Here is a 54919-nt window from a genome sequence, read left to right as displayed (position 1 = left end):
AGCACGAGCCGGAAGGCAAGACCGGCTTTGCCCACCTGTTCGAACACCTGATGTTCAATGGCAGCGAACACAACAAGGGCGAATTCTTCACGGCGTTGCAGAACGCGGGGGCCACCGATTACAACGGTACTACCTGGTTCGATCGCACCAACTACTATGAAACGGTGCCTTCGGCAGCGCTCGATCGCTTCCTGATGCTGGAATCCGATCGCATGGGCTATCTTCTCGCGGCAGTAGACCAGGCAACGCTCGATAATCAGCGCAGCGTGGTACAGAACGAGAAGCGCGAGCATGACAACGAGCCGTTCGGCCTGGTGGAATACGAGCAGCTTGAAAATCTCTATCCCGTCGGCCACCCCTATCACCACAGCACGATCGGCTCGATGGCCGATCTGAACAGCGCCAGCCTGGCCGATGTGAAAGCGTGGTTCACCAATCATTACGGCCCGAACAACGCGGTGCTGGTCCTTGCTGGCGACATCGATCTGGCGACGGCCAAAGACAAGGTGGCCCGGTGGTTTGGCCCGATCCCGTCCGGGCCCAAGGTCAGGCCGATCTCGGCTCCGGTGCCCACCCTGCCTGCCCCCAAGGCCAAGACGGTCAAGGACGAGGTGGCCGCGACGCGCCTGTACCGGATGTGGGCGATACCCGGCTATGACGATCCCGATTACCTGCCGCTGCAGATCGGCGCGACGATACTGGGCGGCCTTGCCAGTTCGCGGTTGGACGACAACCTGGTGCGCGGCCAGCAGGTGGCGGTGGCTGCCGGCGCCAGTGCCGATATCTTTGCCCAGGGTGGCCAGTTCATGGTTCAGGCCGATGTGAAGCCGGGGCAGAACGCCACGGCTGTGGGCGCCGCGCTTGATGCGCAGATCCGGCGCCTGGTCACCGAAGGCCCCACCGCCGACGAACTGGCCCGGGCCGCCACGGTCATTGCCAGCGGACAGATCCGCGAGCTTGAGGCGGTAAGCGGCAAGGCTTCCACCCTGGCCGAAGGATTGTTGTACAACGGCGATGCCGGGCATTACCGCAAGGAACTGAACGCGATTGCCGCATTGACCCCGGCGCAGGTGCGCACCGCGCTGCAAAAGTGGCTGACGCGGCCGGTCTTTGCCCTGACGGTGGAGCCGGGAACGCGCACCGAAGGGGGCGAAACGCGGGGCGGCTGGGCCAGCAACGATACGCTGGGCGGCACTGGCGCGAGCGGGTCGGGTGGCGCGGCGCGTCCCGCCTATTGGCGTCAACCGGGGCAGGCGCCGGCTGCCGGCCTCATAACGCAACCTGCCGGCGCCACCGCCACCGATCGCGGCACCCTGCCGCCGATCGGCCAGCTTTCCGCGCTGCAATTCCCGCAGATCGAGCGCGCCACTCTTGCCAACGGTATCAAGGTTGTTTTTGCGCGGCGGGAGGCCGTACCGGTGGTTTCGGTGCAGGTGACATTCGACGCCGGCTTTTCCGCCGAACCGCGCGCCGTCTCAGGCACCCAGGCAGTGTTGCTCAAACTGATGGACCAGGGCACGCAAGCGCTTGATGCGGCAGCGTTTGCCCGCGCGCGCGAAAGCCTGGGCGCCCAGATCAGCAACGCGGCCCTGCCCGATAGCACGGCGTTCCGGCTCGATGCCGTGACTCCCAACCTGGCCGGCTCGCTGGCGCTACTGGCCGATTACATCCGCCACCCCGCGCTCAAGACCAAGGACCTCGAACGCGTGCGCGCCCAGCAGCTGACCGCGATCGATGCCGAACTGCGCGATCCCACAGCGATGGCGCTGCGCGCGCTCTATCCCGCGCTTTACGGGCCGCAGCACCCCTATGGCACTTCACCCACCGGGGCCGGCGATCCCGCCGTGGTGAGGCAGCTGACCACGGCAGATCTGGCCGCGTTCCACCAGGCGTGGATGCGCCCCTCGAAAGCGACGATTTTCGTGGTGGGCGATACGACACTGGCAGCGGTCAAGCCGCTGCTGGAAAAGAGCTTCGGCACCTGGGCAGAACCGGCGGGGGCGGCGCCGGAAAAGAATCTCTCCGCCCCGATCCCGGCGCCTGCCCCCCGCATCCTGCTGATCGACCGGCCCGCATCGCCGCAATCGATGGTCATGGCCGGCCAGGTGCTCGACGCCACGGGCCGCGACGATCTGGTCGCCTTGCGCACTGCCAACCAGGTGCTGGGCGGCACGTTCCTATCGCGCCTCAACCTGGACCTGCGCGAGAGCAAGGGTTGGAGCTATGGCGTGGGAAGCGCCGTGAGCGAGCGGCAAGGTCGCATCGTCTATCGCCTTATCGCGCCGGTGCAGACCGACCAGACCGGCCCTTCGATCGCCGCGCTGCAAGCCGATATGACCATGTTCCTGAAAGACAAGGGCGTGGCCCCCGACGAGCTGGCCTGGGCCACCCAGGGCGCCGCGCGCGAGTTGCCAGGCGCCTTCGAAACCTCGTCCGCCGTGCTGGAAGGCCTGATCAAGATCGTGCAGTTTCAGCGCCCGGACGATTATTACACGCGGCTCGCCATGCGCTATCCCACCTTGACCGCCGCAGACCTCGACAAGGCCGCCCGCGCGGCGCTCGACCCGAGCAAGCTGACCTGGGTGGTGGTGGGCGACGCCGCCAAGATCAAGCCGCAGTTGGACAAGCTCGGTCTGCCGGTTGACATGGTGGCCTTACCGGAGAAGTAACTTACGCCAGATCGGAACAATTTTATAACCGCAGCGCGTGGATTTCGGCTTTTTTGATCGCTTGGCCAGATTCCGTGATTTAATATTCCTGTCGCCGGCGGCAGAGGTCGATCGCCGGCGACAGGGGGGTTTATGTTTATCAAGAAGTCGGTCCTCGCGCTTTGCGCCTCGGCCATGTTGCTGCCTGGCACCGCCAGCGCGGCAGCACTTACGCTCGAGCAAATTACCGCACTGGCGCAAAGCGGCATTGGCGACGAAGCTGTCGTCGCCAAAATCAAAAGCACCGGCACGCACATAGACCTTTCGGTCGAGCAGATGCTGGAACTGAAGAAGAAGGGTTTGACCGGGCCGATCCTTGCAGCGTTGCTCGATAGCACTGCCACTGCGCCCGCAGCGCAACAATTTTCCCTGACGTCACCCGATCCGGCAGTGTTGCACCCGGCGGGCGTTTACTTGCTCGATGCTGGCAAAGGCCAGATGGTACGGATCGATCCCACGACAACCAACCAGGCGAAGACAGGCGGCATTTTCGGCTATGCACTGACGGGTGGCCTGGCTTCCGCCAGCATCAAGGCATCGATCCAGAATGCATCGGCGCGCGTTCATGCGGCCGAGCGGACACCTACGTTCTATTTCTTTTTCGACGAATCCAACCCGCAAGTTGGCAATGCACCTTCCTCGTGGGCATCCGGTACCGCCGCGACGGTCACATCGCCCAGTGAATTCTCGCTGATCAAATTGATCACGAAAGACGGTCGGCGCGAAGCGCGGGTTGGCAGCATGAATATCGCGGGCGCCAAGACCGGCGTGATGGACAAGGATCGGGTGGCTTTCGATTATCAGATGGTGCGCCCGGGGGTCTACAAAATCCAACCAAAGGCGGAGCTTGCCCCCGGCGAATATGGGTTTCTGTTCTCGCTCAATGGCATGGGCAATGGGGGCGCATTGAGCGCCCGGATTTTCGATTTTTCGATCTGATACCCAGTAGGTGGCCCCCTGCCGGATTTGAGGCAGGGGGCCTGATCCTGGATTACCCCAACCGGGCTTTCAGGACCTGGTTCACCAATTGCGGATTGCCCTTGCCGGCCATGGCTTTCATCGTCTGGCCCACGAAAAAGCCGAACAGGGCTTCCTTGCCGGCCTTGTACTGTTCCACCTTGTCGGCATTGGCGGCCAGCACGGCATCAACCGCCGTTTCGATGGCGCCGGTATCGGTCGTCTGCTTGAGGCCTTCGCGCTCGACGATGAGCGCCGCGCCCTCGCCGGTTTCCAGCATCTTTTCCAGAACCTGCTTGGCAATGGAACCTGAAATCGTGCCGTCGCCGACAAGGGCGAGGAGTTCCGCCGCGCTCTCGGGGGAAACCGGGCTGTCGTCCAGGCCCTTGCCCAGTTTGTTGAGCGCGCCGAACAGTTCGCTGGTCAGCCAGTTGGCCGCCTGCTTGGCAACGGCCGCCGCATCTTTGCCCTGCCTTGCCGCGCTCGCCGCGATCAGGGTTTCGAACCAGGCGGCCGTTTCCACATCGGCCGTCAGCACGGCGGCGTTGTAGGCCGAAAGACCCAGGCTTTCGCTATAGCGGGCGCGCTTGGCGTCGGGCAGTTCGGGCAGGCTGGCGCGGCATTCGGCCAGAAACGCCGCGTCCAGTTCCAGCGGCAGGAGATCGGGATCGGGGAAATAGCGATAGTCGTGCGCGTCTTCCTTGCTGCGCATCGACCGCGTAACGCCCGTGCCCGGATCGAACAGGCGGGTTTCCTGCACGATCTTGCCGCCCGCTTCCAGCACGTCGACCTGGCGGCTGGCTTCGTACTCGATCGCCGCCATGACAAAGCGCACCGAGTTCACGTTCTTGGTTTCCGTCCGCGTGCCGAGCGCTTCGCCCGGGCGGCGCACCGACACGTTGACGTCTGCCCGCATCGAGCCCTGGTCCATGTTGCCATCGCACGAGCCGACGTAGCGCAGGATCTGGCGCAGCTTGGTGAGATAGGCGCCGGCTTCGGCCGGAGAGCGCATGTCGGGCCGGCTGACGATTTCCATCAGCGCCACGCCCGAGCGGTTGAGATCGACATAGGACATCGTCGGGTGCTGATCGTGCATCAGTTTCCCCGCGTCCTGCTCCACATGAATGCGCTCGATCCCGATCGTTTTCGAACCGGCATCGGGGCTCTTGTCGTCCAGCACGATCTCGATCTGCCCCTCGCCCACCAGCGGGTGATAAAGCTGGCTGATCTGATAACCCTGCGGCAGATCGGCGTAGAAGTAGTTCTTGCGATCGAACCGCGACCAGGCGTTGATCTGCGCGTCGATCGCCATGCCGGTGCGCACCGCTTGGCGGATGCATTCGCGGTTGGGCACCGGCAGCATGCCAGGCATGGCCGCGTCGATCAGGCTGACCTGGGTGTTGGGCTCTGCTCCGAAGGCCGTGGCGGAACCGGAAAACAGCTTGGCCGCCGAGGTGATCTGGGCATGGACTTCCAGCCCGATCACCACTTCCCATTCGCCCGTGGCGCCCTGGATACGATAGCTGCTCATCCGTTATCTCGTTTAAATTTGGTTGGAATTGTAAACTGAATCCGACTTACAGTTGCAGACTCAGAGCTTACATCACCGCCAGCTCCAGCCCCCATCGAGAAGACTTGAATTTTAAAACCGCCCCTAGCCGTACCACTGTGCTTAGCGGTGACGGCGACATCAAACTTCACCTGCTCGGGCGCACTGAATTTGAACTCACCCGTCCCGAAGGCGGAGCGAATTACGGCTTTGTCTTGCGCATCTGCAATCCCATTCATGATTGCAGAAAGAGTGCTGGCAACAAATGGCCGGAGTTCGTTTTCATCAACGTCTTCTGACATTGTATTGCCCCCTTGTTACCACCACTTACCCGGCTTTGCCGAAAACTGTGCGCGCTGTTCAAGCGCAAGGCTGGCGTTCAGCACGCCCTGTTCGTCGAGCGGACGGCCGATGACATGCAGGCCCAGCGGCAGCCCATCGCGCGACAGGCCAGCCGGAACCGACATGGCCGGCAGGCCCGCCAAGCTCGCAGGCACCGAGAACACGTCGTTCAGGTACATTTCCACCGGATCGGTGCTCTTCTGACCCAGCGCGAACGCCGCCGAAGGCGCGGTGGGCGTCAGGATCACGTCCACCGTCTCGAACGCGTTCAGGAAATCGCGGCTGATCAGCGCGCGCACTTTCTGCGCCTGGGTGTAATAGGCATCATAGAAGCCGGCCGACAGCACATAGGTGCCGATCAGGATGCGGCGTTTGACCTCGTCGCCGAAACCGGCGGCGCGGGTGGCGGCATACATGTCCTGCAGATTGGCGCCATCGGGCAGATCGCGTAGGCCATAGCGCACGCCATCATAGCGGGCGAGGTTTGAAGATGCCTCCGCCGGGGCGATGATGTAGTAAGTCGGCAGCGCATACCTGGTGTGCGGCAACGAAATGTCGACGATTTCCGCGCCGGCGTCCCTGGCCCAGGCAATGCCTTCGTCCCAGCTCCTGGCCACATCGGCATCCAGGCCATCGACCCGGTATTCGCGCGGGATGCCCACCTTCTTGCCGCGCAGATCGGCATCGAGGCCCGCTTCCCAGGCCGGCACCGGCAGATCGAGACTGGTGGCGTCCTTGGCATCGAACCCGGCCATGGCCTCGAGCATGATCGCGCAATCGCGCACAGTGCGGGCCATGGCGCCCGCCTGATCGAGCGACGACGCAAAAGCCACCACGCCCCAGCGCGAACAGCGGCCATATGTAGGCTTGATCCCGGCAATGCCGGTGAACGCCGCCGGCTGGCGGATGGAGCCACCCGTGTCGGTGCCCGTGGCAGCCGGTGCAATGCGCGCGGCGACGGCGGCAGACGACCCACCGGACGAACCGCCCGGCACCAGCGGAGTGGAGTCTCCGGCCTTGCGCCAGGGCGAAACGACATTGCCGAAGGCGCTGGTTTCGTTCGAAGAACCCATCGCGAACTGATCGAGATTCAGTTTGCCCAGCATGCCGGCGCCTGCATCCCACAGTTTCTGCGACACCGTGCTTTCATAGGGCGGAACGAAACCCTCGAGAATCTTGCTGGCCGCCGTCGTCTGCACGCCGCGCGTGGCGAACAGGTCTTTCATGCCGATCGGCACACCGGCCATCCTGCCCAGCGGCTGGCCCGCGGCGCGCGCTTCGTCAACCTTGGCGGCCGCCGCCAGCGCGGCGTCGGGCGTCGTGACGATGAAAGCATTGAGCGCATCTTGTGCCGCTGCCACGGCGGCATTGAAGGCCTGCGCCACTTCGGTGGCGGAAAAGGCACCGCTCGCCACTCCGTCGCGAAGGGCGGCAACGCCAAGTTCGGTAAGCTCAGTCATCCGTTCGAACCGATGGTTGCGCGCGAGCCGAACGGGCTTCGCGCGTGGGAAACGGGAAAGCCGGGACGGGGTTGCCTCTGCTGTGCCCGGCGCATGCCGCGCGCAACCACCGTCGAAAAGATCTATTCGATCACCTTGGGCACGCCGAAAAAGCCATGTTCGGCCGCCGGCGCATTGGCCAGCACGGCCTCGCGGATATTGCCGCCGGTCAACGGGTCGGCGTTCACCAGGTCATCGCGCAGGCGCAGCGTGTTGGGAATCACGGCGGTCATCGGCGTAACCCCGGCCACGTCGACTTCGCCCAATTGCTCCACCCAGGCCAGAATGCCGTTCAGTTCGGGAACCATGGCCGCCAGCTCGGCCTCGGTCACCTTGATGCGGGCAAGACTGGCAATCTTCGCCACGTCGGCGATATTAACGGACATGCCATCCCTTTCATGCGGGGTTTGCCAAAACGGAAACACCGCGCGCTACCATCGCGCACGGTGTCCTTCAAGCCGCGGGGCGAAAACCCCGATCGACACGCAAACGGATCAGTTGGCCGGAACGACCGTTCCGGCATCGGCTCCGGGAGTGCCGCCCATTGCGCCTTGAGCCTGCATCTGCTGCTGCAATGCCTGCATGGCAGCCTGGCGCCGCTGCAATTCGACCATGGAGCGGAACTCGATCAGATCGACCTCGAACACCAGGTCGCTATTGGCGGGAATGGCGACGCTGCCATCGCGGTTGCGCATCGCCTGGCTGCCATACGCCAGCGCGGCCGGGATTTCGAGCCGATACTTGCCGCCGACTTTCATTTGCTGAAGCCCCTGGGCAAAGCCGGGGATCACGCCCTGCAGCGGCATTGCGGCGTTCTCCCCGCGATCGAATTCCTTGCCCGTGCTGGCAATGCGGCCAACGTAGCTGACCAGCGCCACATCGGACGTGGTCGGCGATTTGCCCGTCCCATCCTTGAGCGCGATTACGCGCACCTCGCTGAAATGCACCGGGCGCGCCGCCCACGCCAGGCCGATGCCCACCAGCACGGCAACGATCACACCCAGCCACAGCAAGCTGAGCGAGCCCTTGGTCACAGGCTGCAACGGAACGCGCGTGATTTCCGACATTGGTTTCCCTCTGGGGTTGCCCCTCTGGATTTGCCCTCATCGGGCTGCCCCGATCCGGGGCCGCCCTGCCGGCGCCCTTGCCGATTCGACCGGCAACGGATCGAACCAAAACAAAAGGCGCCGTGACTCACGGCGCCCTCTTGGCCCAGCGCAGGGCCTATCGCAAGTGCTCAATGCAGCGGCCCGGCAACGACGCAGGCCGCCGCATGCGGCTTACTTGGCGCCGTCGCGTTCCTGGCGCTTGCGCTCGAGCTTGCGCGCGCGGCGCACGGCGGCGGCCTTCTCGCGAGCGCGCTTTTCCGAAGGCTTTTCAAAGTGGCGGCGCAGCTTCATTTCGCGATAGACGCCTTCACGCTGAAGCTTCTTCTTCAGGGCGCGAAGAGCTTGATCAACATTGTTGTCGCGAACGAGAATCTGCATAAACCGACACACCTCAACAGCTTCGGGCGAGAGCCCGCGGCCGCGCGGGGGTCACCAGATAACGGGAACACAAAACCAGCCGAATCCGAACAGGACCGGCTCGAACCGGCCGCCCATTAATGATTCTGCCGGCAGAACGCAAGCAAGGTCGTGCATTTTGCGAGCAAAGGCCCTATGGGCGCGGCCATGACCCTGTTCAAAGCCCCCAAAGGCAAGGCCACCGAGCGCAACGGTGGCGGCAATCCAGACGCGGTACGCCAGTTCACCATTTTGCCCGACGACAACGACGTGCGGCTGGACCGCTGGTTCAAACGCAACCTGCCGCAAGTGAGCTTTGCCATGGTATCGCGCTGGGCACGCACCGGGCAGATCCGCGTGGACGGCAAACGGGCCGATGTCGATACGCGGCTGGTGGCCGGCCAGGTGCTGCGCGTTCCGCCGGCCGGCGGTCCGCTCCCCGGCAGCGGGGCCGGCAAGGCGGCCCGCGTGCGCCGGCCCTTGACAGAAGAACAGATCCAGCTGGCCGAAAGCATCGTGCTGGAACAGGATCGCGCCGCGATCTTGATCAACAAGCCGCCCGGCCTTGCGACGCAGGGCGGCAGCGGCACGCACGAGCATGTCGATGGCCTGCTCGATGCCTATGCCGGCGATGGCGAACCGCGCCCGCGTCTGGTCCACCGCCTCGACAAGGACACCTCTGGCGTGCTGCTGGTGGCGCGCACGCCCGGCAGCGCGGCCTTCTTTTCCAGACGCTTTTCCGGGCGCACCGCCCGCAAGATCTATTGGGCGCTGGTGATCGGCGTGCCCGATGTCAGCGACGGGATGATCGATCTGCCGCTGGCCAAGCAGCCGGGCACCGGCGGCGAAAAGATGATGGTCGACGAAACCGAGCACGGGCAGCCATCGCGGAGCCGCTATCGCGTGATCGACCGTGCCGGCAATCGCGCCGCCTGGGTGGAACTGCAGCCCCTGACCGGCCGCACCCATCAGTTGCGGGTGCACATGGCCGCGATCGGCCATCCCATCGTGGGCGACGGAAAATACGGCGGCCAGAGCGCGTTTCTATCGGGAAGCATCAGCCGCAAGCTTCATCTGCACGCGCGGCGCCTGCGCATCGAACACCCCGAAGGCGATCTTATCGACGTAACCGCCCCCCTGCCCGACCATTTCGCCAAAAGCCTTGAACAACTGGGCTTTACCGAAAGCGATGGCGATCTGTCGCTGGAAGCACCGGTGTTGATCGATCCCAGGGACGCCGAAAAGCGCGCGGCCAAGGCCCATGCCAAGCAATATCGCAAGGAGCGCCGCGGCGAACGCCGCAAGCGCGCCGATGGCCCGGCAACCGGCAGCGGACGCAAGCCCACCGGCCAGCGCGCGAAGCCTGCCGCAAAGCCTGCCGCAAAGCCGCGGTCCCCGCTGGCGGGGAAGCCCGGCGGCAAGCCGGTCGCCAGGCCCGCGGCGCCGCGGCCTGCCCCACGCGGACCGGCCAAGCGATGAACCCGCGCCTTGCCATTTTCGATTGCGACGGCACCCTGGTCGACAGCCAGGCCGACATCGGCGCCGCGATGGACGGCGCGTTCCATGCCCTGGGACTGGTGCCGCCACCGCGCAGCGAAACGCGCCGCATCGTCGGACTTTCGCTGACGGAGGCGATGCGCCGCCTTTACCCGCACGGTGAGGCCGAAACCCACGAACTGCTGGCGCAGGCCTATAAGGATGCCTTCCGGTCCCGGCGCGAGGCGGGCATGGTGGGCGAACCGCTTTACCAGGGCATCGCCGCGCTGGTGGACGACCTTGTCAATCGTGGCTGGCTGCTGGGCGTGGCCACCGGCAAAAGCGACCGAGGCCTTGCGCATTGCCTGGCAAGCCACGGCCTGTCGCGCCATTTCGTCACGCTGCAGACCGCCGATCGCCATCCGTCCAAGCCGCACCCCAGCATGATCGAAGCCTGCCTCGATGCCACCGGTGCCGAAGCGGCGCTGACCGTGATGATCGGCGATACGGCCTACGACATGGCCATGGCTCGCAACGCCGGGGTGCGCGCGATCGGCGTGGACTGGGGCTATCACGAACGGGCAGAGCTTCTTGCCGCCGGCGCCCATGCGGTGGCCGCCACCGTGGCAGAGCTGGCCGAATTGCTGGACGCCGTGGGCTGAGCCGATGGCAGATCCAGCGCTGGGCCGCTTTTTCCTGCTGCATGCCGTTCGCCTGGCAGGAACACTGATCGTCATGATCGGGGCCGTCGCGGCATCGGGCAACGCGCCCCGTTTGAGCGCCGTTCCGCCGTGGGGAGCGTTCGCCCTGATGCTTGCCGGCCTGACAATCTTTTTCGGCGCGCCACGCTGGCTGGCCCGGCGCTGGAAGCGGCGGTCATGAAACGGTTCTATACCGATGTCGCAGTGTCGCGGGAGGAGGGCGGGTTTCGCGTGTGCCTCGATGGACGCGGTATCCGCACCCAGGGGGGCCATACCCAGATCGTGCCCACGGCCGCGCTGGCGCAGGCCATGGGCGCCGAATGGGCGGCGCAGGGCGACACGATCGACACGACCGGCTTTGCCCTGCGCGACATGGCCGATTACGCCATCGACGTGATCGCGCCTGCGCCAGATGCGGCGCGTGCCGACCTTATGCCTTATGCCGAAACCGATACGCTGTGTTATCGGGCAGAGCCCGACGAGCCGCTCGCCGCGCGCCAGCGCCTGGCGTGGGAACCGCTGGTGACCGCGGCAGAGGCGCGTTACGGCGTTACGTTTCTGCGCGTATCGGGCGTCATGCACAAGCCGCAACCCGAAGCGACGCTTGCCGCCTTGCGCCTTGAACTGGGCCGGCACGATCCGTTCGTGCTGGCGGCGTTGCGCAATGCGACTTCGCTTTCCGCCTCCCTGATCGTGGGGCTTGCCGCGCTCGATCCGGCGGCAGACATTGCTGCGCTATGGGACGCGGCCTGTCTGGAGGAAGACTGGCAGACCGACCTTTGGGGCAAGGATGCCGAGGCGCAGGCCCGCCGCAGCCGGCGCGGCGAAGCCTTTGCCACGGCGGCCCGGTTCGCCGATCTGTGCCGAACGGCTTCTCTCTGACAAGACCGGATCTGCCGCCGCGCGGCGGTGCCCGGTATCCCCGCATGACCGCCTGAGCCGATCACCGTGATCGAATCGCTCGCCTTGCGACTTCGGCATGCACCGCCTATCTTGCCGTCATGGCTATCCGCGAAATCCTTGAAGTTCCCGATCCGCGCCTCAAGCAGGTTTCGGACCCGGTGGAAAAGTTCGATGAAGAGCTGCGCACGCTCGTTTCGGACATGTTCGACACGATGTACGATGCCCCCGGCATAGGCCTTGCCGCCGTGCAGGTCGGTGTGCCCTTGCGCGTTCTGGTGATCGACCTTCAGCCCGAAGACGAAGATGCCGAGCCGGAAATGTGCCACGATCATGGTTGCGGCCATGCCCATCAGCCGGTGCGCCGCGAACCGCGGGTCTTCATCAATCCGGAAATTCTCGAACCGTCGGAAGAACAGACCCTCTATCGCGAAGGGTGCCTGTCGGTGCCGGAGATCTATGCCGAGGTGGAGCGCCCCTCGCGCATTCGCGTTCGCTGGCAGGATCTGGACGGCACGCGGCACGAAGAAACGATCGACGGCATGCTGGCCACCTGCCTCCAGCACGAGATGGACCATCTCGAAGGCATCCTGTTCATCGATCACCTTTCGCGCCTAAAGCGCCAGATGGCACTCAAGAAGCTGGAAAAGCTGCGCAAGGTGGCGTGACGGGCGCCATCCGGCCCACTGGACTGAGAATAAAGCGGGCGGGCACATTGCGTTGCCGGGCGGGTTCGTTTACGTTCACTCTCTGTTCCTGAAGGGAGGCTGAGGGTGTCTGTGGCTGTGGTGATCGTGGCGTTGGTGATCGGCCTTGGCCTGGGCTGGTTCCTGGGTTCTCGCCCGTTGGCCGAGGCACAGGGTCGTGCCAGCGCCCGCGAGACCGAGGCGCGCGCGGCCGAAGCGCAGGTCAAGGCCATGGCCGTGGACCTGGCCACCATGGCCGAGCGTGCCCGCCAGGTGGAACAGACGGCGGCCGAGCGCGATGCCCTGCGGGCGGAGCGTGATGCGCTTTCCGCCAATCTGGCCGCTGCCGGGGAACGGGCGGCCGAAGCCGACGCCTTGCGCAACGCCCTGCACGAAGCCCGCCAGTCGCGCGAAGACCTGCGCGCCGAACTGGCCCGGATGAAAGCCGATGCCGCCAATTTCGCCGAGCAGAAGCGCCTGTTGATCGAGGCGCAGGACGCCCTGCGCCGCGAATTCGAAAACGCCGGCAACAAGGTTCTGGAACGCGCGCAGGAAACGTTCATGGCCCGCGCCCAGGAACGCTTTGCCCAGAGCGAGGAAAAGGCCGCGCAATCGCTGCGCGCGCTGCTGGCCCCGGTAGACCAGCGGCTGAAAAGCTACGAGGAACAGGTCAGCAAGCTGGAAAAGGAACGCGTCGATGCGTTCGGCAATCTTGCCGGGCTTATCCAGGCGATGCGCGAGGGGCAGGAACAGGTGCGCGCCGAAGCCGCCCGGCTGGGCAATTCGCTGCGCAACGCGCCCAAGGCACGCGGCCGCTGGGGCGAGCAGCAGCTTCGCAACGTGCTGGAGCAGTGCGGCCTTTCCGAACACACCGATTTCGTCACCGAACATTCGATCGAAACCGACGAAGGCCGCCTGCGACCCGACGCGATCGTGCGCATTCCCGGCAACAAGCTGCTGGTCATCGACGCCAAGGTGTCGCTGAACGCCTATCAGGATGCGTTCGAGGCGGCCGATGATGCCGCGCGCGGCGTTGCGCTGGCCGCACACGTGCAATCGATGCGCAACCATATCCAGACCCTGGGCGCCAAATCCTATCAAAGCCAGTTCGAGGAAGCGCCCGATTACGTGCTGATGTTCGTGCCGGGCGAACATTTCATCGCTGCCGCGCTGGAACGCGATCCGCAACTGTGGGACTTTGCTTTCGACCGCCGCGTCCTGTTGGCTTCGCCCACCAATCTCGTTGCCATCTGCCGCACGGTGGCGCAGGTCTGGCGCCAGGACGGCCTGGCGCGCGAAGCGCGGGAAATCGGGCGGATGGGCGGCGAGCTTTACGAACGGCTGGCCGTGGCGGCGGACCACCTCAAGCGCATGGGATCGGGCCTTGAAAGCGCGGTCAGCAACTACAACAAGTTCGTCGGCAGTTTCGAACGCAATGTGCTGTCCGCCGGGCGGCGCCTGCGCGACAAGCATATCGAGATCGGCAAACGCGAAGTGGAAGAAGTACCGCTGGTCGAAACCGCGCCGCGCTATGGCGGGGTGGATGCCGTGGCGGAACTGGCGGCGCCTGCTGGCGTTGGCGTGCAAGGGGAAACGGCGGCAGGGTAAGCATGGACAGATTGGCACGAAGTCGGAAAGGCGCGACCGCCGGAGCGGTGATGCTGGCGCTTGCCTTGGCGCTTGCCGCTTGCCAGCGCGAGCCTGAGCCGCAGGAAAGCGAAACCCCTGCCGCGCGAGCCAGCACCACAGCCATACCCGAACCCGTGCCCAGCCTGCCGGCACCGAGCCCGAGCCCGACGCTAACCCTGCCGGTCGATCCCGCGCCCGAGGCACCGATGACCCCGGCCGACACGGCCGCGGCCTTGCCCGCCATGGCGCTGCCGCCGCGAGACGCCTGTGCCGCCCTGCCCGGTTGGAACGCGTTTTCCGCCCAGCTCGGCGCCGCGATCAAGGCCCGGGATGCCGCAGCGCTGGGGGCGCTCTCTTCGCCCGACGTGACGCTCGACTATGGCGGCGGCCATGGCCCCGCCGAATTGCAGAAGCGGCTGTCTGCCCCTGCAGGTGCAGCGGTCTGGGCCGATTTGGAGCGGATCATGCCGCTTGGCTGCGCCGTGGAAGGCGATCTGGTCGTGATGCCATGGTTTTTCTGGAACGTGCCGGACGAGGTGGACCCGGGCATGACCATGCTGGTCACCGGCGAAGGTGTGCCGCTGCGCGCCAGGCCGGCCGCCAATGCGCCGCTGCTGGACCGGCTGGACTGGTCGCTCGTCACCATCGCGACAACGCCGCCGTTTGATCCGGCCGCGCGGTATACTGCGGTCATCACCGGCAAGCCGCAACGCAAGGGCTGGGTGGAAACGGCCTATCTGCGCAGCCTTCTTGCCCGGCGGATCATCGCCGAACGCAAAGGTGGCGAATGGCGGATCAGCGCGCTGGTCGCAGGGGACTGACCTGTCGGGACGCGCCGCCCCGTTCAGCGCGGCTGCATGTCTCGCGCTTCGGCCGGCACGCGCACTTCCAGGCCATCGAGCGCTTTGTCCAGAATGATCTGGCAGGATAGCCGGCTGGTGCGGGTCACGCCGGCGGCCAGATCGAGCATGTCTTCCTCGTCTTCCGACGCCTGGCTCAGGCGTTCGAACCACGCGGGGTCAACCACCACGTGGCAGGTGGAACAGGCCATCTGCCCCTCGCAGGTGCCTTCCAGCGGCATGCCCACATTCTGGCCCAGTTCCAGCAGGCGCTGCCCGACCTCGCCCTGGGCGCCGACGCGCTGGCCATCGGCGGTGAGGAAGGTGACCCGAACCATAGGCGTTAGACTCCCTGCGCTTGTGCCGCCGCCTTGATCACGGCTGCAGCCTCCTCCAGTTCCTCTGCCCTTGTATAACGTCCAAAACCGATACGGATCGCGCTTTTTGCCTCCCTGTCCGAAAGTCCCATGGCGCGCAAGACATGGCTTGGCCTGCCCGAGCCACTGGCACAGGCAGACCCGGCGGAAAAGGCCACATTGCGACATTCCGACAACAGCCGGCCGACATCGAGCCCCGGGCGACGCAGATTGAGATTGCCATGCCAGCGTTGCGTCGCCGAGCCGTTGATCGTCCAGCCCTCGAACAGGGCGAGCGCCCGGTTCCACAGGGAATGCACATGGTCTCCATCACTTTTCCACAGGCTTGCGCACAGGGCGGCGGCGGCGCCGAACCCGGCGCAGAGCGCGGGGCTGAGCGTACCAGACCGCAGGCCGCCCTCCTGCCCGCCGCCATGAATGCCGGGTGCCAGGTGCACGCCGTCGCGCACCCACAGCGCGCCGATGCCCTTGGGGCCATGCAGCTTGTGTGCCGACAGGGCGATCAGGTCCGCGCCTTCGGGCACGGCCAGCTTGCCGGCGCCCTGCACCGCATCGCACAGGAACAAGGCGCCCATGGCGCGGGCACGCGCGGCAAGCGCCATGACCGGCTGCACCGTGCCGATTTCGTTGTTGACCTGCATCACCGCGACCAAACCCGTGCCCGAAGGGATCGACACTTCGGGATCGACCAGGCCATCGCCATCCACCGGCAGCAGAGCGAGCGCGGGATCACGGGCGCGTGCCGCATCTAGCACTGCGGCATGCTCGATCGCGGAGACAGCCAGCCGGCGCGCGCCCGAGCCGGCAATGGCAAGGTTCAAAGCTTCGGTGGCGCCGGACGTGAAAATCACTTTCCCGCCCGGCGGCAACAGCGCCGCGACCTGATCGCGAGCGGCTTCCACCGCGGCGGCGGCGGCGCGGCCGGGGCGATGGGAGCTGTGCGGATTGGCATAGCCGGCGCGGCTGTCATCCGGCCCGGTGAGCCACGGCAGCATGGCGGCACGCGCTTCCGGGGCCAGCGGCGTGCTCGCCTGGTAATCCAGATAGATCATGCCACCCCCGCAATCGTGCGCCACGCCGCCACGAAACGATCCACCGCCTCTGCCGTGGTATCCCTGCCCAGCGAAACGCGTATCACTTCGCCGGGGTTGGCAAGGCCCATGGCATCGAGCACATGGCTGGTGCGCAGCGAACCCGAAGAACAGGCGCTGCCCGCCGAAACGGCTATGCCCATCCCGTCGAACCGGATCAGTTGCGCCGTGGCCGATCGGCCCGGCATGCGATAGGCGCCGATCGCGGCAAGACGCGGCGCGGCAGCGGCAATCACTTCGGCCCCGCTGGCGACCAGTGCCGTTTCCAGCCGCGCGCGCAAGGCCGCGGCCGTTTCCAGCCAGGCAGCGCCGGCTTCCAGCGCGGCTGCCATGGCCAGAGCGCCAGGCAGATTTTCCGTGCCGGGGCGATAGCCGCGCTCCTGCCCGCCGGTAGGTTGCAGCAAGGCCCAGTCGCGCACCAGAAGCGCCCCTATGCCGATCGGGCCGCCGAACTTGTGCGCGGAAATCGCGATCATATCCGCCGCGGGCAAGGCAAGCTTGCCGGCCCCTTGCGCGGCGTCGGCGAGCAGCACGCCCCCCGCCCCGAGCACGGCCGGCGCGATGGCGGAAAGCGGCTGGATCACCCCGGTCTCGCTATTGACTTGCTGCACGGCAACCAGGCCGTTCAGCGCGCAGGCTGCCGGATCGACCTGTCCCTGTCGGTCGACGGGGAGGCGCGCAGCCCCGCCCGTCAGGCGCAGCACGGCTTCGTGTTCCACCGCCGAAACGGCCAGCAACGGCGCCTTGGCGCGGCCGATGGCCAGGGCCAGGGCTTCGCTGGCACCGCTGGTCAGCACCACTTCGCCATTCCAGCCGAGCGCCGCCTTGATCCGCGCGCGCGCATCCTCCAGCGCGGCCCGCGCCATGCGTCCCATGGCGTGGGGGCTCGATGGGTTGGCCCACTGGTCGAGCCCCTGGCGCAGGGCCTCGCGCGCCTGGGGCAAGAGCGGCGCGGTTGCCGCGTGATCGAGATAGAGCGAAGCCGTCAACGAGAAATCCCGGAAAAGTTGCGTTTGCAGGCTGCGTTTCTATATAGCGACGAGTTCCATGCCCAGCCCTGACCGCGCAAGGCCCCGAAGCGGGGCATGCATGCCGGTTACGGGGCCAGCCAACAGGTTCATCAGGTCGACGATGCCCGCAGTCATCTTTCCCGGTCCCGAAGGTCGTCTCGAAGGCCGTTTCCAGCCCGCCACGCGCAATCGCGCGCCGATCGCGATGATCCTGCACCCGCACCCCCAATCGGGCGGCACGATGAACGACCGGATCACCCAGGCACTTTACAAGACATTCGCCGCGCGCGGTTTTGCCACGTTGCGTTTCAATTTCCGGGGGGTGGGCCGCAGCCAGGGCAGCTTCGACAACGGCGTGGGCGAATTGTCCGACGCGGCAACCGCGCTCGACTGGGTACAGTCGATCCATCCCGAAGCGTCCGCCACTTGGATTGCCGGTTATTCGTTCGGTGCGCTGATCGGCATGCAGCTGCTGATGCGCCGGCCCGAAATCCGCGGATTCATTTCGGTCTCGCCCCCGGCCAACATGTATGATTTCAGCTTTCTGGCGCCCTGCCCCGCTTCGGGCATCATCGTCCAGGGGTCGGCCGATACGGTGGTGACGCCCAATGCCGTGCAAAAGCTGGTGGACAAGCTGCGCACCCAAAAGCACATCACTATCCACCACGACGAAATCCCGCGCGCCAACCACTTCTATGAGAACGAGATGGACGACATGATGAAGTCGGTGGACAACTACCTCGATTTCCGCCTGTCGCCGGATTGTCCGATCCGGTGATCGGTTCTTCCCCCGAATTGTGACGAGGCCTCGGCAGCACTCGTTGCCGGGTTTGCCGGCTGGGCTTCCCAGTCAAAAGCTGCCCTTGCAAAAGCTATATTCACTTTAAGTTTACCATTTTTCGCCAGCATACTTGGATCGTTAAGCACACCGGCCTAACGGTGATCTACATGACGAATACCATGGCGAAGGTGTTGCATATGACGGTAGAATTTACGGACGCTAGTTTCCATAAGGCTACCAGTTTAAGCAGTCAGCGCGAGGTTTTACCACCGCTCCAGCTTTCGGTGGTGGTGCCCTGTTTCAATGAGGAAGGAAATCTCAGAATTTTAACAGATCGTTTGATGATTTCATGTCTGTCTGCCTGCCTAGCAGAATATGAAATCGTGCTGGTAAACGATGGCTCTCGCGACGGCACTTGGGCGGCGATGCTCGATCTGGCAGCAGCAAATCCTCATATCGTTGCAATCAATCTGGCGGCAAATTATGGTCATCAGATAGCATTAACTGCTGGCTTGCAGATCTGTCGAGGAAATATCGTCATGGTAATGGATGCAGATTTGCAAGATCCGCCTGAACTGCTGCCGCAATTTCTGGCCAAGATGGCGCAAGGCCATGATGTGGTTTACGGACAGCGCATTACCCGCGCCGGCGAAACGGTCTTCAAAAGAGCTACTGCCAGCTTGTTCTATCGAGCGATACAGCGGATGGTCGATGTGCCCATTCCTCGTGATACGGGTGATTTTCGGGTGATGAGCCGCCGTGTGGTTGATCACCTCAATGCGATGCCGGAGCGCTATCGCTTCATTCGCGGTATGGTTAGCATGATCGGCTTCAGCCAAGTGCCTTTGCCGTACGAACGACAAGCGCGCGTAGCTGGCCGCAGCAATTATCCTTTGCGTAAAATGATTGCCTTCGCATTCGACGCCATCACCAGTTTCTCCACAGTGCCGCTACGCTTGGCGACGTGGCTCGGCTTCGCAGCAGGATCAGTGGGCATGGGGATGCTCTTTTGGGTACTGTATGCATACCTTGTCGGCCATGTCGTCGCGGGCTGGACCAGTTTGGCTGGCATCGTACTGATCATCGGCAGTATCCAGCTTATGCTTATGGGGGTTTTCGGCGAGTATCTCGGCCGGATGTACATGGAGAGTAAACGAAGACCCTTGTTTATTGTAGATGAAATACGCAAAAGCCCTGCGATAAGCGTTATGGTCCATGCTAAAGGTTCGAGTGATCGCGAACGACGCCGGGTCGGCCATGGTTGAGTTCGATAATTTTTCGGCTAATTATGCCGATCAGCACGCGCACTCCATCAGGCTTAGTGGCGAAGACACAGAGTTTTTTGCGCAATACAAGATTGCTGCCGTCCGCCAACTCGTTGAGCAGCATGGAATTGATGTACGTCATATTCTTGATTTTGGGGCGGGTATTGGCAATTCTTTAAAACCATTGCGTGATAATTTTCCCCAGGCCAAAATCACATGCCTCGACGTTTCGCAAAAATCTCTTGAATTGTGTCAAGCCAAGTTAAGTGATAATGTCGATTTTTGTTTATATGACGGCATATATCTTCCAGATCATCTACAAGATTTTGATTTGATATTTACGGCCTGTGTTTTTCATCATATACATAATGTGAATCATGCGCCTTTACTTAAACAAATTCGAAAAAAGCTTTCGGAACACGGCATTTTTGTACTTTTCGAGCATAACCCCTGGAATCCCTTGACACGACACGCGGTAGCTAGTTGTCCATTTGACACAAATGCCGTGTTGATTTCTGCGCATGAAATGCGCAAGCTAATGCGACAAGCTGGTTTTACCGATATCAATACCACCTTCAGACTTTTTTTTCCTAAACAATTGAGTAGATTGCGCTGGATGGAACCGGCGTTGAGATGGCTTCCATTCGGCGCGCAATATTATGTCCAAGGACGCCGAACAACCACATGACAGCGATCACCAAATTTGCCGGTGTCGGACTACTTAATAGCGCTATTGGTCTAGCTATAATATTTCTCGCTTTGCATATGGGCATTAACGACTATCAGGCCAATGCAATTGGCTACTATACTGGCTTAACAATATCTTACTTTCTTAATCGCCGATGGACTTTTAGATCACAACATCGACATTCTTTAGGAGAATTTAGTCGCTTTGCACTGTTTTCTTGCATAGCATATAGCTCCAACTTTTTTGTGATTGCCTTGGCGCATGCAGCAGGCGTAAGCGGACATCCTGTCGTGCATTTGGCAGGCCTTATACTCTATTCCACTGCTTTCTATTTAATGACGCGGCATTTTGTATTTGGTCAAATCCAAGACGTCGACCGTTACTGCGTGGCCGCTAGCCTTATGCGCCATGCACCGGACCTTGCGCTCGCCATTGCAGTACTCGTTGCCTGCCTATTCCTTTATCGGATTCCGTTGACGCACGATGTGGTCTGGCAATTCTGGATCGCTCGGCAGATGCTGCATGGAGCAGTTCTATACCGTGACATTATAGAACTCAATCCACCCTTGTGGTTCTGGTCAGCTGAATTGATCCAGTATCTCGCGCAATTTTTGCACATCTCGCCCTTCTCTATTTTAGTTGTCACGATCGTGTGCGCTGCCGGGACATCCAGCTATGCAACCGCGCGTTTCGCGGGAGCAATGTCGCCCGTGCAGCGCGTCGGTCAGATGCTGATAGTATTTTTAGCTCTTTCAGTAATACCTCTTTATGATTTTGGTCAACGCGAACAACTCACCACGATCATGGCTCTACCTTATACGGGCTTGATTTACGCCCGCAGCAAGGGGCGCATTGTCGCACCGGTCGCTGCTTGCCTGACAGGATTGGCAGCAGCCTATGGTTTCGCACTCAAACATTATTTCGTTACGATCCCTATCGGCTTGGAAATCTGGCTTCTGATGCAACTGGGCAGAGCGCGTTGGCAGGCCATGCGTCCCGAGATCGTCGTCTTAGGCCTGGCCGCTGCTATTTACGCGCTGTGCATTATCGTCTTCGCGCGCGATTTCGTTACGGTGATCGTGCCGATGGTTAAGCTCGCCTATCGCGGCTATGAAGCGCCGTGGTCAATGGTATGGCTCCGCCCCTGGACCTTTGTATGGCTGACTACCGTCGGTTGTATGGTGGTTTTTCGCAATGAGTTGCGGATTAGGGCGGATACTTTTGCAGCGCCTCTTCTAATCGTGGCCGCAGGATTTGCTTTCTCGTATGGAATGCAGGCCAAGGGCTGGCTCTATCACAGCTTGCCAGTTACGATTATGCTGACCACCATCATGGCGGTCTCGGTGATTGCGCCTGACCAGTGTCGAAAAGCTCCCCGATTGATGGCCGCCTTCCTGACTGTGATTCCATTCGCCATGTCGGCGAGAATGGGCCTTTATCACAACTTGTTCAGGCTCAAGATAGAACCGGTTTTAGCGTCGGTCCCGGCAGGGCAAACCATTTTCATTGCTGCAACAGACCCTATGTGGGGCTGGCCTAATGCCTTTTACCACCACCTGCGTTTGCAATCGCGGTATTACGCTTATTGGATGATCCCCACGATAGCCCATGCCGAAATTTTAGGGCCACAATCAACAGAGCTGGAACGACTGGCCGGGCAATTGCAGCGCGATGCCGTGCAGGAACTGCGTTGTGGGCAGCCAGCACTCGTGATATTTGAACGGCGCCGTATTTATTACTACCAGCCATCCTCGTTCAGTCTAAGAGAGTTTTTTTTGAGGAACGCCCAGGTGCGCGCTTACATCAATGCCAATTATCGCGCAGTTCCAGCACATCCGGCTTACTTTCTTTACCGTCGTATCACGCCGCGTTCGCATAGCCCTGCCGATCACTGTCCGGTCCCTGCTCTCGACGTCACACCGTGATAAATCCCCGGCGTGCCAAGGCAGCCAGGGATTTTTTCAACGCAACGTGACCAGTCCCCCAAATCAGGCCGAAACCGGGGCTGCCTTGCGTACGCTTTCGTCGACATGAGCTACGAACTGCTCGAAGTTGTCGATGAATTTCTTGACCAGTTCCTGGGCGGTCTTGTCGTAGGCCGCGCCATCGGCCCAGGCGCCGCGGGGATCGAGCAGACGGGTGTCGACGCCGGGCACTTCCACCGGCACTTCGAAGCCGAAATAGGGATCTTCGCGGAACTCGGCGTTGTTGAGGCTGCCGTCGAGCGCGGCATTGAGCAGGGCGCGGGTGGCCTTGATCGGCATGCGCTTGATGCCCGGCTGCGTTGCCTTGCCTCCCGACCAGCCGGTGTTGACTAGCCAGCATTTCACGCCGCCCTTGGCAATGCGTTCCTTGAGCAAGTTGCCATAGACCGACGGATGGCGCGGCATGAACGGTGCGCCGAAGCAGGTGGAAAACGTGGCTTCCGGTTCAGTCACGCCGATTTCGGTACCGGCAACGCGCGCGGTATAGCCCGAAAGGAAGTGATACATCGCCTGGTCGGGGGTAAGACGGGCAATCGGCGGCAGCACGCCATAAGCATCGGCCGTCAGGAAAATCAGATTGGTCGGCACCGGGCCGAGATTTTCTTCAGAGGCATTGGGGATGAAATCGATGGGATAGGAACCCCGGCTGTTTTCAGCAAGGCTTGCATCGTCCAGATCGATCTCGCGCGTGACGGGATCGATCACCACGTTTTCGAGAACGGTGCCGAAACGCTTGGTGGTGGCGAAGATTTCCGGTTCGGCTTCGGCCGAAAGCCGGATCATCTTGGCATAGCAACCGCCTTCGAAATTGAACACGGCGGTATCGGACCAGCCATGTTCATCATCGCCGATCAAGGTGCGGCTGGCGTCGGCAGAAAGCGTGGTCTTGCCCGTGCCCGAAAGCCCGAAGAACACGGCCGTATCGCCGCCCGGCCCGATATTGGCCGAACAATGCATCGGCATCACGCCCTTGACCGGCAGCAGATAGTTGAGAATGCCGAAAACGGACTTCTTCATTTCGCCGGCATAGGATGTGCCGCCGATAAGAATGAGCTTCTCGCTGAAATTGACGGCGATCACGGTCTCGGTGCGGCAGCCATGCCGTTCCGGATCGGCGCGGAAGCTGGGCAGATCGATAATCGTGTATTCGGGCACGAAATCGGCCAGTTCATCGGCCGTGGGGCGCACCAGCAGCGTGCGGATGAACAGGTTGTGCCAGGAGAATTCGTTGATTACCCGCACGTTGACGCGGTGCTCGGGCTGCGATCCGCCGAACAGGTCGGCCACATAGAGCTTGTCCTTGGTGCCGAGTGCCGCGATGAAATCTTCCTTGAGCGCGGCGAACTGCGCGGGGCTCATCGCCACGTTCGTCTTGCCCCACCATACGGTGCCTTCGGTTTCCGCATCGCGAACGATGAACTTGTCCTTGGCCGACCGGCCGGTGTGCTTGCCGGTGGCCACCACGAAGGGCCCGTCCTTGGCCAGAACGCCTTCGCCGTTCTTTACCGCATGTTCCACCAGCGGGGCGGTGCCAAGGTTCGCAAACAGCTCGGCAGGCTCAGGAAAACCCTGTGCCGACAAAGAAATGTTCAGGCTGTTGGCTGACATCACAAGCCTCCCGTTGATGGCCCTGCCGCGCCTTCGTGCCACCAGGGCCACCGGGCATTTCGCTAGCCGTTGATTGCCACAATGCGATATCGCACGCTGTCACGCGCCGTCGTCGGCTTCTGCATACGAATGCCGAATACGAATGCGCGACTCCACCTTCCGATAATTGACAGCCCGCCCCGCGTCAAATCGGCGGTGCCCAAGATTTTTGCGCAGCAAGTTGCACAATTTTCAACTGACGGAACTTTGCCTCGTTCCGCCGGCGCATTCCTTGCCAGCAGCCTTTGTCCGGCCTAATCTGCGGCCCTTAACAGGATCGCCGCCACCTGCCATGAACCACGCGTCTGCCCCGCATTCCGCATCCTTGTCCGCGGTCGACGGTGCCCCCGCTTCCCGGCAGGAACAGCCGCGCCGAATGATCGCGCTGGTGGACGATGATCGCAACATCCTTACCACCGTATCGATCGCGCTGCAGACCGAAGGTTTCGCCACGCGGCTCTACAACGACGGAAACGCGGCGCTGAAAGCCCTGCTCGACAATCCGCCCGACCTTGCCGTGTGCGACATCAAGATGCCGCGGATGGACGGGCTGGAGCTGTTGCGCCGCCTGCGCGAGCACAGCGACCTGCCGGTGATCTTTCTCACCAGCAAGGACGACGAGGCCGACGAAGCACTGGGCCTTGCCATGGGCGCAGACGATTACATCGCCAAGCCGTTCAGCCAGCGCCTGCTGCTGGCCCGCATTCGCGCGATCCTGCGCCGGACGGAAATCGTCCGCCGCGATACCGTGGCCAGCGATGCGCCGGCATCGGAAGCCCTGCCCGATCCGATCCGCCGGGGCCGCCTGGTCATGGACCCGGCGCGCCATGTGGTGACCTGGGCAGACAAGCTGGTATCGCTGACCGTCACCGAATTCCTGATCCTGGAGGCGCTGGCCGCAAGGCCGGGGGTTGTGCGCACGCGCGATCAATTGATGAACGCGGCCTATCACGACGACGTCTTTGTCGATGATCGGACAATCGACAGCCACATCAAGCGTTTGCGCCGCAAGTTCCGGGCTGTCGATCCGCGCTTTTCGGCGATCGAGACGCTGTACGGCGCGGGTTACAGCTATACCGACGAATGATGCCCGCATGACACCGGCGCCAGCGCCAGTGCCCCAGCCGAACCGGCTGCCGCAGCCGCTGGTGCTGCGCCCCCCCGGTTCGCGCGGCATATCGTTGACCACCCGCATCCTGGCAGTGAACGTCATTGCCCTGGCGCTGCTGGCCGGCAGTTTTTTCTATCTCGACAGCTATCGCACCCAGCTGTTGGGCGAGCGGTTCAAGCTGGCCCGCGCCGAGGTGGAAATCGCCGCCGATGCGCTGGATGGCAAGAATGCCCCGCAGCAAAAGGCATTGCTCGCGCGGATCGGGCAGGAACAGCGCCTGCGCCTGCGCCTGTTCGACCGGGAAGGCCGCCTCGTGGCAGACAGCTTTGCCCTGGCCGGGCCCAGCTTCGTCCTGAAGGACCCTGGCCGGGATGCATGGTACCAGCAGGCGGCTCGCCTGCTCGATCGCGGGGTGGATTTCATCGTCGGCGCGCCGCCGGTGGAAAGTTATGTCGAACCGCCACGATCGGGCGCTGCCTATTGGCCCGAAGCAGGGCGGGCGCAGACCAGCAGGTCCACCCAGGTCTATCTGCGTTATGCCCCCGATCGCACCCCCGTGCTCACGGCCGCAACGCCGGTGGGCGGCAACGGGGAAATCCTGCTGGCGATGCGCAACGCGGTGGACATAACCCAGGCGGTGCGCGATGCACGCCAGACTCTGGTGATCATCATCGGTCTGGCGCTGTTGCTGTCCATCCAGCTCTCTCTGTTTCTGGCGCGCACCATCGTCCAGCCGCTGCGCGCACTGGTCCGCGCGGCCGTACGCGTCAGGCTGGGGCGCGACCGCGAAGTGGTGGTGCCGCGCCTGCCTGAACGGGGTGACGAGATCGGACTTCTGGCTCGCGCCTTTTCCGACATGACCATGGCCCTGCGCCATCGCATCGACGCGGTGGAAAGCTTCGCCGCAGACGTGGCCCACGAATTGAAGAACCCGCTGGCCAGCCTTGCCAGCGCGATCGAATCGCTCGGCCGCGTGGAGGACGCCGATTTGCGCGGCCAGTTGATCGCCATTGCCACCCACGACGTTCAGCGCATCGACCGGCTGATCACCGAAATCGCCGATGCCAGCCGCATCGATGCGGAATTGAGCCGTGCCACGTTCGTGCGGCTGGATCTGGGCCAGTTGGCCGCGCAGGTCGTAGGCGCAAGAGGCGCACGCGAAACGCCGGGCGGCGCCACGATCAGGCTTTGCCAGCGGCGCGAGAATGCCCCAGCCCCGCTGGTGGCGGGCGACGCCATGCGGCTGGAACGGGTGCTGGAAAACCTGCTGGACAATGCCGTCTCGTTTTCGCCACCGGGCGGCGTGGTGGACGTGACGGTGTGGACCGAGGCGGCGGGCGAAGGCGGTGCCCTGGTCATGCTGAGCGTGACCGACGAAGGCCCGGGCATTCCGCCCGCCGAACGCACCCAGGTTTTCGAACGGTTTCACTCGGTGCGGCCGGCCGAAGAAGCTTTCGGTGCGCACAGCGGGCTGGGCCTGGCGATCGCTCGCACCATTGCCGAAGCGCATGATGGGCGCCTGACGATCACCGACCGGCCCGACGGTGCATCGGGCGCCTGCCTGGTGCTGACCCTGCCACATGCCGGGGAGGCGCACGGATGAACAGCGGCGGCAGTATCGTGCATCAGGCCTCTGCCGTGGCGATCGAACAGCGCGCGGTGGTGATCGAGGGCCGGCCGGGCAGCGGCAAGTCGAGCCTGGCGCTGGCCCTGATCGACCGGGGCGCCATGCTGGTGGGCGATGACGGGCTGATCCTGACGGCCCGGCCGACGGCAACAGATACGCCGGGCCTGCTGGCTGCGCCCCATCCGCGCACGGCCGGGCTGCTTGAAGTGCGCAATCTGGGGCTGCTGCCGTTTCCCCACCGGGCACCGGTGCGCGTGGCGCTGATCGTGCAACTCGATAGCGAGGCGCCGCGCTTCATCACCCAGGCGGAAACGGTGATACGCGGCGGGGTGCCCCTGCCGATGCTGCGCCTTTGGCCCGAAACGCCGATGCTGGCCCTGCGCGTGGCCCTGGCATTGGAGCGTTACGGCCTTGTCTGGTCCGATGCCTGATCCGGCGTCTGGCCCGATACGGCGCATCGGCAGCGCCGCCAGCCCTTCGGGCAGCCTTTTCTTTGCCGCGCTTTGCGCGCAAAAGGCGTCATGGCCGCTTTCCACACGCCTGCCCCGCCCGATGCGGAGTCGCCCCAGCGCATCCTGCTGGTGACCGGCCTGCTCGGTGCCGGCAAGACGACCGCCCTGCGCACGCTGGAAGACCTGGGCTGGGAGGCGATCGACAATTTTCCCATCCGCTTGCTTGACCGGTTGCTGGAAACCGAACCGGGCCAGGCCCGAAGCGAAAGTGCGGGTGTGGAATCCAATACCCCCTTGGCGATCGGCTTTGACACACGCACGCGCGGATTCGATCCGCAAAGCATCATAGAGCGCGTCAAAGCGCTTAGTGCGCGCCCCAACCTTTCCGTCACCAAGCTGTTCCTGGATTGCGGGGGTGCCGAACTGGAACGGCGCTATAACGAAACGCGGCGTCGTCATCCGATGAGCGAGGACAAGCCTGCCGCCAGCGGCATCGCGGCAGAACGCGATTTGCTGGCCCCGCTGCGCCGCTGGGCGGACATGGTGATATCGACCACCGATTTCACTACCAACGACCTGCAACAGGCAATCCGCCAGCAGTTCGATGCGGTCTCGCCGAGTCGCACCACTCTCACGATCAGCAGCTTCGGTTTCTCACGGGGTACGCCGCCGCTGGCGGATCTGGTTTTCGACATGCGGTTTCTCAACAATCCGCACTGGGACGAAACCCTCAGACCGATGACCGGCAAGGACGCCGCGGTGGGCAATTACATTCGCCAAGACCCTGCGTTTGCCGAAGCTTACCAGCGCATTTTCGACCTTTTGCTGTTGCTGCTGCCGCGCTTTGCCGCGCAGGGCAAAGCCTATGTGAACATCGCTTTCGGTTGCACCGGCGGACGCCACCGTTCGGTGTTTGTCGCCGAAGAGATTGCGCAAGACTTGCGCAAGGCGGGTTTTTCACCCACATTGTTGCACCGCAACCTTGCCGCACGCGGTGCCAACCTGCTGGAAGGCGCCCAGGCGGTGCAGGTGTGATCAAGCTGTGTTCGACAACGATAATGCAGGCGGCCAACGCTCTGCACCGGGGGGATGGGAACGGTCTGAAAGTCATGCTTTGTGAATGCCAGTATTATGGCAGTCCGCAGGTGCTGACCAAGGCTCTGTTAAGCCTGACCGTGGCATGTTGCGTAACTGCATACCGGAGCCCGTTCCTTTCATGATCGGTCTGATACTCGTCACCCATGGTGCCCTTGCCGAAGAATTCATCCACGCGATGGAGCATGTCGTGGGCCGACAGCAGGACGTTATCGGCGTCTGCATCGGCCCTAACGACGATATGGAACGTCGCCGCAAGGAGATCGCCGACGCGATCCGCCGGGTGGACAGCGGCGAGGGTGTCATCATCCTTACCGACCTGTTCGGGGGCACGCCCTCGAACCTGGCGATCTCGTTGATGCAGGCCGGCCGCGTGGAAGTGATCGCGGGCATCAACCTGCCCATGCTGATCCGGCTTGCCAAAGCGCGCGGATGCATGAATGTTCGCGATGCCACCGCCGCCGCGCGCGATGCTGGCCGCAACTATATTACGATCGCGTCGGAATTCCTGGGTCAGGAAGCGTAGGTCTTCACCTGAACGTTCCGGATGCGGCAGACACGACAAGACGGGCGGGGGGAAGAGGAGCGCCGATGTCTAGCCAGAGCTACGTTGCCCGAGAGACGATTACCATAGTCAACCAGCGCGGCCTGCATGCCCGCGCCAGCGCCAAATTCGTCAATGCCGTTGCACGTTTGCCTTCGGGCGTTGACGTGAAAGTACTGAAGGACGGAACGGAAGCTGCCGGCGGCTCGATCCTTGGCTTGATGATGCTGGGTGCCGCCAAAGGCGACACGATCGACGTGGTGGTTTCCGGGCCGGAGGACGAGGCCGATCAGGTGCTGCTCAAGCTGGCAGGCCTGGTGAAGGACGGGTTCGGCGAAGACTGAGGGCTCTTGCCCATCTTTCGTCGCTGACGCATGAGGCCGGGCCATGTCCCGCCGCACGATCACCGGGTTTTCCAACCCTACCGTCAAATTCGTTCGCAGCCTGCGCGACAAGAAGCACCGCAAGCGCGAGCGGCGTTTCCTGGCAGAGGGCCTGCGCCTGCTCGCCGATGCGCAGGCTGGCGGGCGGCTGCCGGAAATCCTGCTGATGGCGCAGGCGCGCGAAGCTCATCCCCTGCTCGCCAAACTGGAACAGGCCGTGATCGCGGCGGCGGGCGACGTGATCGAACTGCCCGTCGATATTCTTGCCAAGATAACCGGCAAGGAAAATCCCCAGGCCGTTGCCGGTGTTTTCGCCGAATGGGACACCGGGCTTGAGCAGATAGACCGCCATGCGGCGCCGCTCTGGCTGGTCGCACAGGCCATGCGCGATCCCGGCAATCTCGGCACGATGCTGCGCACGGCCGATGCGGTGGGAGCTGGCGGGCTGATCCTGATCGACGATTGCGTCGATCCTTTTTCGGTGGAAGCCGTGCGCGCCAGCATGGGCGCCATCTTTACCCAGCGTCTGGCGCAGGCGCGGTGGGCCGATTTCCTGCCGTGGCTGCGCGGGGGCACCGGACAACTGGTGGCAGCTTCGCTGCGCGAAGCGGTGCCGTATCGCGGCGCGCCCTATACCGCGCCCTGCTTCGTCATGGTCGGCAACGAATCGCGCGGATTGCCCGAGGATTATGAACGCGCGTGCGACCTGCGCGTGACCATGCCGATGAAAGGCCGCGCCGACAGCCTGAATGCCGCGGTTGCCGGTGCGGTGCTGGCTTATGAGGTGCTGGCACGCCTGGACGCCTAGGAAAGCGCGCCCCGACCCTGCCTTCTCAAACGGACGCGAACGGATCAGACCGGGCGGCGCGCGCGCAAGGCCTGGGCCAGGGTGCCTTCGTCCATATAGTCCAGTTCCCCGCCCACAGGCAGGCCATGAGCCAGTTGAGTCACCCGCACGGGCAGGTTTTCCAGGCGCTCGGCAATGTAATGGGCAGTGGTCTGCCCTTCGAGCGTGGCGTTCATCGCCAGCACCACTTCATCGATCCCCCCGCTCCGCACGCGCTCCAGCAGGCGCCCGATGGTAAGATCTTCGGGCCGCACGCCCTCCAGCGCGGAAAGGCGACCGCCCAGCACGTGATAGCGCCCGGTAAACAGCCGCGCCCGGTCGAGCGCCCAGAGATCCGCCACGTCTTCCACCACGCACAGCGCGCGCGCATCGCGACGCGGATCGATACAGATGCCGCAGGGATCGGTCGTATCGACATTGCCGCAGGTATGGCATTCCACCAGCCGCTGGCGCACGATATCGAGCGCGGCCAGCAGTTGCGGCAACGCGCTTTCGCGCCGCTTGATCAGCCAAAGCACGGCACGCCGCGCGGAACGGGGGCCAAGCCCGGGCAGACGGGCCAGAGCGCTCGCCAGCGCCTCGATCTCTTGCGATGCCATGGCGCGACAGATAGGGCCGCGCGCAGGATTGGAAAAGGACCCATTGCGCCATGCGTGTTGTCTTCATGGGCACGCCCAAATTCGCCGTGCCCACGCTCGACGCGCTGGTGGCGGCCAGGCACGACGTCGTGGCCGTCTACAGCCAGCCCCCGCGCCCGGCCGGGCGGGGCAAGAAACTGCAACCCGGCGCGGTGCACCTGGCGGCGCAGGGGCACGGCATTCCCGTGCTGACGCCCACCAGCCTCAAGGATGAAGCAGTGCGGGCCGCATTTGTCGCGCACCGTGCCGACGTGGCAGTGGTCGCAGCGTATGGCCTGATCCTGCCCCAGCCCATCCTGGACGCACCGGCGCACGGCTGCCTCAACGTCCACGGCTCGCTTTTGCCGCGCTGGCGTGGCGCGGCCCCGGTACAGCGGGCGATCCTGGCCGGTGACGTACACACCGGCATCACTATCATGCAGATGGAGCGCGGGCTGGATAGCGGCCCGATGCTGGCCAGCGCGGCCACCGCTGTCGACCGCAAGACGGCGGGCGAATTGACCGCCGAACTTGCGGCGCTTGGCGCCGACCTGATGGTGCGCGTGCTGGCCGATCCGGGCGCGTTCACGCCCGCGCTTCAGCCTGAAGCGGGCGTGACCTATGCCGCCAAGATCGACAAGGCCGAAAGCCGCCTCGATTTCACGGCGCCAGCCTGCCGGGTGGAACGCCAGGTCCGCGCCTTTGCCCCTGCGCCGGGCGCCTTTTTCGAGGTGGATGGCGAACGCTGTCGCGTGTTGGCGGCCGAGTTGATCGATGGCAGCGGCATGCCCGGAACAGTGCTGGATGACAGGCTGGCCATTGCCTGTGGCGAGGGGGCGCTGCGGCCCACTCTGGTGCAGCGCGCCGGCCGGCCAGCCATGGAAACCGCCGCCCTGCTGCGCGGACGCCCCATTGCTGTCGGCACGGTGCTGACCTGATGCCGCGCTATGCACTGATGCTGGAATTCGACGGCGGCCCTTTCATGGGCCTGCAACGCCAGGCGCACGGCCCATCGGTGCAGCAGGCGGTGGAGGAAGCCGCGGAAAGCGTGGTGGGGCACCCGGTCACGCTGCATGCGGCCGGCCGCACCGACACCGGGGTACACGCGCTGGCCATGCGCGCGCATATCGATCTGGAGCGCCCGTTCGACTCGTTTCGCCTGTCCGAAGCGCTCAATGCCCGGTTGAAGCCCGATCCGGTCGCCGTGCTGGATTGCCGGATCGTGCCCGAAGACTGGCACGCGCGCTTTTCCTGCGTCGGCCGCACCTATGAATATCGCATCGCCAATCGCCGTGCGCCATTGACGCTAGATGCCGGGCGCGCGTGGCGCATCGCCCGGCCACTCGACGTGGCCGCCATGCACGAAGCCGCACAGGAACTGGTCGGCCAGCATGATTTCACCACGTTCCGTTCGGTCCATTGCCAGGCGGCCAGCCCGGTCAAGACTCTGGACCGGCTCGACGTGCGGCAGGAGGGCACCATGGTCATCGTCGCGGCGGCCGCGCGCAGTTTCCTCCATCACCAGGTGCGGTCGATGGTCGGTTGCCTGGGTCTGATCGGACAGGGCCATTGGACCCGCGCCGATCTCGTCGACGCGCTCCACGCGCGCGACCGCCAGCGGCTGGGCCACAATGCCCCGCCCGACGGGCTCTATTTCGTCAAGGCCCTCTATCCGGGGGAGGATTGAAAAGCGCCCTGGCAAACCGCGGCGTGCCGCCCAGACCCAAAGTTCAGGCCCAAAGTTCAGGCCCAAAGTTCAGGCCCCGAAGTTTAGGCCCCGAAGTTTAGGCCTTATGCGCCACGCTTTCGGGCAGTTCCCTGGCAAACACGCGCTGATAATATTCGGCCACGAGAACGCGCTCGGCCTCGTCGCACTTGTTGAGGAACGAAAGGCGGAAAGCAAATCCCACATCGTTGAATATCTGGCTGTTCTGCGCCCAGCTGATAACCGTGCGCGGGCTCATCACGGTGGAAATGTCCCCGGCCATGAAGCCCTTGCGCGTGAGGTCGGCCACGCGGACCATGCTGGCGATCACTTGCGGATCGAGGCCCGACACCTTCTTGGTCACCACGTCGATTTCGGTCTCGGCCGGCAGGTAGTTCAGCGCCACCACCAGATTCCAGCGGTCCATCTGGCCCTGATTGATCGCCTGGGTGCCGTGATAAAGACCCGAAGTATCGCCCAGGCCCACGGTATTGGCCGTGGCGAACAGGCGGAAGAACGGATTGGGACGAATCACCCGGTTCTGATCGAGCAGGGTAAGCTTGCCCTCGGTTTCCAGCACGCGCTGGATTACGAACATCACGTCGGGGCGGCCCGCATCGTACTCGTCAAAGACCAGCGCCGTGGGCGTCTGCAATGCCCAGGGCAGCAGGCCTTCGCGAAATTCGGTGACCTGCAGACCGTCGCGCAGCACAATGGCATCGCGGCCGATGAGGTCGATACGGCTGATGTGGGCATCAAGGTTGATGCGCACGCAAGGCCACTTCAGCCGCGCCGCCACCTGTTCGATATGGGTAGACTTGCCCGTACCGTGATAGCCCTGCACCATCACGCGCCGGTTGAAAGCAAAACCCGCCAGGATCGCCAGCGTGGTATCGGGATCGAAAACATAGCTTTCGTCGACATCGGGCACGCGCTCGTCCGCCCGGGAAAAGGCAGGCACCGTCATGTCGATATCGATGCCGAATACCTCGCGCACCGAAACCTGGGTGTCGGGCGCGGGCAAAGCGGTGGTGGCACCGGGCTGGGCCACGAGATTGGAAGTGTCGCTCATCGCGTTCCTGCCTATCCGCGCGCGCGCCGCACCGCAACATGCTTTGGCAGCATGCCCTTTGGCCTGCGCTGCTTTTCGGTCGATTCGCCTTCGGCTTACCACGATGCCGCCGCGAGGCTATTGTCCGCATCCTGCAGCAGGCGAATCGCCCGTCGCAACCAGATGAGGACGCCCCCATGCCCCAAGGCCTGTTCGTGTGGTACGAAGTGATGACCGACGCGCCCGAAGCTGTGGGCCGGTTCTATCAGGATCTGATCGGCTGGACGATCGACGGCCCGGCGCCCGGCCACGAGACCGCACCGATTGATTACCGGCACATCCACCGTTCCGACGGCAGCGGCCAGGGCGGCCTGCTGGTCTTGCGGCAGGCGATGATCGACGCCGGCGCACGGCCCTGCTGGCTGCCTTACCTCATGGCCGACAGTGTGGCGGCAACGCTCGCCGCGATCGAGGCGGACGGCGGCCGCGTGCTGATGCCGGCCATGACGATTGCCGAAGGCACGTTCGCCATGGTTACCGATCCCTGGGGCGCGCCGTTCTACCTGATCGCCCCCAGCCCGCCGCCCGGCCAGGCCACGCCGCCCCCGCCGGTCTTCGCGATGGACGTGGAACAGGCCGTTACCTGGAACGAGCTGGTAACGGCCGATCTGCCTGGCGCGCGCGCCTTCTACGCCCGCCACTTTGGCTTCAGCTATCCAGATGCCATGCCGATGGGGCCGCTGGGTGATTACCAGTTCGTTGCCCACCCTCTGCAGGGCACCGTAGGGGCGATGATGCAGGGCCAGGAAGCCGACGCGCCGACCGGCTGGCGAATCTATTTCCGGGTGAGCGACGTGCAGGCCGCAGCCGCCAAAGTGCCCGCGCTGGGCGGGACGCTGGAAAGCGCGATCCATGAAGTGCCCGGCGGCGACCTGATAGTGCAGGCGCGCGATCCCGCCGGCGCCTTTTTCGGCCTGGTCTCCAGGCCGCCGATCGCTTCCTGACCGGCATGGGGCTGCCTGGGCAAACCGGCCACAAGGAACCTAGGTATCCCTTCGTATAAGCTTTTTCCGGAAATTCGGTTAATCATGCGTTAGTCACGATTGCGTGAGCCCTGCCCGAAACAGTGCGTCGCCGGATCGCGGCAGCACAGGGGCACGCCTGCCGTTCTTTGCCAAGTGGCGAGGGGCTCGGGCGGTATCGCGGGGAACGGCACGGGCATGAAGACCGCGGCAATCGATGGCATACCCGATCGCCGGTATGCGCTGCTTGACGAGATGCGCGGTATTGCCGCCCTGGCGGTCTGCCTGTTTCACATTGGCACGCGGGCCGGCGGCGTCCAGCTGTTTCCCAATGGCTATCTGGCCGTGGATTTCTTTTTCATCCTCAGCGGTTTCGTCCTGGCCGAAGCCTATGAGGCGCGGCTTGGCGCACGCGCGGGCACAGGTGGCATGGCAGTGGCCGCATTCCTGCAACGACGGCTTATCCGGATGATACCCGTGGCCTTGCTCGGCACCGCACTTGGTGCAACCTACCTGATCGCCCGTTGGCTGATGGTGCCGGGCCGGTCCGATCCGCTGGACCAGGTGCTGCTCGGCAATGCTTTGAATCTGCTGATCGTGCCGAAGCTGTGGCATGGGCCGGCAACGGGATGGGAACTCTTTCCCGCCAACGGGCCGCTATGGTCCTTGTTTTTCGAGCTGAGCGTCAATATCGCCTGGGCCGTGCTGCTCGTGCGACGCAGCACGGCGGTTCTGTCGGGCGTGGTGGTCCTGTCCGGTCTGGCGCTTGTCGCCATCGCCCTGCATCATGGCACGCTGGAACTCGGCTGGCAGGCAACTTCCCTCGATGGTGGGCTGGCGCGGACCTGCTTCGGCTTCAGTTGCGGCCTTCTGTTGCATCGGTTGCGCCGATTTCTGCCGGTCATGAATGGTCCTGCCGCCCCGATGGCGGCATTCGCGTTGATCTATGCGCTTGCCCTGCCGGTCCAGCAGTTACCCTGGACGCTGTTTCTGGCCATGTTCTACTTTCCCTGCCTGCTGGCGCTCGCTGTTGCCGCAGGCCCGCGCCGGGCCATTCCCGGTGGCCGCTGGCTTGGCCGCATTGCCTATCCGCTTTACGGCATTCACGTGCCGGTGCTGGCTATCGTTGCGGGCGTTGCCAAGCGCGCCGCCCCCGGCACGCCACTCGGCATCTGGGGGCTGACGCTGGTGCCGCCGCTGCTCGGGGTGGCCTGGCTGGTAACTGTTCGCTTCGACGAGCCGTGCCGCGCGGCCCTGCTCCGTCGATATGGCCGGCCAGCGGATGCGCCAGGCCAGCGACCGTCCCGCAGCCGACCGAAATGGCGAGAACGAGCCAGAACTAGGTCCGGATTGAACCCGTCTCGTGCGTGTCACTATAAGAAACAGCCAATTTGAATGAAAAAATCTGCCATGCTGCAAAGCAAAAATGCATAATGAGCAGACTGGACTGACACCGATTCAACGGTGCATTTCAAGGTAATCGTTATTTACCCAATAATATAAGCCCGATCGCAACGATGAATTGCGTGGCCGAGGAACATATTCGTTCTTCCCGACCACAAAGTATCCTTGAAAATACTTGTGGATCAACCTTCTGCATTATAGCGGAACGAAGGAGAACGAACATGACTGTGATAAACGGCACCAGCAATGCCGACACGATCGTCGCGCCCGCCGGCAACAACATCATCAACGCCGGCGGTGGCGACGATGTGGTGACCGGCGGCGCGGGGCGGAACATCATCAACGGCGGCGCCGGCAACGACATGCTCTATGCGGGTCGCGGCAACGATGCGCTTTATGGCGGTGACGGGGATGACGTTCTCAAAGGCGGGGGCGGAAAGGATTCGCTTACGGGCGGCACTGGCGCCGACCAGTTCGTGTTCCGCGCAGCCGAAGGCTTTTCATCTTTCGCCTTTTCCGGCGGGCACGGCGTTTCGACGGTCTATCAGTGGGTGACGGTCGAAGACCTCAATTTTGCCGAGCGCGATGCGGTGCGCATCACTGGTTTCGACAGCATTTTCGGCGCGCTTGGGATGGTGGCGAAAGGCACCGGATCGGCTTTCATCGACTCGCAGGATGACGTGAACCGCCTTGCCGCCTATCTCAAGGCCAACCCGTCGATGGGCAGCTATTACGTCAACACCAGCGGCTTTGACGGCACGACGTTCATTCTCAGGGATAGCCAGGGGCACCAGCAGGCCCTGACGTTGAGCCATATCATCGCCGACGACAGCGTGACCATCTGATCACCTGGCACGCTGATTATCAGGCGTCCTGATCACCGGGCATCAGGCCAGGGCCTGCCCGGACCGTTTGCCTGTGCCCCGCCGGTCCACCCGGCGGGGCGTTTTTTGTGGCACCCGGGTGCCCGGTCGGGCTATCGACCGCGCGGGCCGGCCATCCAGGCAGGTGCCGATGGGGTCTGCGGCCATGTGCAGGGTGGCAAAGTCATGATGGACACGGTTCTTTCGCTGCTCGTGCTTGCGGCCGTGGCGCTGATCGGCGGGGCGGTGTTCCTGTGGCGCCGGGGCGAACGCAAGCGTCCGGCGATGATGCTGGGGATGGCCGCGCTGATCGTTGCCGATCTCGCCATCTGGATAACCCCTGTATCGGGCGGTCCCTCGATGATCGAGGCCGCCCACCAGGCACCAGACTGATCGACGCTTTTCCAGGGGGAAGGAAACCGGATGACGCTACCTGCCGCGTTGACGGAAACCGTTCTTGCCGTGGCGGCGGTCATGGCCGACGCGCACGATCCCTGGTGGATCATTTCAGGCGCAGCGGCCGCACTCCACGGCGCATGCCCGATCATCGTTTCCGATGTTGACGTCATGCTGAGTATGCGCGACGCCAGGCGGATGCTGCCCTGCATGGGCGTCATCACGCCGACGCCCGAACGCCATTCCCGGTTCCGGTCGGCATTGTTCGGCCGATGGACTGCATGTCCGCTGCCGGTCGAATTCATGGCGAACTTCACGCACCGCGATGCCGATGGCGCCTGGCGCCCCGTCGAATTCGCAAGCCGGCAGGCAATGCAGCTGGAAGGCGCTAGGGTATTCGTTCCGGCGCGGCACGAACTGCGCGCCATGTTTGCAAGGTTCGGCCGTCCCAAGGACTGGGAACGCATCGCGCTGCTCGATCGCTTGGCCGCCTGAGCGACGGGCGCGACAGCGGCCGGTCGGCACCCGCCGGTTTCCCTGCCAAACGGCCTAGCGAAACGCCGCCGAGTGCCGCAAGTGGTCATAAGCCGCGACCACGCGTTGCAGCTTGCTTTCCATGCTGCGATCGCCGCCGTTGCGATCGGGGTGGTAGCGCCGCACCAGATCGGCATAACGCCGGCGCAGGGCAGCGCGATCGGCATCGAAACCAAGGCCGAGCGCCTCATAGGCGGCCCGGTCCTCCGCGCTCAGGCCGCGCCGCATCGCCTCCTGGGCGGCTTGATGATCGGCCTTGCGAGCGCGCGCACGCTGGGCGATGGCTTCCAGCGGATCGGCGAAATCGGCCCAGCGCGGCGCCTGGTCGATTCCCGCGTCGGGCCGGAAGGCACGCGTATGCGTGTCCCACCCGGCCAGGGGAGACTGTGCCGCCAGGATTTCGTCGGCACTCATCCCTTCGAAGAAATCGTAGCCGGCATTGAAAGCGCGCACGTGTTCAAGGCAGAACCAGCGATAATCGCCTGGCCCGTCAAACCCCGGAGGACGCACGCCCGGCGCGCGAAATTCTCCGGGCGCGTTGCAACCGGGGGCATTGCAGAGGCGCCCGGTATCCCCGACGCGGCCGTGGAACTTGTCATGCTTCACGCCTTTGCACATGGTGTATCCGTTCCCGAAAGGAAAGACATGACCGGCCCCATCGCCCAGGAAATCGAACGCAAGCTTGCCGATGCCTTTGCCCCGTCACGCTTGGCGGTAATCAACGATTCGGCCCGTCACAGCGGCCATCTAGGCGATGACGGCACGGGCGAGTCGCACTTCACCGTTGACATCGAGAGCGCGGCCTTTGCCGGGCTTTCGCGTCTGCAGCGCCAACGTCTGGTCAACCAGGCCCTGGAGGATCTGCCCGGCCAGCGCGTCCACGCCCTGGCGATCCGCGCCCGCGCCCCCGGCGAATGAGCGAGCCCGGCAAGGCCGGGGCAGCCGCCGTGCCGCCCGTCGTGTCGCTGTTGCGCAATCACCAGGGTGGCCACGCCCCGGTCAGCCATCTCGCGCTGTTGCTGTCGATGCTGGCCAGCCTTGGCATGGCCGTGGCGATGCCCCGCGCCCTTGCGGCGGCAGCGGTTCTGGCACAGATCGTCGTTGCCGTGCGGGAATGGGCATCGTTTCACCGCGCCCTGGCAGCCATGCAGGTTCAGAGCTGAAGCCACTCCACCCAGGCACCGTGCGCATGGGCCGCGGCAAGGCTGACCGGCACCCCGTCACCGGGCCAGTGCCGCACCGTCAGCTCGTGGCGGGCAGCGGCATGATTGGCTTCGAGCGTCACCCACGCCAGCCTTTGCCCCACCGTGGCGCGCTGGCCCGCTGCGGTGATAGCCGCGATGATGCGCCGCTGGGTGGCAGGCGGCATATATTGCCAAACCACCGAATGATAGATCACCCGCGTACTGTCTTCGGGCTGCGGCGCGGCCAGCACTTGGTCCACATAGGCGGCCGCATCCATCGCCACCACGTCTGGCCGTTGCACATGGGCCAGGGCAATGGCCGCATCGAGGCGGGCCAGCCGCTCGGTCACTTCGCCCCAGACATAGCTTTTGAGGCGCAGCGCCGCGGCAGGGTCAGTCAGGTCGACCGGTGCAAGGTCGCACCCGGAAACCGCCAGTACGTCCAGCGGAACCTCGGGCGGCTGCCCGCTGCCACGCCATTGAGGCACAAGGCGTATCGGCGAATCGGCGTGTCCCGTACGGGTTCCGCCCAACTCAAACGCAAAACGGTTCATCATCGTGTTAACCCCGGCGCTGGCGCCAAGCTCGTGCAGCACGAACCGCGGCCCCACCCGCGCCGCCAGCCACAACAGACCCGCCATGATCGCGGCCGAACGCCCGGCTTCGTTGGTCTGTGGCGGGCCATCGAGCCAGGGCAGCAGGCGCGTTTCGAACCGTTGCGCCAGATCGGCCACCAGCGCATTGATCGCCGCCTGATCGGTCAGATCGCCGCGATAGACCGCGCCCAGGCGCGTGTCGGCCCCGGTGAGCACCAGATTGTGCAGGCCCCCAGTCAGCCGCAGCGGCAGCGCGTCTTCCAGCGGTTTGCCCGGCCAGGCCGCCATGCGCGCGCCCACCGCGCCACCGCCGGTCAGCAGCGGCAGTTGCGCGCGCACGATATGCCCCGTGGCCGGAGCGCCGTTCCGGGTGGCATAATCAGCCTGCCACGCGATCGCCTGTCCGACAGAAGCGTTATCCATGATGGATGCCATGAGGTTGCCCTTTTCCTGCGCTTGCCATAGGGGCGATGGCGTCATGACCACTGCCACCCCGCTCGTTTTCGCCCTGCCCAAGGGCCGCATTCTGGATGAAGCGCTCCCCCTGCTGGAACAGGCCGGTGTGGTGCCCGAGGCGGCGTTCTTCGACAAGTCTTCGCGTGCGCTGTCTTTTTCCACCAACCGGGCCGACGTGACGCTGATCCGCGTGCGCGCGTTCGACGTGGCGACGTTCGTGGCCCATGGCGCGGCCCAGGCCGGCATCGTCGGATCCGATGTGATCGACGAATTCGACTATGCTGATCTCTATGCCCCGGTCGATCTCGATATCGGCCACTGCCGTCTGTCCGTGGCAGAGCCGGCAAACAGCGCCGGCGAGAGCGACGGGCAACGCGAAAGTCATGCGCGCGTCGCCACCAAGTATCCCAATCTCACGCGCCGCCATTTCGAGCGCATGGGCGTGCAGGCCGAAGTGGTGAAGCTTAACGGCGCGATGGAACTGGCGCCCTCGCTTGGCCTTGCCAGCCGCATTGTCGATCTTGTCTCGTCGGGCCGCACGCTCAAGGAAAACGGACTGGTGGAAACCAGCCGGATCATGCAGATTTCCGCGCGGCTGATCGTCAACCGCGCCGCGCTCAAGACCGACAGCGCGCGCCTTGGCGCGCTGATCGATGCGTTCCGCGCGCAAGTTGCCGCAAGAAAGGCCGCCGCCTGATGCTTCGCCTCAAGACGACCGACGCCGATTTCGCCATGCGCTTTGCCCGCCTGGTGAAAGATCGCCGCGAAAGCGACGAGAACGTCAGCCGCGACGTGCAGACGATCATCGAGGACGTGCGCCTGCGGGGCGACGCGGCGCTGGCCGAGTATACGCAGCGGTTCGATGGCCATCTGCCGCAGGGCGACGGCTGGCGTATCGATGCCGCCACCTGCCGCGAGGCGTTCGACGCCCTGACGCCCGATTTGCGCGCCGCGCTGGAACTGGCTGCCCAGCGCATCCGAGCCTATCACGCGGCGCAATTGCCACAGGATCGCGACTATACCGATGCTGCCGGCATCCGCCTGGGTGCAAGATGGCGCGCGGTCGACGGCGCGGGCCTCTATGTGCCGGGCGGGCGGGCGGCCTATCCCTCGTCGCTGCTGATGAATGCCATTCCCGCCAAGGTCGCCGGGGTGGAGCGCCTGGTCGTGGCAACGCCCACGCCCAAGGGCGCGGTCAACCCGCTGGTCTTGGCCGCCGCCCATCTGGCGGGGGTGGACGAGGTATGGCGCATGGGCGGGGCGCAGGCGATCGCGGCATTGGCCTATGGCACCAGGATGATCCGTGCGGTCGACGTGGTGACCGGCCCCGGCAACGCCTGGGTGGCCGAAGCCAAACGCCAGCTTTTCGGCATTGTCGGCATCGACATGGTGGCCGGTCCTTCGGAAATCCTGGTGATCGCCGATGCCCGCAACGATCCGCAGTGGATTGCGGCGGATCTTCTGAGCCAGGCCGAACACGATCCTGCCGCGCAGGCCATCCTGATTACCGACGATGCCGCCTTTGCCGATCAGGTCGTGGACATGGTGGGCGTGGAAATCGCCATGCTGCCCACCGCCCGCGTGGCCAAGGCCAGCTGGGAGACTCACGGCACGGTAATCGTGGTGCGGTCGCTTGACGAAGCCCCCGCGCTGGCCAATGCCCTGGCGGCCGAACATGTCGAGATTGCCACCGACGATCCCGATGCCCTGTTCGCGCAGATCCGCCATGCCGGTTCGGTCTTCCTCGGCCGCATGACACCCGAGGCGATCGGCGATTACGTTGCGGGGCCGAACCACGTGCTGCCCACCGGGCGCCGGGCGCGGTTTTCCTCCGGACTTTCCGTGCTCGATTTCATGAAGCGCACCAGCTTCATCGCGGTAAGCGATGCGTCCATCGGCGCGGTCGGCCCGGCGGCCATTGCGCTGGCCGATGCGGAAGGGCTTTCCGCCCATGCCCGCTCTATCGAACTGAGATTGGGAATATGAGAAACACCACGGGTCAGGCCCGCTCCGCCGCGCGGCTTGCTGCCGTCCAGGCGCTCTATCAGATCGACATGGAAGGCACGGAGTTGCGCCTGTTGCTCGATGAATTCCACCAGCACCGGCTGGGCGCGGAAATCGAGGATGTCGAATACGCCGCCGCCGATGTCGAATTCTTCGACGACGTGGTAAAAGGCGTGTCTGCACGGCGCACGGACATCGACGGATTGCTGCAATCGCGCCTGGCCCAGGGCTGGTCGCTGACGCGGCTGGACAAGACCATGCTTCAGATCCTGCGCTGCGGTGTTTACGAGCTCATGGCCCGCACCGACATTGCCGTGGGCACGGTGATCAATGAATACCTCGACGTGGCGCACGCCTTTTTCGACGCGCGCGAGGCCCGGTTCGTCAATGGCGTGCTCGATGCCGTGGCCAAGGACGTGCGATCCTAACGCACGTCTGGCCCGCTACCGCCATCTGCTACCGGTTATCACAGCCGCTCTGCGTGCCAGCGCAAATGGTCTTCCATGAACGTCGAAATGAAATTGTAGCTGTGGTCATAGCCCGGCTGCAGGCGCAGAACGAGGTCTATGCCCGCCGCCCCGCAGGCCGTGGCAAACAGTTCCGGGCGCAGTTGTTCGGCCAGAAACCCGTCGGCATCCCCCTGATCGATCAGGATCGCGCCAGCCGGACGCTTGCCATCTTCGACCAGGGCGGTGGCATCATGCGCCCGCCAGGCAGCGCGGTCCTGGCCCAGATAGCCGCCCAGCGCCTTGTGGCCCCAGGGCACCTGGCCGGGCGCCACGATCGGCGCAAAGGCCGAAAGAGACTTGAACGTCTCGGGATAGGTCAATCCCAGCGTGAGCGCGCCATGGCCACCCATCGAATGGCCGGTGATCCCCATGCGGGCGATGTCCACCGGGAAATGTGCTGCCAGCAAGGCCGGTAATTCCTGAGACACATAGTCCCACATGCGATAGTGGGCGGCAAACGGCGCCTGCGTGGCATTGACATAGAATCCGGCGCCAAGGCCGAAGTCATAGGCGCCGGCCGGATCGTCGGCCACGCCATCACCGCGGGGCGACGTGTCCGGGGCGACGAAGACCAGCCCCAGCGCAGCGCAAAGGCGGCGATATTCGCCCTTGTCGGTCACGTTGGCATGGGTGCAGGTCAGGCCAGAAAGATACATCAGAACGGGCAGTTTCGCGCCGCCTCCGGCCTGCGGCGGCACGAAGACGGAAAAGGTCATCGGCGTGGACGTTGCTGCCGAGGCATGCTTGTAGACCCCCAGCGTGCCGCCATGCGCCTTGCTCTTCGAAACGATTTCCAGCGTCATTGCACTTTCCGGAAATTGTGCAGCGCGCAGATCTTGTGGCCATCGGGATCGCGCAGATAGGCCAGATAGAACGGCGTGCCCTGGCGCGGACCGGGCGGATCTTCGCAAGGCGTGCCGCCGTTGGCGAGGCCCGCGGCATGCCAGGCATCAGCCTGTTCGGGAGTCATCGCAAAGCCTACGGTAAAGCCGTTGGCGCAGGTCGCCGCTTCACCGTTTAGCGGCTTGCCCAGAACGAAAATGCCGTCGTTGTGAAGATAGACCAGCCGCCCCGCAGCGTTGATGACGCCCTTGGGGCCGCCAAACGCGGCAAAGGTCGCATCATAGAAGGTCTTGGCACGATCGATATCGTTGGTGCCGAGCATCAGGTGGCTGAACATGGGCCGTCATCTCTCCCCAGGCAGTGCCCCGTGCACCGCGTTCGGATGGGGTGTGCCCGGGCGCGGGCCTGCCGGTCAAGAGCCGCCGAACGATGGCTGCTGGAACGATCGACGCGCTGCCTGCCCGTGGCTGGCGGCAACGCGCAGTTCCTTGAGACCGTAGGGCTTGTTGATTACCGGCACCCCCGGCCAGCGATCGATACCGATGCCTTCGCCATAGCCGGTGGCGAAGGCAAACGGCACGCCCAACTCGCAAAGCCGGTCTGCCACCGGTGCGCTGGTATCGACGCCGAGATTGAAATCAAGCAGGGCGAAATCGAAAGTCTGCAGTTCGAGAAGGCGCAGCGCGTCACGTACGCCGGGCGCCGTGCTGACCGCGGCCGCGCCCAATTCGCGCAGGGCATCCTCGCCGTCGAGAGCAATGATCATGCTGTCTTCCACCAGCAATACGGTGCAACCATCGAGTGGCGTCGTCGCGCCTCCCAGGCTGACGGGCGTTGGCCCGCTGTGCCGAGCGGCGGTAACTCCGGCCACGCAGTGGGCGGGCAGGGCAAACCGTGCCTGCACGCCCGCGGGGAGATAGGCGATGTCCGCCGTGCCGCCCAGGTCATAGGGGATCGAGCGTTCGATGATCGTGCTGCCGAACCCGCGACGCGTGGGCAAAGCCACCGGGGGGCCGTCGCGCTCCTGCCAGTCCAGCAACAGACCGCCGCTTTCGTCGCGGTGCCAGGAAATGTGCACGGTGCCATCGCCGGCCAAGGCGCCATATTTGGCGGCGTTGGTCATCAGTTCGTGAATAACCAGGGCAATGGTGACATAAGCCGTCGGATAAAGCAGCACGTTTTCGCCCTGCGCCACCACGCGTTCGGATTGCGCACGCAGATAGGCGCCCGCCTCCACGTCCACCAGGTCCGAAAGGCGCGCCGGGCCCCAGCGATCGGCGGTGATCTGGTCATGCGCCCTCGCCAGCGAGCGAATGCGGTCATCGAGCGTGGAAATGAAACTGGAAACGTCGGCCGCGCCATCACGGGTCTGGGCGATCAACCCGCGGATGAGGGAAAGGATGTTGCGCACCCGGTGGTTGAGTTCGGCAATCAGCAGTTCCTGCCGTTCCGACGCGCGCGCGCGTTCCACGCCGGCCGTTTCAGCAAGGCGCACCAGCACTTCCAGCATGCCCACGCGCAGCGCTTCGGCCACGCGCCGCTCTGCCGGGGTAAACGGCTGGCTGGTGCCCTTGACCAGCTCCGCCCAGGCTTCGAAGCTTTTGCGCGGCGTCAGGCGGGGGCCGTTGGGGCCATAGACGACTTCCTTTTCGGGCTTGCCACCCCATCGCACTTCGCGCAGGCGTTCGGCACGAAACAGCACGATGTAATCGCGCGGTTCGCGTGACAGCGGAATGGCGAGCATGCCGGCCGCCACATCGGCATGGGCCGCAGCCTCGGGCAACTGGGCGCCAATCGCATCGGTGGCAAAAATCTGGCCGGACGAAACCCGGTTCAGCATGCGCACGACATTGTCGAACTGCGTCACGTTGGGCGTCAATCCCACCAGCGACGTCTGGCCGCGCACATGCACGCCGATACCGTCGGCGGGGATGGCATCGCCGATCACGTCGGCCAGCCATTGCGGGCTGTCGAGCAGATCGTTGTCCTGCGCCACGGTGGCAAGCAGCCGATCCGTCACCATGCGGCCCCGCGCTTCGTATTCGCGTGCCTGGGCGTTTTCCCGCGCGTCGAGCATCAGGGAAAACATCTGGCCGAACAGTTCGGCCGCGCTGCGCGAGGCCATGCTGGGCAGGCGCGGGGAATAATGGTGGCAGGCGAACAGGCCCCACAACTTTCCCCCCACCACGATGGAAATGGAAAGCGAGGCGCACACCCCCATGTTGCGCAGATATTCGATATGGATCGGCGAAACCGCGCGCAAAACCGATAGCGATTGATCGAGCAGCCGGCCATCCGGATCGCGTTGCGGAACCAGCCGCACCGGCGCGGACGCGACATCGGCAATGACACGGAATGTGTTGCGCAGATAGAGCTTGCGGGCCTGGGCGGGAATGTCGCTTGCCGGATAGTGCAACCCCAGAAAGCTGTCGATGCCCTGGCGCACGGATTCGGCCACCACTTCACCCGATTCCTGCGCGTCGAAGCGATAGACCATGACGCGGTCGAACCCTGTGATCGCCCGCACCTGCCGCGCGCCCTCGCGCAGAAAGCCGGTAAGCCCTTCCACCTGCTGAAGGCGCGCGGTCATGCTGCGCACTACCGATGTGGCCTCGAGGGGTTCGGCTGCCGCAGGCTCGGCCTCGATCACGATTTCGCGGCCGGCAAAATGCACCGCCACATCAAACGGCGGCCGATCGGCCATAAGCGGCACGGAAAATATCCGCTCGACCGCGTCCGGGCCGCGCAGCGTGGTCAAGCGGTTGCGGATGGTGTGAATTGCCTCGCGCGCGATCAGAAACGAAAGCGGCTGCCCCAAGGCGGCATGTGCCGCCGTTCCGGTGAACTGCGCCAGGTTTTCCGATACGCGCGCCACCATCCAGTCGGGCGTGACGGCAATCAAAAAGCCGAACGGCTGGATGATGCCCGGAACATGGATCGGCTCGCGATCGCAATTGCTGAGATCGACAGCGAAGGCTTCCGCCCCATCGCCGGAAACCTGGCTGATCGGTTCAGTAGAGTGAGTCATCCGTGAGGACGCTAACGCCCCACTTGCAAAAAGGTGCCGGGGGTTTCAACCCCCGTCCCCGTTTCAGCCGGCAAGCCCGGGCACCGGCTGTGCCGCGATGACCGGCGCTTCGAAACTGGCCATGGGCCAGGCGCAATAATCGGCCGCGTAATAGGCGCTGGGACGATGGTTACCGCTTTCGCCCAATCCGCCGAACGGCATGTTGGCCGCAGCGCCGGTCGTCGGGCGGTTCCAGTTGACCACGCCGGCACGCACGAACAGGCGGAATTCCTGCCACAGTGCCGGATCGGCAGTGACGAGCCCGGCCGAAAGCCCGAAAGCCGTGTCGTTGGCACTCGCCATCGCGGCGGCGAAATCGGGCACGCGACGCACGCTGAGCACAGGGGCGAACACTTCGCGATCGGGCGCGGCTACGCCGGTCACATCCAGGATCACGGGGGCGAAGAACGCGTCGCGCCGGCCCTGTTGCGCGGCTTCGCCAAGAATCGTCGCGGCACCCGTCGCCCCCAGGGCGGCAACCGCCTCGCGCGCGGCGCGCGCCTGGGCATCGCCTACAAGAGGCCCCATGAAAGCGCCGCCAGGCTCGTCCCAGGCGGCAATCGGCAGGCGGCTGGCCAGATCGGCGAGCGCCTCGATCACGCGATCCCCCCAGGCGCCTTCCGGCAGGATGAGACGCCGCGCGCAAGAGCAGCGCTGCCCGCTGGTGACAAAGGCGGAATGCACGATCAGGCTGGCCACCGCCGCCGGATCGCCGTCCCAGGCGATCAGCGGATTGTTGCCGCCCAGTTCCAGTGCCAGGACGACGTCGGGACGATCGGCAAACTGCCGTCGAAAAATCCGGCCCGCCGTCGCAGAGCCGGTGAACAAGAGGCCATCGATGGGATTGGCCAGCAATGCTTCGCCCGTCTCGCGCGCGCCCTGCACCAGATTGAGCACGCCATCGGGCAGACCCGCCTCACGCCACAGGCCGACCATGGCGGCGCCGGTGGCCGGCGTCAGTTCCGAAGGCTTGAACACCACCGTATTGCCCGCCAGCAGCGCCGGCACGATATGGCCGTTGGGCAGGTGGCCGGGGAAATTGTAAGGCCCCAGCACGGCCATCACGCCATGCGGCCGATGGCGCAGCGTAGCGCTGCCGAAAGGCATGTCCGCACTGCGCGTCGGCGTCCGTTCGGCCTGGGCAGCAATCGAGACGGCCACCTTACCTGCCATCGAAGCCTGTTCGGCGCGCGTTTCCCACAGCAGCTTGCCGGTTTCGGCCGAGATCAGCTCGGGCAGCGCCGGGCTGGCTTTCACCAGCGTGGCGTAACGCTGCGCGATGGCCACCCGCTCTTCCAGCGGAGTACGCGCCCAGGCGGGAAAGGCAGCGCGCGCCTTGTCCACCGCAGCAGCGCAAGTGGCGGCATCGGCCACATCGCCTTCCCAAACGACATTGCCATGGGCCGGGTCGAAGGATTGGAGCCTTTGGGTCACGACAATCAACTCACGATCAGGGCCTCGCCCGGGCAGGTGCCCAGTGCGGCCAGGGTTGCTTCGGGAACGACCAGCGCGTCCCCGGCGATCCGTGCCGGGGTCAAGGTGGCGCGAAACGTGGCAAGGCCCGGGGTTGCCACAAGATGCGGCCGTTCGCCGGGCGCGGTTTCGACAAGACCGGCCACCGCCGGCATCTGGCGCGCGTTGCGGATCGTGCGGATCTGGTCGCGCGGGGCGGTCACCGTGGGGCCGCCGTCGAAAATGTCCACCAGGCCGGAACGGGTAAAGCCCTCATCCTCAAGCATGGCCAGCGCCCGTTCGCCATGGCGGTGGACTTTGGCGATCGCCTCGCGCGCGGTGGGATCGACCAGTTCCAGATAGATCGGATGGCGCGGCGCCAGATCGAGAATGAACTGACCGTCGGTGGCCGTGATCATCCGGTCGGCATCCTCGAACGGCAGGCGGAAGAACTTGGCGGCAATGCCGTGCCAGAACGGGCTTTCGTCGCGCTCGTCGAACCAGCCACGCAGTTCCGCCATGATCGTGGCGGCAAACAGGTCGCGGTTGGCGCCGATCAGCGCATAACGCGCGCGGGCCAGCAGCGATCCGGCGCCGCCCTGCCGCTTGCGCGGGCGCAGGAACAGCGATCCCACTTCCGACATGCCGCTGCATTCGTTGACCAGCACCAGCGCCTGGTGATCGAACCGCGTGCCGGTGGCCGAAGAATATTGCGCCAGGGTCATGACCCGGAACGAGAAATGCGGCCGGTCGAGCCCCACCCCACCCTTGATTCCGGCAACCCCTTCGACCGCGCCGGTTTCGGTATCTTCCAGCATCAGCGTATACCACGCGCGCTGAACCGGCACGTCGCGCGCAAAGCTCTGCGCAGAAAGCGCCAGACGCTCGGCCAGGACGGCGCGGTCTTCGGGCAGGCTGGTAAACCCCTTGCCGGAAAGAAACGCCAGATCGAGCAAGGCATCGATGTCGGCCGGCCCGGCCGGCCGAACCACCAGCATCAGGCCGCCACCGTCTGATTACCAGGCGTCTGATTACCAGGCGTCTGATTACCAGACGCCTGATTACCTGGGGCCTGAGTGCCAACCGTCTGAGTAGCGGGCATCTGGGTGCCCGGCGCCCGATCGGCCACCTGCCCCCAGCCGCGCGCACGGGCATCGGCCAACGTCGCTTCGAGCCGGGCCAGCGCCTCGTCAACTTCCTCGGCCGTGATCAGCAGCGAGGGCAGCATGCGGACGCAGTTCTCGCCGCCTCCTGCCACCAGCAGGCCATGCTCGCGCGCCAGGGCCATGACTTCACGGTTGTTGGCATGCAGCTTCAAGCCCATCAGCAGCCCCTTGCCCCGGGTTTCCACGATCTGGTCGGGATAGCGGCCGGCAAGCGCGGCAAAGCCGGTGTAAAAGCGATCGGACATCGCGGTAACATGCGCCAGCGTCGCGTCTTGCGCAATCACATCGAACACCGCCAGCCCCACGGCCATGGCCAGCGGATTGCCGCCGAACGTGGTGCCATGCACGCCCGTCACCATGCCGCTTGCCGCTTCCGCGCTTGCCAGGCAAGCGCCGATCGGAAAGCCGCCGCCCAGGGCCTTGGCAATGGCCATGATGTCGGGCTCCGCGCCCGGAAAACACTGGTGCGCAAACAGCTTGCCCGTACGGCCCATGCCGCTTTGCACCTCATCGTGGATCAACAGCACGTCATGGTCACGCGTCAGGCGCCGCAGTTCACGCAGGAATTCGCCCGAAAGCGCGCGGGCGCCGCCTTCGCCCTGCACCGGCTCGACAATGACGGCCGCCGTGGTCGGGCGGGCAATGGCTTCGGCCAGAGCCGGCAGATCGTCCACCGTCATCTGGTGAAAACCCGGCAGGCGCGGGCCAAACCCTTCGAGGTAAGCGGGATTGCCCGACGCATTGATCGCGGCATATGTGCGCCCGTGGAACGATCCGGCAAAGCCGATCACGTCGATCCGCTCGGGGTTCCCCCTGGCATAATGATAGCGGCGCGCGATCTTAAGAGCCGCCTCCACCGCCTCTGTGCCGGAATTGGCGAAGTAGGCAAGATCGGCAAAAGTGGCGCCGGTCAGCTTGCGGGCCAGTTCCTCCTGGCCGGGAATCCGGAAGATATTGGAAACGTGCCACAGTTTCTGCGCCTGCGCGGTCAGCGCGGCGACCAGCGCAGGATGCGCATGGCCCAGCCCACACGTGGCGATCCCGGCTACGCAATCCAGAAAGCGGCGCCCGTCGCGCGCTTCCAGCCAGACACCCTCGCCCTGCTCTACTTCGATCTGGGCACGTGCATAAAGCGGCATCAAAGCTTCAGACATGGCGTTTCCTTCCCGCATGACCTGCGGATTTGCGTGCAGTTCTGGCGGCCGCCGCGGCGCGGCTGGCCGGAAGGCAGGGCCGTTCAGGCAGCGACCGTCATTTTGAAAATGCCCGTGGCATTGCCGCTGTCGAACGCGAGGTCGAGCTTGCCCGTGGCCGGATCGACGCGGCGGCTGATGAATTCGAAGAACGATCCCGGCACGGTGCGCACGGTCAGCGTGCCATCGTCTGCCCGGAACGAACGCCGGACCTGCGCCGCACGCAGCGCCGTCTGGCGTACGCGGCCCGAAGCGGACACCTCGATTGCATCCTTGACGGCGCGTCCCGCCGCGCGTTCACCCTGTGCCACGGCTTCGACATCGGCGACACGATCGGTCACGTGGTTGAATGCGTTGCCTTCGGTGGCGATCCAGGCCGCTTCGGCGCTTTCGGCGCGCAGAATTTCGTAATCGCTCTCGAACGGGACCGGGTGCTGGCGATCGAACAGCGTCAGCACGACCTTGAGCGCCGCCAGCGCCTCTTCATGCGGGACACTGCCACCGGCGGCAAAATGGCCCATCACCTGCGCGGTCGCGGTGTCGAGATGATCGAGCGCAGGGCCGAACACGCGCATGGCCGCCTTGGCGAACCCGGGCGAAAACTGATCGACATGCAGTTCGCTGACAAAGAACTGAGGCATGGTTTCGGGAAGCTGCACGTGGCACCAGACATGGCCCGTCATCCTGAGGCGGGGCAGCGGATAGATGCCCACTTCCACATAGCCAAGCGGCTCGAGCACGCGGCGGAATGCTTCGACCCCGTTGGGCATGGCGCAGCGCGCGCCGCGCGGCAAAGCCACGGTGCGCAGCGCACCATGATCCAGCACGAGGCGACGCCCCTGCGCCAGGCATTGCGCCGCATAGTCGGCGCCCTCGGGCACGCGGTCGAGCAGATCGGCGAACAGCAGCAGGTTCAGCGCTTCGGCAAAGCGCAGTGCATCGATCCCGTTCACAGGGACGCGGCCGCCGACCGGCACCATCGGCGCGGCCAATGCGCGAACTTCTGCCGCGCGGCCAATGCCGAGGATGCTTTCGACAAGATCCGCGGAACCTGCCGGTGCGATGGTTGCCACATGTTCCATGATGCGCTCTTTCGATCCAGTATCGTATCGAAATGCCGTTTATGCTATCAAACAGCAGCTTCCAAACGGGGAAGCATCATTTGTTGATCGGTTTTCGGAATGAGCGAATCGCGGCGTGAACTTCCTTCGATGACAGCGCTGGCCTGTTTCACAGCCGCTGCGCGCGAAGGCGGCTTTTCGCGGGCCGGGGCGCAACTGGGCCTGACGCAGAGCGCAGTGAGCCGCCAGATCGCCCTTCTGGAAGAAGCCTTGCAGACACCCCTGTTTCAGCGCCATGGCCGCCGCGTCGTGCTGAACGAGGCTGGCCGCACTTATGCCGAAGAGATCGAACCTGCCTTGCGCCGCATCCGCATGGCGACGGTCAGGGCCATGGAACGCGGCAACCGTCGCGATCTGACGATCGCCACGCTCCCCTCGTTCGGCATGCGCTGGCTTGCCCCGCGCCTGCCGGGATTGACCACGCGGCACCCGGAATTGATCGTCAATTTCGCGGCCCGCTCGTTCCCGTTCGATCTGCGCGAGGAACGGTTCGACGCCGCCATCCATTTCGGCGCGGCCGATTGGGACGATGCCGAACTGGTGCCGCTGTTTGCCGAGCAGGCGGTGGTCGCCTGCTCGCCGGCCTGGATCGAAGCCGAAGGCGTGGCGGCCCCCGCCGATCTGCTGGGCAAGCCCCTGTTGTTCCAGGTCTCGCGCCGGCAGGCGTGGAACCGCTGGTTTGCGCTAAATGGGATCGATGGCCTGCCGCCGCTCAAAGGCCCCACGTTCGAACACTTTCTGATGCTGGCCCAGGCAGCGGCGGCGGGATCGGGCGCGGCGCTGCTCCCGCGTTTCCTGATCGAACCCGAACTGGCATCGGGCGATCTGGTAACGCCCTTTTCCACCGCACTGATGGACGAAGGCCAATACTACCTGGTCCTGCGGCCCGATTGGCGCGATCATCCGGGACTCGTCAAGTTTCACGACTGGCTGGTGGACGCCGTGCGGGAGCAAGGGGAACGATAGGCCCACCCGGGCTCGGGACGGTGCTTAGGTGTTCGGTCCCAGCATGTGATGATGACAATCTTACACCATCACACGCTGGGACTGAACACCTAGAACCTGTTGTCGCGCGGGAAGCCCACCGGCGGCAGGCGCCCGGCGGCGCCGCGCGCCACTTTCCAGGGCAGCAGGTCCTTTTCCACGCGAATGCGACCGCTTTCGCCGCCCATCGCCCAGGTCAGGCCATCCTCCAGGCGCAACGTCACGGCATCGGCAAGGCCGCCGTCGCGATAGCGTTGCAGCGCAACCCCCTGCCCTTTGGCCAGGATCGGCAATTCGGAAAGCGCAAAGATCACCAGTTTGCGGTTGTCTCCCACCACGGCGACATGATCGTGCTCGGGCGCGATTTCGCGCACGATCTTGAGGTGCACGCCCGGCTTGGTGGAAACCACCCCGCGCCCTTTGCGCGTTTCGGCCAGAAGTTCATCCATCTCGGCCGCGAAGCCGCGCCCGGTGCTGGCCGCCAGCAAAAGCTGGCCCTTGGGCCGATAGACGACCAGCGCCACGATATGCGCTTCGGGATCGATATCCACCATGGTGCGGATCGGCTCGCCAAACCCGCGGGCTCCGGGCAGCTTGTCGGCGCCCAGGGTATAGAACCGCCCGCTGTCGAGCGCCACCAGCAGCTTGTCGGTGGTCTGCGCATGCAAGACCCAGGCCGGGCCGTCGCCTTCCTTGAACTTGAACTCCGTATCGAGCGGCAGATGCCCCTTGGCCGCACGGATCCAGCCCCGTGCCGAAAGCACAACCGTGACCGGCTCTTTCTCGATCATCGCATCCATCGAGAATTCACGCGCCGGCGCGGCTTCGGCAATCGTCGTGCGACGGCGACCCAGCGCCGTGTCGGGGCCATATTCCTTGCGCAGCGCGGCAAGATCGCGTTTCAGCCGCGTGCGCTGGCGCGCCGGGCTTTCCAGCAGTTTGTTGAGATCGTCCTGCTCGGCCAGCAGCGCATCGCGCTCGCGCCGCAATTCCATTTCCTCGAGCTTGCGCAAAGAACGCAGCCGCATGTTGAGAATGGCCTCGGCCTGGCGATCGGTCAGCCCGAATTCGGCCATCATCACCGGCTTGGGCTCGTCTTCGGTACGGATGATCTCGATGATCCGGTCGAGATTGAGATAGGCGATGATATAGCCGTCGAGCAGTTCGAGCCGGGCCGCGATCCTGTCCAGCCGGTGCTGCGTGCGGCGCAGCAGGATATCGATATGGCTGACCACCCATTCCTGCAACAAGAGTTTCAACCCCAGCACGCCGGGCGTGCGGTGCGCGTCGAGCACGTTGAGATTGAGGCCGAACCGTGTTTCCAGATCGGTCATCCGGTAGAGCGATTCCTTGAGCAGGTCGGGATCGACGTTGCGGCTTTTGGGCACGATCACGATGCGGATGTGTTCGTCGCTTTCGTCGCGCACATCCTCGAGGATCGGCAGCTTCCTGTCGGCGATAAGGGCGGCGATCTGCTCGATCAGCTTGCCCTTTTGCACCATGTAGGGGATTTCGGAAATGACCAGCTGCCATTGGCCGCTGCCCAGCCGTTCGATTCCCGTTTCCTCCCACGCGCCGTCTGCGCTGCGCCCCGCCGAAAACCGACCGCGGACGCGGATCGCGCCGCGCCCGGTTTCGTAAGCGGCCGAAATCGCTGCCGGGCTGTCGACGACGACGCCGCCAGTGGGAAAGTCAGGGCCGCCGAACACCTCCATCAACTGGGCATGTTCGGCATGGGGATTATCGATCAGCATCAGCGTCGCATCGACGATTTCGGCCACGTTGTGGCTGGGAATGTTGGTAGCCATGCCCACGGCGATGCCGCTGGCGCCATTGGCCAGCAGATTGGGAAAAAGGCCGGGGAAGATTTCCGGCTCCTCTTCCTCGCCGTTATAGGTAGGAACGAAATCGACCGTGCCTTCGTCCAGCCCCGCCATCAGGCGAATGGCCGTCGCCGTCAGCCGCGCTTCGGTATAGCGGTAAGCCGCGGCGTTATCGCCGTCGATATTGCCGAAATTGCCCTGCCCCTCCACCAACGGATAGCGGAGCGCGAAATCCTGCGCCAGGCGGACCATGGCGTCATAGACGCTGGCATCGCCATGTGGATGATACTTGCCGATCACGTCACCCACCACCCGCGCCGATTTCTTGAACGCGCCGTTGGGATCGAGCCGCAACTGCCGCATCGCCCACAGCAGGCGGCGGTGCACGGGCTTCAACCCGTCGCGCAGATCGGGCAGCGAGCGAGCGGTGATCGTGGACAGCGCATAGACCAGATACCGCTCTGACAGGGCGGAATCGAACGGGGCATCGACGATCGCGTCGAACGGGTCTTTGAAATCATCGGCCATGGTCGAATCGGTGTAGCAATGCGGTGAACAAAACGAAACCTCCGGAACTGGCGACAGGGCGGGCGATTGTGGGCAAGTACCCCTCGATTGACGGAGAAATGCCATGGCCAAGCGCGTGCTGATCATAGCCACCGATGGCTTCGAACAATCCGAATTGCTGGAACCGAAGAAGGCGCTGGAAGCAGCCGGCATCGAAACGACGGTAGCCAGCCCCAAGACCGGCTCGATCAAGGGCTGGAACCACAGCGACTGGGGCGAAAGCGTCAAAGTCGATGCCCGGCTCGACGCCGTGGAGGCTGACGATTTCGATGCCTTGCTGCTTCCCGGTGGCCAGATGAATCCCGATGCCCTGCGCCTTGAAGCCCGGGCCATCGAACTCGTCGAGGAATTCGACGACATGGACAAGCCCATCGCGGCAATCTGCCACGGCCCCTGGCTGCTGGTGGAAGCCGACATTCTCGACGGGCGCACGGTAACGGGCTGGCCATCGATTCATACCGACCTGGAAAACGCCGGCGCCGACGTGGTGGATCAGGCCGTGGCGATCGACGGGAACCTCATCACCAGCCGCAAGCCCGATGACATCCCCGCTTTTGCCCAGGCCTTGATCGATGCCCTGGAAGAAGACGAGGAGAAGGAAGAGGAAAAGGACTGGGACGAGGACGAGGACCGCCTGCTGGAAAACGAAGACGAAGAGAACTGAGCGC

General features: G+C 64.3%; 56 protein-coding genes (1 of these 56 only partly in view). 34 read left to right on the top strand and 22 right to left on the bottom strand.

What is annotated here, in order from left to right:
• Nucleotides 1-2669: the 3' portion of a M16 family metallopeptidase gene (locus AC3EDY_RS05550; RefSeq protein ID WP_488571561.1), read on the top strand. It extends 286 nt beyond the left edge of the window; the window shows 2669 of its 2955 coding nt (coding positions 287-2955); the start codon falls outside the window, past its left edge; its stop codon occupies nt 2667-2669.
• A gap of 174 nt (nt 2670-2843) precedes the next feature.
• Nucleotides 2844-3647 (top strand): hypothetical protein, encoded by an 804-nt coding sequence (locus tag AC3EDY_RS05545; RefSeq protein WP_488571474.1) that lies wholly within the window; start codon nt 2844-2846, stop codon nt 3645-3647.
• A 52-nt stretch (nt 3648-3699) separates the two neighbouring features.
• On the opposite strand, the gene gatB is transcribed toward AC3EDY_RS05545, so the two are convergent.
• From gatB to rpsU, 6 genes are all read right to left on the bottom strand, one after another.
• A complete protein-coding gene (gene gatB, locus AC3EDY_RS05540; protein WP_488571473.1) occupies nt 3700-5196 on the bottom strand; it encodes an Asp-tRNA(Asn)/Glu-tRNA(Gln) amidotransferase subunit GatB in 1497 nt (498 codons plus the stop codon).
• On the bottom strand, nt 5193-5516 hold the full coding sequence (locus AC3EDY_RS05535) for a trypco2 family protein (protein ID WP_488571472.1): 324 nt from the start codon (nt 5514-5516) through the stop codon (nt 5193-5195). Before AC3EDY_RS05535 ends, gatB begins: the two co-directional genes overlap by 4 nt.
• Nucleotides 5517-5531: 15 nt before the next feature.
• Nucleotides 5532-7016: an Asp-tRNA(Asn)/Glu-tRNA(Gln) amidotransferase subunit GatA gene (gatA, locus tag AC3EDY_RS05530; protein WP_488571471.1), complete on the bottom strand. Its 1485-nt coding sequence runs from the start codon at nt 7014-7016 to the stop codon at nt 5532-5534.
• Between the two features lie 122 nt (nt 7017-7138).
• Nucleotides 7139-7441, bottom strand: a complete 303-nt coding sequence (gene gatC, locus AC3EDY_RS05525; RefSeq protein WP_488571470.1) for an Asp-tRNA(Asn)/Glu-tRNA(Gln) amidotransferase subunit GatC — start codon at nt 7439-7441, stop codon at nt 7139-7141.
• Between the two features lie 108 nt (nt 7442-7549).
• The gene (locus AC3EDY_RS05520; protein ID WP_488571469.1) at nt 7550-8122 is read right to left on the bottom strand and encodes an FKBP-type peptidyl-prolyl cis-trans isomerase; all 573 of its coding nucleotides are present in this window, start codon (nt 8120-8122) and stop codon (nt 7550-7552) included.
• A gap of 213 nt (nt 8123-8335) precedes the next feature.
• Nucleotides 8336-8542, bottom strand: coding sequence for a 30S ribosomal protein S21 (rpsU, locus tag AC3EDY_RS05515; protein ID WP_011446475.1), 207 nt, complete (start codon nt 8540-8542; stop codon nt 8336-8338).
• Between the two features lie 186 nt (nt 8543-8728).
• On the opposite strand from rpsU, the gene AC3EDY_RS05510 reads away from it, so the two are divergent.
• The 7 genes from AC3EDY_RS05510 (at nt 8729) to AC3EDY_RS05480 (ending at nt 14773) form a co-directional block, all read left to right on the top strand.
• Nucleotides 8729-10039 (top strand): RluA family pseudouridine synthase, encoded by a 1311-nt coding sequence (locus AC3EDY_RS05510; protein WP_488571468.1) that lies wholly within the window; start codon nt 8729-8731, stop codon nt 10037-10039.
• Entirely contained in the window at nt 10036-10698 is a 663-nt protein-coding gene (locus tag AC3EDY_RS05505) for an HAD-IA family hydrolase (RefSeq protein ID WP_488571467.1), read from the top strand. Before AC3EDY_RS05510 ends, AC3EDY_RS05505 begins: the two co-directional genes overlap by 4 nt.
• Nucleotides 10699-10702: 4 nt before the next feature.
• Entirely contained in the window at nt 10703-10918 is a 216-nt protein-coding gene (locus tag AC3EDY_RS05500) for a hypothetical protein (RefSeq protein WP_488571466.1), read from the top strand.
• Nucleotides 10915-11619, top strand: a complete 705-nt coding sequence (locus tag AC3EDY_RS05495; protein WP_488571465.1) for an ATP12 family chaperone protein — start codon at nt 10915-10917, stop codon at nt 11617-11619. The genes AC3EDY_RS05500 and AC3EDY_RS05495 overlap by 4 nt, the downstream gene beginning before the upstream one ends.
• Before the next feature lie 119 nt (nt 11620-11738).
• A complete protein-coding gene (gene def / locus AC3EDY_RS05490) occupies nt 11739-12305 on the top strand; it encodes a peptide deformylase (protein WP_488571464.1) in 567 nt (188 codons plus the stop codon).
• Nucleotides 12306-12410: 105 nt separating this feature from the next.
• Nucleotides 12411-13931 carry a DNA recombination protein RmuC gene (locus tag AC3EDY_RS05485; protein ID WP_488571463.1) on the top strand — a complete coding sequence of 507 codons (1521 nt, stop codon included), beginning with the start codon at nt 12411-12413 and terminating at the stop codon, nt 13929-13931.
• Between the two features lie 47 nt (nt 13932-13978).
• Entirely contained in the window at nt 13979-14773 is a 795-nt protein-coding gene (locus AC3EDY_RS05480; RefSeq protein ID WP_488571462.1) for a hypothetical protein, read from the top strand.
• A gap of 23 nt (nt 14774-14796) precedes the next feature.
• Here the strand turns inward: AC3EDY_RS05480 and AC3EDY_RS05475 are convergent, their stop codons facing one another.
• Genes AC3EDY_RS05475 through AC3EDY_RS05465 form a run of 3 tightly spaced genes read right to left on the bottom strand, consistent with a single transcriptional unit; the run spans nt 14797 to nt 17248 of the window.
• The gene (locus tag AC3EDY_RS05475) at nt 14797-15129 is read right to left on the bottom strand and encodes a 2Fe-2S iron-sulfur cluster-binding protein (protein WP_488571461.1); all 333 of its coding nucleotides are present in this window, start codon (nt 15127-15129) and stop codon (nt 14797-14799) included.
• A gap of 5 nt (nt 15130-15134) precedes the next feature.
• Nucleotides 15135-16220, bottom strand: coding sequence for a cysteine desulfurase family protein (locus tag AC3EDY_RS05470; protein WP_488571460.1), 1086 nt, complete (start codon nt 16218-16220; stop codon nt 15135-15137).
• The gene (locus AC3EDY_RS05465; protein ID WP_488571459.1) at nt 16217-17248 is read right to left on the bottom strand and encodes a cysteine desulfurase family protein; all 1032 of its coding nucleotides are present in this window, start codon (nt 17246-17248) and stop codon (nt 16217-16219) included. Before AC3EDY_RS05465 ends, AC3EDY_RS05470 begins: the two co-directional genes overlap by 4 nt.
• A gap of 142 nt (nt 17249-17390) precedes the next feature.
• Between AC3EDY_RS05465 and AC3EDY_RS05460 the strand changes: the two genes are divergently transcribed.
• The 4 genes from AC3EDY_RS05460 (at nt 17391) to AC3EDY_RS05445 (ending at nt 21928) form a co-directional block, all read left to right on the top strand.
• Nucleotides 17391-18047 (top strand): alpha/beta hydrolase, encoded by a 657-nt coding sequence (locus AC3EDY_RS05460; protein WP_488571458.1) that lies wholly within the window; start codon nt 17391-17393, stop codon nt 18045-18047.
• Nucleotides 18048-18217: 170 nt separating this feature from the next.
• Nucleotides 18218-19315, top strand: coding sequence for a glycosyltransferase family 2 protein (locus AC3EDY_RS05455; RefSeq protein ID WP_488571457.1), 1098 nt, complete (start codon nt 18218-18220; stop codon nt 19313-19315).
• Nucleotides 19281-20003 carry a class I SAM-dependent methyltransferase gene (locus tag AC3EDY_RS05450; RefSeq protein WP_488571456.1) on the top strand — a complete coding sequence of 241 codons (723 nt, stop codon included), beginning with the start codon at nt 19281-19283 and terminating at the stop codon, nt 20001-20003. Before AC3EDY_RS05455 ends, AC3EDY_RS05450 begins: the two co-directional genes overlap by 35 nt.
• A complete protein-coding gene (locus AC3EDY_RS05445) occupies nt 20000-21928 on the top strand; it encodes a GtrA family protein (protein WP_488571455.1) in 1929 nt (642 codons plus the stop codon). Before AC3EDY_RS05450 ends, AC3EDY_RS05445 begins: the two co-directional genes overlap by 4 nt.
• A gap of 63 nt (nt 21929-21991) precedes the next feature.
• Here the strand turns inward: AC3EDY_RS05445 and AC3EDY_RS05440 are convergent, their stop codons facing one another.
• On the bottom strand, nt 21992-23596 hold the full coding sequence (locus tag AC3EDY_RS05440) for a phosphoenolpyruvate carboxykinase (RefSeq protein ID WP_488571454.1): 1605 nt from the start codon (nt 23594-23596) through the stop codon (nt 21992-21994).
• Between the two features lie 415 nt (nt 23597-24011).
• Here AC3EDY_RS05440 and AC3EDY_RS05435 point away from each other — a divergent pair, with 415 nt between their 5' ends.
• The 7 genes from AC3EDY_RS05435 (at nt 24012) to AC3EDY_RS05405 (ending at nt 29655) form a co-directional block, all read left to right on the top strand.
• A complete protein-coding gene (locus AC3EDY_RS05435) occupies nt 24012-24722 on the top strand; it encodes a response regulator (protein WP_488571453.1) in 711 nt (236 codons plus the stop codon).
• A 7-nt stretch (nt 24723-24729) separates the two neighbouring features.
• Nucleotides 24730-26349, top strand: coding sequence for an ATP-binding protein (locus tag AC3EDY_RS05430; RefSeq protein WP_488571452.1), 1620 nt, complete (start codon nt 24730-24732; stop codon nt 26347-26349).
• Nucleotides 26346-26804 (top strand): HPr kinase/phosphorylase, encoded by a 459-nt coding sequence (locus AC3EDY_RS05425; RefSeq protein ID WP_488571451.1) that lies wholly within the window; start codon nt 26346-26348, stop codon nt 26802-26804. Before AC3EDY_RS05430 ends, AC3EDY_RS05425 begins: the two co-directional genes overlap by 4 nt.
• A gap of 90 nt (nt 26805-26894) precedes the next feature.
• Nucleotides 26895-27860: an RNase adapter RapZ gene (rapZ, locus tag AC3EDY_RS05420; RefSeq protein WP_488571450.1), complete on the top strand. Its 966-nt coding sequence runs from the start codon at nt 26895-26897 to the stop codon at nt 27858-27860.
• Nucleotides 27861-28041: 181 nt separating this feature from the next.
• Nucleotides 28042-28446, top strand: a complete 405-nt coding sequence (locus AC3EDY_RS05415; protein WP_488571449.1) for a PTS sugar transporter subunit IIA — start codon at nt 28042-28044, stop codon at nt 28444-28446.
• 65 nt (nt 28447-28511) lie between these two features.
• The gene (locus tag AC3EDY_RS05410; protein WP_488571448.1) at nt 28512-28808 is read left to right on the top strand and encodes an HPr family phosphocarrier protein; all 297 of its coding nucleotides are present in this window, start codon (nt 28512-28514) and stop codon (nt 28806-28808) included.
• Between the two features lie 43 nt (nt 28809-28851).
• On the top strand, nt 28852-29655 hold the full coding sequence (locus tag AC3EDY_RS05405) for a TrmH family RNA methyltransferase (RefSeq protein ID WP_488571447.1): 804 nt from the start codon (nt 28852-28854) through the stop codon (nt 29653-29655).
• A gap of 44 nt (nt 29656-29699) precedes the next feature.
• Here AC3EDY_RS05405 and recR read toward each other — a convergent pair whose 3' ends face one another.
• On the bottom strand, nt 29700-30293 hold the full coding sequence (gene recR, locus AC3EDY_RS05400) for a recombination mediator RecR (RefSeq protein WP_488571446.1): 594 nt from the start codon (nt 30291-30293) through the stop codon (nt 29700-29702).
• A gap of 50 nt (nt 30294-30343) precedes the next feature.
• Between recR and fmt the strand changes: the two genes are divergently transcribed.
• Nucleotides 30344-31249, top strand: coding sequence for a methionyl-tRNA formyltransferase (gene fmt, locus AC3EDY_RS05395; protein WP_488571445.1), 906 nt, complete (start codon nt 30344-30346; stop codon nt 31247-31249).
• Nucleotides 31249-31998: a tRNA pseudouridine(38-40) synthase TruA gene (gene truA / locus AC3EDY_RS05390; RefSeq protein WP_488571444.1), complete on the top strand. Its 750-nt coding sequence runs from the start codon at nt 31249-31251 to the stop codon at nt 31996-31998. The genes fmt and truA overlap by 1 nt, the downstream gene beginning before the upstream one ends.
• A gap of 97 nt (nt 31999-32095) precedes the next feature.
• Here truA and AC3EDY_RS05385 read toward each other — a convergent pair whose 3' ends face one another.
• Entirely contained in the window at nt 32096-33088 is a 993-nt protein-coding gene (locus tag AC3EDY_RS05385; protein ID WP_488571443.1) for an AAA family ATPase, read from the bottom strand.
• Nucleotides 33089-33264: 176 nt separating this feature from the next.
• Between AC3EDY_RS05385 and AC3EDY_RS05380 the strand changes: the two genes are divergently transcribed.
• The 5 genes from AC3EDY_RS05380 to AC3EDY_RS05360 all read left to right on the top strand — a co-directional run bounded on the left by AC3EDY_RS05380 (nt 33265) and on the right by AC3EDY_RS05360 (nt 37247).
• Nucleotides 33265-34071 (top strand): VOC family protein, encoded by an 807-nt coding sequence (locus tag AC3EDY_RS05380; protein WP_488571442.1) that lies wholly within the window; start codon nt 33265-33267, stop codon nt 34069-34071.
• A gap of 216 nt (nt 34072-34287) precedes the next feature.
• Nucleotides 34288-35484 carry an acyltransferase family protein gene (locus tag AC3EDY_RS05375; protein ID WP_488571441.1) on the top strand — a complete coding sequence of 399 codons (1197 nt, stop codon included), beginning with the start codon at nt 34288-34290 and terminating at the stop codon, nt 35482-35484.
• Nucleotides 35485-35714: 230 nt separating this feature from the next.
• A complete protein-coding gene (locus AC3EDY_RS05370; protein ID WP_488571440.1) occupies nt 35715-36338 on the top strand; it encodes a calcium-binding protein in 624 nt (207 codons plus the stop codon).
• A 204-nt stretch (nt 36339-36542) separates the two neighbouring features.
• Nucleotides 36543-36749, top strand: coding sequence for a hypothetical protein (locus tag AC3EDY_RS05365; protein WP_488571439.1), 207 nt, complete (start codon nt 36543-36545; stop codon nt 36747-36749).
• A 30-nt stretch (nt 36750-36779) separates the two neighbouring features.
• On the top strand, nt 36780-37247 hold the full coding sequence (locus AC3EDY_RS05360) for a hypothetical protein (RefSeq protein ID WP_488571438.1): 468 nt from the start codon (nt 36780-36782) through the stop codon (nt 37245-37247).
• Between the two features lie 54 nt (nt 37248-37301).
• Here AC3EDY_RS05360 and AC3EDY_RS05355 read toward each other — a convergent pair whose 3' ends face one another.
• A complete protein-coding gene (locus tag AC3EDY_RS05355; RefSeq protein WP_488571560.1) occupies nt 37302-37892 on the bottom strand; it encodes a J domain-containing protein in 591 nt (196 codons plus the stop codon).
• A gap of 39 nt (nt 37893-37931) precedes the next feature.
• Between AC3EDY_RS05355 and AC3EDY_RS05350 the strand changes: the two genes are divergently transcribed.
• Nucleotides 37932-38204: a BolA family protein gene (locus tag AC3EDY_RS05350; RefSeq protein WP_488571437.1), complete on the top strand. Its 273-nt coding sequence runs from the start codon at nt 37932-37934 to the stop codon at nt 38202-38204.
• Nucleotides 38201-38449: a hypothetical protein gene (locus AC3EDY_RS05345; RefSeq protein ID WP_488571436.1), complete on the top strand. Its 249-nt coding sequence runs from the start codon at nt 38201-38203 to the stop codon at nt 38447-38449. Before AC3EDY_RS05350 ends, AC3EDY_RS05345 begins: the two co-directional genes overlap by 4 nt.
• Here the strand turns inward: AC3EDY_RS05345 and AC3EDY_RS05340 are convergent.
• Nucleotides 38440-39489 carry a DUF2332 domain-containing protein gene (locus AC3EDY_RS05340; protein ID WP_488571435.1) on the bottom strand — a complete coding sequence of 350 codons (1050 nt, stop codon included), beginning with the start codon at nt 39487-39489 and terminating at the stop codon, nt 38440-38442. The two genes, AC3EDY_RS05345 and AC3EDY_RS05340, sit on opposite strands and share 10 nt — an antisense overlap.
• A 55-nt stretch (nt 39490-39544) precedes the next feature.
• Between AC3EDY_RS05340 and hisG the strand changes: the two genes are divergently transcribed.
• The 3 genes from hisG to nusB are packed head-to-tail and all read left to right on the top strand — an operon-like array spanning nt 39545 to nt 41954.
• Nucleotides 39545-40219, top strand: a complete 675-nt coding sequence (gene hisG, locus AC3EDY_RS05335; RefSeq protein WP_488571434.1) for an ATP phosphoribosyltransferase — start codon at nt 39545-39547, stop codon at nt 40217-40219.
• Nucleotides 40219-41508, top strand: coding sequence for a histidinol dehydrogenase (gene hisD / locus AC3EDY_RS05330; RefSeq protein ID WP_488571433.1), 1290 nt, complete (start codon nt 40219-40221; stop codon nt 41506-41508). Before hisG ends, hisD begins: the two co-directional genes overlap by 1 nt.
• Nucleotides 41505-41954 carry a transcription antitermination factor NusB gene (gene nusB / locus AC3EDY_RS05325; protein ID WP_488571432.1) on the top strand — a complete coding sequence of 150 codons (450 nt, stop codon included), beginning with the start codon at nt 41505-41507 and terminating at the stop codon, nt 41952-41954. The genes hisD and nusB overlap by 4 nt, the downstream gene beginning before the upstream one ends.
• Before the next feature lie 38 nt (nt 41955-41992).
• Here the strand turns inward: nusB and fghA are convergent, their stop codons facing one another.
• The 7 genes from fghA to AC3EDY_RS05290 all read right to left on the bottom strand — a co-directional run bounded on the left by fghA (nt 41993) and on the right by AC3EDY_RS05290 (nt 50838).
• The gene (gene fghA / locus AC3EDY_RS05320) at nt 41993-42838 is read right to left on the bottom strand and encodes an S-formylglutathione hydrolase (protein ID WP_488571431.1); all 846 of its coding nucleotides are present in this window, start codon (nt 42836-42838) and stop codon (nt 41993-41995) included.
• The gene (locus AC3EDY_RS05315) at nt 42835-43215 is read right to left on the bottom strand and encodes a VOC family protein (RefSeq protein WP_488571430.1); all 381 of its coding nucleotides are present in this window, start codon (nt 43213-43215) and stop codon (nt 42835-42837) included. The genes fghA and AC3EDY_RS05315 overlap by 4 nt, the downstream gene beginning before the upstream one ends.
• 75 nt (nt 43216-43290) lie before the next feature.
• Nucleotides 43291-45906 (bottom strand): HWE histidine kinase domain-containing protein, encoded by a 2616-nt coding sequence (locus AC3EDY_RS05310; protein WP_488571429.1) that lies wholly within the window; start codon nt 45904-45906, stop codon nt 43291-43293.
• Between the two features lie 63 nt (nt 45907-45969).
• Entirely contained in the window at nt 45970-47379 is a 1410-nt protein-coding gene (gene astD, locus AC3EDY_RS05305) for a succinylglutamate-semialdehyde dehydrogenase (protein WP_488571428.1), read from the bottom strand.
• 5 nt (nt 47380-47384) lie between these two features.
• On the bottom strand, nt 47385-48395 hold the full coding sequence (locus AC3EDY_RS05300) for an arginine N-succinyltransferase (RefSeq protein ID WP_488571427.1): 1011 nt from the start codon (nt 48393-48395) through the stop codon (nt 47385-47387).
• Nucleotides 48395-49717 carry an acetylornithine transaminase gene (locus AC3EDY_RS05295; RefSeq protein ID WP_488571426.1) on the bottom strand — a complete coding sequence of 441 codons (1323 nt, stop codon included), beginning with the start codon at nt 49715-49717 and terminating at the stop codon, nt 48395-48397. Before AC3EDY_RS05295 ends, AC3EDY_RS05300 begins: the two co-directional genes overlap by 1 nt.
• 83 nt (nt 49718-49800) lie before the next feature.
• Nucleotides 49801-50838, bottom strand: a complete 1038-nt coding sequence (locus AC3EDY_RS05290; RefSeq protein ID WP_488571425.1) for a 2-oxoadipate dioxygenase/decarboxylase family protein — start codon at nt 50836-50838, stop codon at nt 49801-49803.
• A 129-nt stretch (nt 50839-50967) separates the two neighbouring features.
• Here AC3EDY_RS05290 and AC3EDY_RS05285 point away from each other — a divergent pair, with 129 nt between their 5' ends.
• Complete coding sequence (locus tag AC3EDY_RS05285) at nt 50968-51843, top strand: LysR substrate-binding domain-containing protein (protein WP_488571424.1); 876 nt, start codon at nt 50968-50970, stop codon at nt 51841-51843.
• A gap of 89 nt (nt 51844-51932) precedes the next feature.
• Here the strand turns inward: AC3EDY_RS05285 and parC are convergent, their stop codons facing one another.
• Nucleotides 51933-54212 carry a DNA topoisomerase IV subunit A gene (gene parC / locus AC3EDY_RS05280; protein ID WP_488571423.1) on the bottom strand — a complete coding sequence of 760 codons (2280 nt, stop codon included), beginning with the start codon at nt 54210-54212 and terminating at the stop codon, nt 51933-51935.
• A gap of 103 nt (nt 54213-54315) precedes the next feature.
• Here parC and AC3EDY_RS05275 point away from each other — a divergent pair, with 103 nt between their 5' ends.
• A complete protein-coding gene (locus tag AC3EDY_RS05275) occupies nt 54316-54915 on the top strand; it encodes a type 1 glutamine amidotransferase domain-containing protein (protein ID WP_488571422.1) in 600 nt (199 codons plus the stop codon).
• Nucleotides 54916-54919 lie beyond the last annotated feature (4 nt).

Source organism: Novosphingobium sp. DS6-6, from assembly GCF_057784975.1.
The sequence above is the reverse complement of the archived record's forward strand: the minus strand, read 5'-3'. Positions and strand labels throughout refer to the sequence as shown.

What these genes read in the sequence shown, in the direction of transcription:
- AC3EDY_RS05300 (WP_488571427.1), bottom strand. Translation starts at nt 48,395, where the DNA reads ATGCTGGTGGTTCGGCCGGCCGGGCCGGCCGACATCGATGCCTTGCTC.
- AC3EDY_RS05310 (WP_488571429.1), bottom strand. Translation starts at nt 45,906, where the DNA reads ATGACTCACTCTACTGAACCGATCAGCCAGGTTTCCGGCGATGGGGCG.
- AC3EDY_RS05385 (WP_488571443.1), bottom strand. Translation starts at nt 33,088, where the DNA reads ATGAGCGACACTTCCAATCTCGTGGCCCAGCCCGGTGCCACCACCGCT.
- def (WP_488571464.1), top strand. Translation starts at nt 11,739, where the DNA reads ATGGCTATCCGCGAAATCCTTGAAGTTCCCGATCCGCGCCTCAAGCAG.
- truA (WP_488571444.1), top strand. Translation starts at nt 31,249, where the DNA reads ATGCCGCGCTATGCACTGATGCTGGAATTCGACGGCGGCCCTTTCATG.
- AC3EDY_RS05520 (WP_488571469.1), bottom strand. Translation starts at nt 8,122, where the DNA reads ATGTCGGAAATCACGCGCGTTCCGTTGCAGCCTGTGACCAAGGGCTCG.
- AC3EDY_RS05455 (WP_488571457.1), top strand. Translation starts at nt 18,218, where the DNA reads ATGACGAATACCATGGCGAAGGTGTTGCATATGACGGTAGAATTTACG.
- AC3EDY_RS05425 (WP_488571451.1), top strand. Translation starts at nt 26,346, where the DNA reads ATGAACAGCGGCGGCAGTATCGTGCATCAGGCCTCTGCCGTGGCGATC.
- AC3EDY_RS05285 (WP_488571424.1), top strand. Translation starts at nt 50,968, where the DNA reads ATGACAGCGCTGGCCTGTTTCACAGCCGCTGCGCGCGAAGGCGGCTTT.
- AC3EDY_RS05430 (WP_488571452.1), top strand. Translation starts at nt 24,730, where the DNA reads ATGACACCGGCGCCAGCGCCAGTGCCCCAGCCGAACCGGCTGCCGCAG.
- hisG (WP_488571434.1), top strand. Translation starts at nt 39,545, where the DNA reads ATGACCACTGCCACCCCGCTCGTTTTCGCCCTGCCCAAGGGCCGCATT.
- AC3EDY_RS05440 (WP_488571454.1), bottom strand. Translation starts at nt 23,596, where the DNA reads ATGTCAGCCAACAGCCTGAACATTTCTTTGTCGGCACAGGGTTTTCCT.
- fghA (WP_488571431.1), bottom strand. Translation starts at nt 42,838, where the DNA reads ATGACGCTGGAAATCGTTTCGAAGAGCAAGGCGCATGGCGGCACGCTG.
- AC3EDY_RS05415 (WP_488571449.1), top strand. Translation starts at nt 28,042, where the DNA reads ATGATCGGTCTGATACTCGTCACCCATGGTGCCCTTGCCGAAGAATTC.
- AC3EDY_RS05500 (WP_488571466.1), top strand. Translation starts at nt 10,703, where the DNA reads ATGGCAGATCCAGCGCTGGGCCGCTTTTTCCTGCTGCATGCCGTTCGC.
- AC3EDY_RS05495 (WP_488571465.1), top strand. Translation starts at nt 10,915, where the DNA reads ATGAAACGGTTCTATACCGATGTCGCAGTGTCGCGGGAGGAGGGCGGG.
- AC3EDY_RS05445 (WP_488571455.1), top strand. Translation starts at nt 20,000, where the DNA reads ATGACAGCGATCACCAAATTTGCCGGTGTCGGACTACTTAATAGCGCT.
- AC3EDY_RS05435 (WP_488571453.1), top strand. Translation starts at nt 24,012, where the DNA reads ATGATCGCGCTGGTGGACGATGATCGCAACATCCTTACCACCGTATCG.
- parC (WP_488571423.1), bottom strand. Translation starts at nt 54,212, where the DNA reads ATGGCCGATGATTTCAAAGACCCGTTCGACGCGATCGTCGATGCCCCG.
- AC3EDY_RS05340 (WP_488571435.1), bottom strand. Translation starts at nt 39,489, where the DNA reads ATGGATAACGCTTCTGTCGGACAGGCGATCGCGTGGCAGGCTGATTAT.
- AC3EDY_RS05380 (WP_488571442.1), top strand. Translation starts at nt 33,265, where the DNA reads ATGCCCCAAGGCCTGTTCGTGTGGTACGAAGTGATGACCGACGCGCCC.
- AC3EDY_RS05405 (WP_488571447.1), top strand. Translation starts at nt 28,852, where the DNA reads ATGTCCCGCCGCACGATCACCGGGTTTTCCAACCCTACCGTCAAATTC.
- AC3EDY_RS05350 (WP_488571437.1), top strand. Translation starts at nt 37,932, where the DNA reads ATGACCGGCCCCATCGCCCAGGAAATCGAACGCAAGCTTGCCGATGCC.
- AC3EDY_RS05470 (WP_488571460.1), bottom strand. Translation starts at nt 16,220, where the DNA reads ATGATCTATCTGGATTACCAGGCGAGCACGCCGCTGGCCCCGGAAGCG.
- AC3EDY_RS05360 (WP_488571438.1), top strand. Translation starts at nt 36,780, where the DNA reads ATGACGCTACCTGCCGCGTTGACGGAAACCGTTCTTGCCGTGGCGGCG.
- AC3EDY_RS05460 (WP_488571458.1), top strand. Translation starts at nt 17,391, where the DNA reads ATGCCCGCAGTCATCTTTCCCGGTCCCGAAGGTCGTCTCGAAGGCCGT.
- AC3EDY_RS05410 (WP_488571448.1), top strand. Translation starts at nt 28,512, where the DNA reads ATGTCTAGCCAGAGCTACGTTGCCCGAGAGACGATTACCATAGTCAAC.
- AC3EDY_RS05365 (WP_488571439.1), top strand. Translation starts at nt 36,543, where the DNA reads ATGATGGACACGGTTCTTTCGCTGCTCGTGCTTGCGGCCGTGGCGCTG.
- AC3EDY_RS05315 (WP_488571430.1), bottom strand. Translation starts at nt 43,215, where the DNA reads ATGTTCAGCCACCTGATGCTCGGCACCAACGATATCGATCGTGCCAAG.
- AC3EDY_RS05370 (WP_488571440.1), top strand. Translation starts at nt 35,715, where the DNA reads ATGACTGTGATAAACGGCACCAGCAATGCCGACACGATCGTCGCGCCC.
- AC3EDY_RS05535 (WP_488571472.1), bottom strand. Translation starts at nt 5,516, where the DNA reads ATGTCAGAAGACGTTGATGAAAACGAACTCCGGCCATTTGTTGCCAGC.
- AC3EDY_RS05475 (WP_488571461.1), bottom strand. Translation starts at nt 15,129, where the DNA reads ATGGTTCGGGTCACCTTCCTCACCGCCGATGGCCAGCGCGTCGGCGCC.
- AC3EDY_RS05290 (WP_488571425.1), bottom strand. Translation starts at nt 50,838, where the DNA reads ATGGAACATGTGGCAACCATCGCACCGGCAGGTTCCGCGGATCTTGTC.
- AC3EDY_RS05375 (WP_488571441.1), top strand. Translation starts at nt 34,288, where the DNA reads ATGAAGACCGCGGCAATCGATGGCATACCCGATCGCCGGTATGCGCTG.
- AC3EDY_RS05505 (WP_488571467.1), top strand. Translation starts at nt 10,036, where the DNA reads ATGAACCCGCGCCTTGCCATTTTCGATTGCGACGGCACCCTGGTCGAC.
- AC3EDY_RS05345 (WP_488571436.1), top strand. Translation starts at nt 38,201, where the DNA reads ATGAGCGAGCCCGGCAAGGCCGGGGCAGCCGCCGTGCCGCCCGTCGTG.
- hisD (WP_488571433.1), top strand. Translation starts at nt 40,219, where the DNA reads ATGCTTCGCCTCAAGACGACCGACGCCGATTTCGCCATGCGCTTTGCC.
- AC3EDY_RS05295 (WP_488571426.1), bottom strand. Translation starts at nt 49,717, where the DNA reads ATGTCTGAAGCTTTGATGCCGCTTTATGCACGTGCCCAGATCGAAGTA.
- nusB (WP_488571432.1), top strand. Translation starts at nt 41,505, where the DNA reads ATGAGAAACACCACGGGTCAGGCCCGCTCCGCCGCGCGGCTTGCTGCC.
- recR (WP_488571446.1), bottom strand. Translation starts at nt 30,293, where the DNA reads ATGGCATCGCAAGAGATCGAGGCGCTGGCGAGCGCTCTGGCCCGTCTG.
- gatC (WP_488571470.1), bottom strand. Translation starts at nt 7,441, where the DNA reads ATGTCCGTTAATATCGCCGACGTGGCGAAGATTGCCAGTCTTGCCCGC.
- AC3EDY_RS05545 (WP_488571474.1), top strand. Translation starts at nt 2,844, where the DNA reads ATGTTGCTGCCTGGCACCGCCAGCGCGGCAGCACTTACGCTCGAGCAA.
- gatA (WP_488571471.1), bottom strand. Translation starts at nt 7,016, where the DNA reads ATGACTGAGCTTACCGAACTTGGCGTTGCCGCCCTTCGCGACGGAGTG.
- fmt (WP_488571445.1), top strand. Translation starts at nt 30,344, where the DNA reads ATGCGTGTTGTCTTCATGGGCACGCCCAAATTCGCCGTGCCCACGCTC.
- AC3EDY_RS05275 (WP_488571422.1), top strand. Translation starts at nt 54,316, where the DNA reads ATGGCCAAGCGCGTGCTGATCATAGCCACCGATGGCTTCGAACAATCC.
- AC3EDY_RS05510 (WP_488571468.1), top strand. Translation starts at nt 8,729, where the DNA reads ATGACCCTGTTCAAAGCCCCCAAAGGCAAGGCCACCGAGCGCAACGGT.
- rpsU (WP_011446475.1), bottom strand. Translation starts at nt 8,542, where the DNA reads ATGCAGATTCTCGTTCGCGACAACAATGTTGATCAAGCTCTTCGCGCC.
- gatB (WP_488571473.1), bottom strand. Translation starts at nt 5,196, where the DNA reads ATGAGCAGCTATCGTATCCAGGGCGCCACGGGCGAATGGGAAGTGGTG.
- rapZ (WP_488571450.1), top strand. Translation starts at nt 26,895, where the DNA reads ATGGCCGCTTTCCACACGCCTGCCCCGCCCGATGCGGAGTCGCCCCAG.